We start from the raw sequence: 44,256 nt of genomic DNA on the forward strand, positions 1-44,256 counted from the left end.
GGCGAGTTCAGCCGCACGCTGCCGGGTGCCGACCACGCGAAGGGCGGCACTGCGACGGTGATCGGCAAGTACGTCAGGACGGGCAGCGCCGGCCGACAGCTGCCCGATGGCTCGCCGCCGGAGGATGCGGCGCCCGCTGAGGCGCTATGGGCTTATCTCGCGGCGGCCCTGCGCATCGAAGGAGCGTCGCCGTTCGGCGCCAACCCGCACCCGCAACTGCTGCTTTGACGTAGGTTGGGGTGAGCCGCAGGCGACTGCGAAGGCAGGATGCCGTAGCGAACATCCGCGTAGCGGATGGCCCGAAGGGCGGGCTGCTGAGGCAGCCCGTAACCCCAACCTACCCTGCTCGTCATTCCTGCGCAGGCAGGAATCCAGTCGCGAAAACCCAGGGTTTTCGCGACAACATCGGTCCGGCTTTTCGCGACTATCGAGCGATGTCGTTACTGGATTCCTGCCTGCGCAGGAATGACGAGCAGTGAGCTTACTTGCCGCTCACCTGCTTCACCCACGCCTCATACGCCGGCCGCTCCACCGGCACCCCGTCCGCATTGCAGCTGCCAAGCCTGCACAACTCCTCACGCAAGCGCGGCGCATGCTGCACGATCACATGGAAGATCGCGTTCTGCTCGATCTCGCCATGGAACGCCGACGCACCCGGGCCATTGGCAAAGATCGCCACGTCCTCGCCGCCATGCGTCTCGCCCTTCAACGGCACGATCGATTCCTGCATGTAGTCTGGCGCGGTGGTGTCGACCTTGCTCAGGTCGGGCCGCCCGTTCTTTGCCGGCGAGTACTCGCCCGGATTGTGCGGATAGCGCTTCGGCCCCTCCGGTTGCTTGTCGGTCGCACCGGTATAGCCCGGGCCGTTGGCGAAACCCAGCGTGGTGTACGGCTTGCCGGTCGCGTCGCGCGCCACGCCCGCACCGCCTTCCTCGTCGTAGCTGTCGGTGTGCCCCTGCACCAGCCCGAGGATGTCGTTGCCGCGCTTGGGGTAGCCGGCGAAGGTGAGCGTGTGCGCATGGTCGGCGGTGACCACGATCAGCGTGTCCTTGGGATCGGTATGGGCAAGCGCCGCCGCCACGGCGTCGGCCATCGAAATGGTCTCGTCCAGCGCGCGGTAGGCATTGCCGGCGTGCAGCGCATGATCGATGCGGCCGCCTTCGACCATCAGGAAGAAACCGTTGGGGTTGCGCTTGAGCACGTCGATCGCCGCCACGGTCATCTCGGCCAGGCTCGGCTCGCCGGCCTTGTCCTGCGCACGCTCATGTTCGTAGTTCATGTGCGAAGGCTCGAACAGGCCGAGCAGGCGCGGCGTATTCGACAGGTCCAGCGCCTTGAGCTGCTGCTCGTTCCATACGTAAGCGCCGCCCGGGTGCTTCGCCTTCCACTCGGCGATCAGGTCGCGGCCATCGAGGCGCTGTCCCACCTTGTTGGCGTATTCCGGATCGGTCTCGCCCGCCGGCATGAATTCGGTGCGCCCGCCGCCCATCGCCACGGTGAGGCCATCGAGCGCGGGGAAGTCGACCAGCTGCGCCGCGAAATCCTTGCAACCCTGCGCCTTCGCCTGTGCGGTCAGCTCGGCATCCACTTCCCAGTTGCGCTCCGGCAGGTGGCCATACGTCGCCGCCGGCGTGGCGTGGGTGATACGCGTGGTGGTCACCGCGCCGGTGCTCATGCCGGCAGCGGCAGCCAGTTCCAGCGTGGTCACCAGCTCCTGGCCCCTGCTGGCGGCGCAATCCTGCCGGCGTGGCACCTGCGAGACACCGATATAGCCGGCGCGCGTCTTCACGCCGGTCATGATCGCGGTCATGGTGCCGGCCGAATCCGGCGTCTGCTGGTCGGTCTCGTAGGTGCGGCTGAAGGCGCTGAAGGGGAACTGCTCGAAGCTCAGCTTGTAGCTCTCGCCGTCCACGCCCTTGCGCTGCCCCGCGCGCACGTGCGCGGCGGCGATGGTCGGGATGCTCATGCCGTCGCCGAGGAAGACGATGACATTCTTCGCCTTCTGCCCCTGCGCACTCGCCTGCGCCGACACCTGCGCCGCCTGCGCGGCACCATTGCGGAACCACCACGACGGCGTCTCGCCCTCAGGGCGCTTGATCGACGGCACGTCGATAACGGCGGCCGCATTCTGCTTCGGCGGCGTCACTGCCTGGCTGGCGCAGGCGCTCATCAGCGCGCAGAGCGAAAGCACCGACCCGCGGCGCGCGAGCATGGACGAACGACTCATGGCAAACCTCTTCATCGTCAGCTTGATGTCAGCAAGCGGACGATGATAGCGGCTGATGGCGAAGCGCGTCAGAGCTTGAGGTAGATCCGCCGGCGATCCATCGCCCACACGATCGCCCACCACACGGCGACGAAAGTCACGGCAAACGCGAGCGATGCGACATACGGCCCGGCCAGCGGCGTGATCCATCCGGCGAATACCGATCGATACAGGGGATCCTGGATACCCAGCCCTGGCAGCAGGATCTGCATGAACTCCGAGCCCGCATACGCGGCGACCGCGTTGACGCCGAAGCGCCGCCCCAAGGCGGGCCAGCCGCGCAGGTCCACCAGCAGGTGGAACGCCAGCAGCGCCAGCGTCGCCCAACCGGCCGTCCACAGCACGAACGACGGCGTCCACAGATTCTTGTTGAGCGGCTGCAGCAGCGACCACATCGCACCGAGCAGCACATAGGCCACGCCGCTCAGCAGCAGCGCACGCCGATCGTCGCGCCGCAGCCAGTGGCCCGCGCGCAAACCCAGCAGCGAGGTGGCGATCGAAGGCAGCGTGCCAAGCAGGCCCTCCGGATCGTGGCCCAGGCCGGTGGCGGGGAAATAGCGGTAGGCGAAGTGGCCGAACACGGTGGTATCGGTGCGGCTGACGATGTTCTGGAACGGCTCCAGCGTGCCACCCAGCGCGAGCAGTCCCGCATAGCCGGCCAGCAGCGCGGCGATGGCGCTCCACTGCACGCGGCCATTGGCATAAAGCTGGAACGCCGCCGCCGCCGCGAAGCAGATGCCGATCCGCTGCAGCACGCCCGGGATGCGCATATGCGCATCCGGCAGGATCAGCGCCGCGGCGGCATTGATCAGCAGGCCCAGGCCGACGATGCGCAAGGCGCGCACCAGCGCGGCGCGCATCAATGCGCCGCGGTCCGCGCCCTGCTCCATCCGCGGTGCGATCGCCAGCGCCACCGACACACCCACCACGAACAGGAAGAACGGGAACACCAGGTCGGTCGGCGTGCAGCCATGCCATTGGGCGTGCTCGAGTGGCCAGTACACATGGCTCCAGTCGCCCGGATCGTTGACCAGCAGCATCGCCGCCACGGTGCAGCCGCGCAGGGCGTCGACCGAAGCGAGGCGGCGAGCGGCGGCGTTCATCGTGTAGCCGACGGCGTCAGGCTGGCGCGCTCGATGCCGTAGAGCGGGCCGGTGATGGGCGCGGTGAAGATCAGACAGAGATCGTGCACGCCTTTCGCATCCGGCAGCGCCGCGGCCAGCTGGAAGCGGCGCGGGCCGGATGGATCCGGCAGCGGCATGCTGGCCAGCACGTCGCCCTCGCAGCTGTCCTTGCGCACTACCAGTTCGCCATGCGCGGTCTTCGCCGGGCGCGATACCACCAGCTTGGCCTCGTGCGCCAGCTGGAAGTTGCGCTCCAGGCGCACCGCTTCGACGTGGATGCTGGCGATGCCGTCCAGGCGCGCGGCCGGATATTCCTGGCAGGTATCGAAGATATTGACGCTGTAGGCCGGCGTCATGCTGGTCGCATCCGGCATGGGCTGTACGCGCAGGCGGAAGTCGCTGCCCGGGCAATTGATCAGCTCGGCGTTCTCACGCGTCAGCAGATGGGTGGCATCCAGCACGCGCTCGCGCGGCGCCGCCAAGGGCTGGCCGCTGGCGTCCAACGCCACCGCACGCACCGTGGTCGGCAGCTTCACCTCGAACGGCGCCTGGTAGCGCGGCGATTGCGCGGTCGGCTCGCTGCCGTCCAGCGTGTAGTGCAGCGTGCCGAACTTCACCTGGTTGGCCAGCGTCACGCTGGCCTTGCCGGCGGCGAGCGCGGCGTTGCGGTCTGTTTCGATGATGGGCGCGAAAGCGCTGTCCGCGTAGGCGACATCGGCGGCGCGATACCGCGCCAGCTGTGCCGGCAGGCGTGCGAGGAAGCCATTCCAGTCGCGTTCGTTCGCAGGCGACCACAGCACTTCTGACAGCGCGTCCAGCCGCGGAAACACCGCGTGCTGCACATGCGCGATGGTGGGCATGTGTTCGGTCCACACATTGGCTTGCGCACCCAGCACATGCCGCGCCTGGGTGGCGTCCAGTTCCTTCGGCACCGGCTCGAATGCATAGATGCCCGCCAGGTCGCGCACAGGGACACGGCCGGTCGTCTCGTCCGCACGGTCGCTCTGCAACTGGTCGAAGTACAGGTCCGGCGCCGGCGAGGACACCACGTCATGACCCTTGCGCGCCGCCTCGATCGCACCCTTGATGCCGCGCCACGACATCACCGTGGCGTCGGCCGGCACGCCACCCTCGAGAATCTCGTCCCAGCCGATCAGCCGGCGCCCGTGCGCCTTCAGGTAGGTGCCCAGGCGCGCGATGAACCAGCCTTGCAGCGCATCTTCGTTCTTCAGCCCCAGCGCGCGGATCTTCGCCTGCACCGCGGACGACGCCTGCCACTGGTCCTTCACTGCCTCGTCGCCGCCCACGTGGATGTAGCGCGACGGGAACAGCGCCATCACTTCGTCCAGCACGTGCTGCATGAACACGAAGGTGGCGTCATCCACGTTGTATAGATAGGTATGCACGCCCCAGTCGCCCGACACCGGCGGACGCTGGCCGGTCACGCCCAGCTCCGGATACGAGGCGACCGCGGCCTGCGCGTGGCCGGGCATGTCCAGCTCGGGGACGATGGTGACGTGGCGCTCCGCGGCGTAGGCAACCAGCGCGCGGATCTCATCCTGGGTATAGAAGCCGCCGTAGCGCGCCGGCTCGCCATCCTTGCCCGCGTACGGCGGCGAGCGCCAGGCGCCGATGCGGGTCAGTTCCGGATAACGCTTGATCTCGATGCGCCAGCCCTGGTCGTCGGTGAGATGCCAATGCAACACGTTGAGCTTGTGCAGCGCCATCTGGTCGATCAGCGCGCGGATCTCGGCGACGCTCTGGAAATGGCGGGCAGAGTCCAGCATCAGGCCGCGCCAGGGGAAGCGCGGCGCGTCTTCGATATGCACGAAGGGCGCGGCGGCTTTGGCATCTTCCTGGGTCAGCAACTGCCATAGCGTGACCGCGCTGTGGAACAGGCCATCGCTGTCGCGCGCGGCGATGCGCGCGCCCTTGGCGTCGACGTCCAGCACATAGCCTTCGACGGGAGCGGACGACTTGGCGTCGCGGTGAAGCACGATGGCCGGCGCGCTGCCGGCCCGGTCGACGATGCGCAGGTCCAGCCCGCGGCTGCGCTTGATCTGCGCGGCGAGCCAGGTGGCGGTGCGGCGGCTGTCGGCGTCGGTGGCCACCAGCACGGTGTTCGCATGGATAGCGAGTACACCGTTTGATCGTGTCACTTTCCCGGGCAGCGGAATCAGCGACAGCGGGGCATCACCTTGTGCTCCGCCCGCAAGAGCGAAAGACGGAAGAACGGCCAGCGCGGCCAGCAGCAGGGTCCGGCCGAGGTGTGGTGCGAAAGTCACTGGCTGCGTTCCTCTTCTCTCTAAGTTCTGCTGAAGCGCCCCGTGCGGGGAAGCGTAGGTTGGGGTGAGCGCAGCGAACCCCAACGATCGGCGGGCAGACGCCGAAAGCTGTCGCCGGTCGAACCCTCGTTGGGGTTCGCTGCGCTCACCCCAACCTACCGCTTTTCGTGGCCTCCCTAAAGAAGGGCCCGGACAAGCCGGGCCCAAATGGGGAGGTGTTGCTCAGTGTGCCTCAATACTTCAACCGGAGGTTGAGGTAGTACTGGCGTCCGTTGACGTAGAAGGCGTACGGCTGGTTACCGATGCCCTCGACGTTGGTGTAGTACTTGATCTTGGGATTGTTGAGGTTCATCGCGTCGAACGACAGCGAAGCCCAGTCGTTGATCTTGTAGCCCAGCGACAACGCGAGGTTGCCCAGGCCCGACTGGAAGTACGTGTCGGTGCGGCTGACGCCGGCGAAGAACGACGAACGGTAGGTGTAGCTCAGGCGCGCGTTGAAGCGCTCGTTCTCGAAGTAGCCGGAAACGTTGTAGGTGTTCTCCGAGGTGCCCTGCAGCGGCTTGCCGGTGGAGGTGCTGCCGTCGGCATAGGTGTAGTTGGCGGCCACGCCGAAGTTGTCGCCGATGGGCTGCGTATAAGCCAATTCGATGCCGCTGATATGGCCGTCCACGTTCACCGGCACGCTCACCAGGTAGGTGTTGAACACGTCCTGGCCGGAGTTGTTGCTGGCGTTCTGGTCCTTGTAGGTGCGGCTGACCGGACCGAAGTTCACGTAGTCCTTCAGGTCCATGTAATACGCACCGGCCGACAGCAGGCCGCGCGGCGCGAAGTACCACTCCAGGGACGCATCGAAGTTGGTCGAGACGATCGGCTTGAGCTGCGGGTTGCCGCCGCTGCCGGTGTGGGTCAGGTCGTCCAGCGAGACCGAACCGGCCAGCGCGGAGTAGTCCGGACGGGTCATGGTCTGCGACGCCGCGAGGCGGCCGATCAGGTCGTCGGTGAAGCTGTACTTGAAGTTCGCGCTGGGCAGGAACTTGCTGTACGTGTGGTCGTACTTGCTCTTGTAGTAGTTGCCGAAGGCCGAGCCGGTGATCGGACCTGCCACGGTGTACTGCTCGGGATTGCTGGTGTTGTAGTTGATGTTCTCTTCGGTGCGCACCCAGCGGCCGCCCAGGTTGCCGCTCCAGCGCTCGCCGGAGAAGTTGGCCTGCAGGTAGGCGGCGGTGACCTTTTCCTTCACCTTGTAGATGTTCTGCCAGTTGAAGCGCGTCACCGCATCGCGGTTGGCGAACTGGCCGTCGATCTGGGCCAGCTGGCCCGGCGTGTAGTACCAGATGTTGCCGGGCACGCTGCCGCCCAGATCGCTGGTGAAGTCGCTCGGATAGTTGGCGTGGCCGGTCGGATAGTTGGCCGGATTCTGCCAGTCGGTGGCGAAGTTCGGGCCCTGGCCGATGTCGGTCTTGTTCTGGCGGGTGTGGTCCGAATAGCGCGCGCCGAATTCCAGCGAGGACAGCACGCCGCGATCCACCGCCCACTCGCCGTCGCCGCCGATCCAGTTTTCCTTGTCGGTGACCTCGATCGCCTGGTCGCCGAAGATCCAGCCGTCCTGCGGGCGGATGCCAGAGGGCGTGCTGTTGTCGCCGCCGAGCGACCAGCTGGCGGGATGGTCAAGACCGTTCATGGCCCACGACGCGCCGCCACCGCCGCCCGTGCCCAGCTCGAGCACGTCCTGCGTCGGGCTGCTGCCCTTGCCCTTGGTAGTGCCGACCTGGCCCTTGAAGGTGAGCGACTGCGAGGCGCGCCACTCGCCGTCCAGGGTGACATAGCGCGATTGCGAGGCCGCGCCCGGACGCGAGATCTGGTCGTAGACGCCCCACGAGGTGTTGGTGCACGGCGCGCCGCCGCACATCACGCTGGGATCGGTCACCTTCGGATAGACGGCGTTGGTGATCACGCCGTTCTTCACCGAATAGCTGCTGGGCACCAGGTACGGCGCGAAGTGGCTGCTCCACAACATGTAGTTGCGGTTGTAGTTGTCCGCTTCGAGCTTGGAGTAGAAACCGCTCAGGTTCAGCGTGACCGTATCGCTGGGCTTGAACTCCAGGTCGATCACGCCACCCTTGCGCTCGCGCTCCTGAGTGAACAGCGTGGCGCCGAGCAGGTTCGGATAAGCCAGGCCGGCCAGCTTCGGGTCGGCCACGGCGGCCGGATCGGTGGCGGCGATCTTGCCGTAGCCGCCCACCACTTCCTGGCCGTTGCGCTGCAGGCTGCGCTTCTCGTAGAAGCCCTGCAGCATCACGCCGAAGGTGTTGTCGCTGTTCTTCCAGTTGAACAGGCCGCTGAACTGCGGCTTGGTGTTGCTCGGCAGGTCGGAATAGACGCCGCCGATCGAGGCTTCCGCGGTGAGCGGCTTGGCGAACTCCAGCGGCTTGCGCGTGATGATGTCGACCGAGCCGGCACTGCCGCCTTCGACGATCTTCGCTTCGGAACTCTTGTGCACCACCACCTGGCTGACGATTTCGGACGGCAGCAGGCTATAGCTCACGCTGCGGCCCACGGTCTGCACCTGGCTCAGCACGAACCAGTCGCCGGTGCCCACGGTGTGGCCGTTGACCAGGGTCTGGGTCATGCTGGGATTGGTGCCGCGCAGGCTGACGCGGTCGGCCTCGTCGAAGCCGCCTTCGCTGGCGCTGGACGAACTGATGTTCACGCCGGGCAGGCGCTGCAGCGTATCGGCCACGTTCTTGGCCGGCAGCTTGCCCACGTCCTCGGCAGTGATGACGTCGACATGCGAGTCGGCGTACTTCTTGAATTCGATCGACTCCGCCTCGGTATCGCGGATGCCGGTGACCACGACGGTGCCCAGCTCCTTGGCCTTGTTCTTGTCGGCGCCGGCCTTGGTCTGGGCCGTGCCGGTCGTGCCGGTCTGGGCATCCTGCGCGTAGATGGCGCCGGAAAGACAGAGTCCGGCGACGATGCTGGCGGCTAGTAGCGTCTTACGGTGTGACATGGTTTCCTCCCCTCAAAGGATCGCTGGTGCGGATGCCGTGGCGTCGCCGAGGTCCGCTAGGCGGTGACTGGGCTTGCGCCCCTTAGGTTGCTGCGCTGACTACGATGGCTGTGTTGCTGAGCTCTCCGGCGGATGCGCGGTATGGCCTTCCAGATACATGCCGGCCGCGCCGATCACTCCCAGCTGCCCGTGCTCCATCAGGCGCACCGGCACTTGCTGCAAAAAGGCCCGCATCACGCCCTTGTTGAAAAAGCGCTCGCGGAAACTGCTGGTCAGCAGCACGTCGCGGATCTGCGGCAGGATGCCGCCGGCGAGGAACACGCCGCCGCGCGCGCCGTAAAGCAGGGTCAGATCGCCGACGAAGCTGCCGAGCAGGCCGCAGAAGACCTCCAGCGCCTCCACGGCCGCGGCATCGCTGGCGTCCAGCGCGGCGCGGGTGATCTCGCTCGGCTTGGCCAGTACGGGTGACTGGCCGCGCAGCACGCACAGCGCGCGATACAGATTCAGCAGGCCGGGACCGGACAGCGCATGTTCGAACGACACGTACGGCCGCTCGCCGGCCAGCACGCGCAGGATCTCGATCTCGCGCTCGTTGCCGGGCGACAGGGCGATCTGCCCCGCCTCGGTGGCCAGCACGGTGGCGTGCGGCTTGCCCGGCAGCAGCACCGCCGAGCCCAGGCCGGTGCCCGGCCCCATCACCAGCACCGGGCCGACGCCGCCGGGGGTCTGCGCCTCGATCACCGGCGTGGTGTCGGCATGGACCAGGAACTGCGTGGCATAGGCCACGGCCTCGAAATCGTTGACCACGGCCAGCCGCTCGATCCCCAGGCTGTCGCGGATGTCGCGGATGGACACCGGCCAGGGCAGGTTGTCGTTGACGATGGCGTCGCCCAGCACGTAGCCGGCGCTGGCCACCGCGCACTGGTCCACCTGCACGGCGCCGCCGAGCTGGCTGACGAAATCCTTGAGCACCGCGGTGAGGCTGGGCCATTCGGCGCAGGCGTAGCGGTGGTACTGCAGCACGGTGACGGGGCGCGCGCCGTCCGGGCGCTGGCTGACCAGCCCGATGCGCGCATGGGTCCCACCGACGTCCGCCGCCAGGAAAGGCATCCCCTGCGAGGCACCCTTCAGCCCGCCGCCCTGGTTGACCAGTTCCGCCACAAGCCCCTCCCCATCTTCACGTTCGACGCGGTCATGCCGACGTCATGCTGTTGTCACAGCCCCCGATGAGGGCGGAATATGGGAGCGCAATGACAACGTTGTCAACAGGTCGAATTTCCTAGACCCTTGCTGACGGTTCCGCGACGCAGCAAACACCTCTGCATAACGCCGGCCGGGCCCGGCCCGGAAGCCGGCCGATTCCCATGGCTGCGCCACTTAGCACGGTTTTTGCCGGGTCCGGGGCAGGCATGTCGCGCCGCGCCATGCCCCACTGCCGAGGTGCTGACCCGCGGCAGCCTTCCAGGCACCCTTCCGAAGCGCCGATTGACAACGTTGCTAGTTAGCGCGGATAACACGATGGGAGGCGACGCGGCCTGCGGGCCGCCGTCGGCATCGGCACTACTCGGGGAGTCACTACATGTCGTCCACAAGCTTCGCCGCCGGCGATACGCACGACCGGGCCTCCGGCCTGGTACCGATGCTGATCATCGGCCTGCTGTTCTTCATCTTCGGCTTCGTCACCTGGCTCAACGGGCCGCTGATCACCTTCGTCAAGCTGGCGTTCTCCCTGGACGACGTGAACGCCTTCCTGGTGCCGATGGTGTTCTATTGCTCGTACTTCTTCCTGGCCCTGCCCTCCTCCGCGGTGCTCAAGCGCACCGGCATGAAGAAAGGCATGGCGCTGGGCCTGTTCGTGATGGCGATCGGCGCGGTGCTGTTCGGCCAGTTCGTGTCGATGCGCGTCTACGGCGGCGCGCTGGCCGGCCTGTTCGTGATCGGCGCGGGCCTGGCCCTGCTGCAGACGGCGTCCAATCCGTACATCAGCATCCTGGGTCCCATCGACAGTGCGGCGCAGCGCATCGCCTTCATGGGCATCTGCAACAAGGTGGCCGGCGCGCTGGCGCCGTTCGTGTTCGGCTGGCTGGTGCTGAGCGGCATCGATACTTTCGACCAGCAGGTGAAGGCCGCGCCGACGCCGGAAGCGCGCGAGGCGCTGCTCAACACCTTCGCCGCCAAGGTGCACATGCCTTATCTGGCCATGGCCGGCCTGCTGGTGCTGCTGGCGGTGTGGGTGCTGCGTTCGCCGCTGCCGGAGATCAAGCCGTCCGGCGCCAACAGCGAAGCGGAGATCGGCCACGCCAAGGGCAACCTGCTGAGCTTCCCGCACCTGTGGCTGGGCGTGCTGTGCCTGTTCCTGTACGTGGGCGTGGAAGTGATGGCGGGCGACGCGATCGGCACCTATGGCCAGGGCCTGGGGCTGCCGCTGGACGCCACCAAGCATTTCACCTCGTTCACCCTGTTCGCCATGCTGCTGGGCTACCTGGCCGGCCTGGTGCTGATCCCGAAGATCATCTCGCAGCAGAGCTACCTGGCCGTATCGGCGGTACTGGGCGTGGCCTTCACCGTGGGCGCCTGGGCCACCACCGGCTACACCTCGGTCGGCTTCGTGGCCGCGCTGGGCTTCGCCAACGCCATGATGTGGCCGGCGATCTTCCCGCTGGCGATCAAGGGGCTGGGGCGCTGGACCGAGGCCGGCTCGGCGCTGCTGATCATGGCGATCGTCGGCGGCGCGCTGGTGCCGCAGGCCTTCGTGCATCTGAAGCAGCACTACGACTTCCAGCTGGTCTTCATGCTGCTGATGGTGCCCTGCTACCTGTACATCCTGTTCTACGGACTGCGCGGGCACCGCGTGGGCCAGCACGCGCCGTGAGCCAGGTCAGGCGGGGCCGTTGTCACGGCTCCGCCATCCTCGCCGCAAGCGGCTGGGCTACGATGCCCGTCCTGTTTCCCCCGGAGTTTCCTTAAGTTGCGCAACCCCACCATCAAGGACGTCGCCAAATCGTCCGGCGTCTCGCTGAAGACGGTCTCCCGCGTGATCAACCGCGAGGCCTCGGTGCGTGCCGACACGCGCGAAAAGGTGGAGCGCACCATCGAGGCGCTCGGCTACCAGCCCAATCCGTCCGCGCGCGGCCTGCGCAGCACGCATGCGTATGCGATCGGCCTGGTCTACGACAACCCCAACGCGCACTACGTGATCAGCATGCAGGAAGGCGTGCTGTCGGCCTGCCGCGAACGCGGCTTCGGCCTGCAGATCCACCCCTGCGATTCCTCGTCGCCCGCCCTGGCGCGCGAGCTGTGCGCGCTGGTCGAACGCAATCGCCTGGCCGGCCTGGTGCTGGCGCCGCCGATGTCCGAGCAGCATGAGCTGGTCAGCACGCTGTCCAAGCACGGCATCGACTTCGTGCGGATCATTTCCTCGCGCGAGGATCCGCACGACGGCTCGCCCTGCGTCTACGTGGACGACCGCAGCGCGGCCTATGCGATCACCGAGCACCTGATCCAGCTCGGCCACAAGCGCATCGGCTTCCTGTGGGGCGAGCCGCATCACCGTTCCAGCCCGGAGCGCTACCAGGGCTACGCCGATGCGCTGAAGGACTACGGCATCGTGCAGGACAAGAAGCTGGTGCTGCCCGGCCGCTACGCCTTCGACGACGGTTTTCGCGGCGCGCGCAAGCTGCTGGCGCTGAAGGATCCGCCCACCGCGATCTTCGGCAGCAACGACGAAATCGCCGCCGGCGTGCTCGCCGCGGCGCGCTCCAGCGGCCTGGACGTGCCGTGGGATCTTTCGATCGCCGGCTTCGAGGACAGCCCGTTCTCCAAGCAGGCCTGGCCGGCGCTCACCACCGCGCGCCAGTCCACCGGCGAGATCGGCCGCCACGCCGCGCTGCACCTGATGGCCGATCTGCAGCGCGAGAACGGCGAAGGCTTCGCCGAACCGTCGAACGAATGCTTCGTCCCCGAACTGGTGGTGCGCGGTTCCACCGCGCCACCGAAGAACAACACCCCCAAGACCGCCGCGCCCCGCGCCGGTCAGCCACGCAAGGCCTGACGCACGGCCGCACGCATCACCGAGAACGCCATCCCATGAAGCAAGCCAGCGACACCCTGATGTACCGCGAAGCCCACGAGTCCGCCGACGTGGTCGAGCGCCAGCTCGCCGCCAATGCCGACGTGCTGAAGGCGCTGGGCGAACGGCTGCGCGCCGAGCCGCCGCGGTTCATCGTCACCTGCGCGCGCGGCAGTTCCGACCATGCGGCGGCCTATGCCAAGTACGTGTTCGAGACCCGGCTGGGGCTGCTCACCGCCTCGGCCTCGCCGTCCGTGGCCTCCATCTACGACGCCGACCTGAAGCTGGACGGCGCGCTGTTCCTGGTCATCTCGCAGTCCGGCAAGAGCCCCGATCTGCTGCGCAGCGCGCAGGCGGCGAAGGACGCCGGCGCGCTGGTGGTGGCGATGGTCAACGTGGAGGACTCGCCGCTGGCCGCGCTGGCCGACACGGTGATCCCGCTGCGCGCCGGCCCCGAGCTGAGCGTGGCGGCGACCAAGAGCTACCTGGCCACGCTGGCGGCGATCCTGCAGCTGACCGCGCACTGGGGCAATGACGACACCCTGCACGCCGACGTGGCGCGCCTGCCCGCCGACCTGCGCCGTGGCTGGGACGCCGACTGGAGCGCGCTGGTCGACGGCCTGCGCGAGGCGCGCAACCTGTTCGTGGTCGGCCGCGGCTACGGCTTCGGCGCCGCACTGGAAGCGGCGCTCAAGCTCAAGGAAACCTGCGGCCTGCACGCCGAGGCCTTCAGCGCGGCCGAGGTGAAGCACGGTCCGATGGCGATCGTCGGCGCCGGCTTCCCGGTGCTGTTCTTCGCCCAGGGCGACGACACGCTGGACAGCACGCTGGCCGTGGCGGAGGAATTCCGCGCGCGCGGCGCGCGCGTGCTGGTGGCCAAGCCCGGCGCCAGCGGCGCGGACGCGCTGCCGCTGCCGGCCGGCATGGATTCGATCGTCACCCCGCTGCTGGCGGTGCAGAGCTTCTATCGCGCCACCAGCGAACTGGCGCTGGCGCGCGGCTTCGATCCGGACGTGCCGCCGCACCTGCGCAAGGTGACGGAGACGGTCTGATGAGCGCAGCGCAACCGCTACTGGCCCTGGTCAACGGCCGCGTCCTCGCCGACCACGGCCCGCGCAACGATCTCGCCGTGCTGGTGCGCGGCGGGCGCATCGAGGCGCTGGTGCCGGCCGGCGATCCTTCGCTGGACAAGGCCACGCGCCACGACCTGCAGGGCCGCCTGCTGCTGCCCGGCTTCATCGACGTGCAGGTCAACGGCGGCGGCGGGCTGCTGTTCAATGCCGCGCCGACGGTGGACACGCTGCGCGGCATCGCCGCGGCGCACCGCAGGTTCGGCACCACCGGCATGCTGCCGACGCTGATCACCGATACCGCCGACGTGATGCACGCCGCGCTCGAAGCAGTCGATGCAGCGATCGCCGAAGGCGTACCCGGCATTCTCGGCATCCATCTGGAAGGCCCGTTCCTGGCGCCGGCGCGCAAGGGCATCCACGACGCCAACCTGTTCCGCCTGCCCGACGCCGCGGATATCGCCGACATCGCGCGCAAGCACCGCGGCGTGGTGATGATGACGCTCGCGCCCGAACGCGTGCCGCTGGAGACCATCCGCCAGCTGAGTGCGGCCGGCGTGATCGTGGTCGCCGGCCATACCGCCGCCGACTACGCCACCATGCGCGCCGCGCTGGATGCCGGCGTCAGCGGCTTCACCCACCTCTACAACGCGATGACCCCGCTCGGCAGCCGCGACCCCGGCGTGGTCGGTGCGGCGCTGGACGATCCGCACAGCTGGTGCGGGCTGATCGTCGATCTGCATCACGTGCATCCGGCCAGCCTGCGCGTCGCCATCGCCGCCAAGGCGCGCGGCAAGAGCGTGCTGGTCACCGATGCGATGCCACCGGTGGGCGCGGACGATCCGACCTACGTGCTCAATGGCCAGACCATCGTCGCCCGCGACGGCGTCTGCCAGAGCGACGACGGCGTGCTGGCCGGCTCGGCGCTGGACATGGCCACCGGCGTGCGCCATCTGGTCAACGCGGTGGGCCTGCCGCTGGCGGAAGCCTCGCGCATGGCCAGCGCCTATCCGGCCGCCTGGCTGGGACTGGAGCGCGAACTGGGGCGCATCGTCGCCGGCCAGCGCGCGGACTTCGCCGTGCTGGACGACGCACTGGTCGTGCAGGAAACCTGGATCGGCGGCGTACGCTACGCCGCCTGATCGCGCTTCACTGCGCGGTGCCGTCCACCACCTCGATCGACACGATGCCGCGCACCCAGCGCGCGGCGCGCTTGTCGTCCGGAACCACCAGGCGGAATGGGCCATCGGTCGCCAGGGATTGCCCGTCGCGGGCGTCGGCCAGCAGCACGGTCTTGCCGCCGATCGACGGATCCAGCTCGGCCAGCGCGAACACCGCCTGATAGTGGTCGGTGGCGGTGACGCGCACGAACAGCGCCAGGCCCTTGCCGCGCAGCGGCTTGTCCAGCGCGCCCGCGCGGCGCAGCAGCTCGGCCAGCGCGACGCCCGACCACTCCGCGGGCTTTTCGTCGTGGACCGCTGCCGTCAGCTTGGCCTGCGGCAGTGCCGCCAGTGCGGTGCGGTCGAACACGGTCGCCTTGCCATCCACCACGACGCGCAGCGATGGCGAGGGCTCGGCGGCATGCAGGCCGAAGGCGAGCAGGCAGGCGAGAAAAAACCACGCAAAGCGACCGTGGGATGCGCGCCTCATGATGTCAGTGCCCCTTGCCTGGAAGTTGCAGGATTGTAGGCAGCGCTCCCGATCGCTGTCACAGCCGGTTTCACCAAACATCAACGTGAACGCTCGGTAGAGTACCGCGCGATGTGCTCGACTTGACCGGCGTCAAGTGATCGCCGGTTCGATCGCACTAGGATCGGTTGAGGGCGTGGCACCACGTCCCGTCCCGCCGGCAAGGGGAGTGAGCATGGAACGTCCCGTGGATCGCACCGGGAAACGCCAGGAGCGGATGGTCTTCCTGCTCCTTACCGTCGCGCTGTTTCCCATCCTGGCCGTGCTGACCGTAGCGTCCTACGGCTTCGCCGTGTGGATCTGGCAGATGTTCAACGGCCCGCCGGGAGGCTGAGCATGTCCAGCAACGACTTCCGGCCCGACCGGCGCGCCTTCCTGCAGGGGCGCTTTCCGCGCGGCGAGCGCGGGAACGAGGCGATGAACGACGAGCTGCATATCTCCAGCCTGCTGGTGCAGCACCGGCCGGAAGCCATGCCGGCTTTGGAAGCCTATGTCGACACGCAACCGGCATTGGAGATCTCCGCGCGCGGCGAGCATCGCTGCGTACTGTTGTGCGAAACCGGCCACCAGCGCGAGGTGCTCGAACTGATCGACGCCATGCTCGCGCTGCCGGGCGTGGTCAACATCTCGCTGATCTATCACCACGCCGAGCCGCGCGACGAACTCGAACAGCCGCTGCAGCCGTCACAAGGAGCCGACGCATGACCCTGACGCGACGCGAATTCATCCGCAACACGGCAGCGGCGGCCGCGGCCAGCGCCGCCGGCCTCGCGCTTCCGGCCGCCGCCAGCAACGTGCTGACCGAGGGCGACCTCACGCAACTGAAATGGGACAAGGCGCCGTGCCGCTTCTGCGGCACCGGCTGCGGCGTCAACGTGGCGGTGAAGAACGGCCGCGTGGTAGCCACCCATGGCGACGTGCACGCGGAGGTCAACCGCGGCATCAACTGCGTCAAGGGCTATTTCCTGTCTAAGATCATGTACGGCACGGACCGCTTGACCACGCCGCTGCTGCGCAAGACCAACGGCGCCTACGACAAGAACGGCCAGTTCACGCCGGTATCGTGGGACGAAGCCTTCGACGTGATGGCCGCGCAGTTCAAGCAGGTGCTGAAGACCAAGGGGCCGGGCGCGGTGGGCATGTTCGGCTCGGGCCAGTGGACGATTTTCGAAGGCTACGCCGCCAACAAGCTGATGAAGGGCGGCTTCCGCAGCAACCATATCGACCCGAACGCACGCCACTGCATGGCCTCGGCGGTGATGGGTTTCATGCGCAGCTTCGGCATGGACGAGCCGATGGGTTGCTACGACGACATCGAAGCCGCCGACGCCTTCGTGCTGTGGGGCTCGAACATGGCGGAGATGCACCCGATCCTGTGGACGCGGGTGACCGACCGGCGCCTGTCCAATCCGCACGTGAAAGTGGCGGTGCTGTCGACCTACGAGCACCGCAGCTTCGAGCTGGCCGACATCCCGATCGTGTTCACCCCGCAGACCGACCTGGTCATCCTCAACTACATCGCCAACCACATCATCAAGACCGGCAAGGTCAACCAGGACTTCGTCGGCAAGTACACCAGCTTCAAGCGCGGCAACGACGATATCGGCTACGGCCTGCGCCCGGACCATCCGCTGGAGCTGAAGGCGAAGCACGCCAAGGACGCCAACGGCGGCCAGCCGATCAGCTTCGAGGAATTCGCCAACTTCGTGGCGCCGTACACGCTGGAAAAAACCGTGCAGATGACCGGCGTCGAGCGCGGCTGGCTGGAGCAGCTGGCCGAGCTGTACGCCGATCCCAAGCTGAAGGTGACCTCGTTCTGGACCATGGGCTTCAACCAGCACACGCGCGGCGTGTGGGCCAACAACATGGTCTACAACATCCACCTGCTGACCGGGAAGATCGCCACGCCCGGCAACAGCCCGTTCTCGCTCACCGGCCAGCCTTCCGCCTGCGGCACCGCGCGCGAGGTGGGCACCTTCAGCCATCGCCTGCCGGCGGACATGGTGGTGACCAATCCGGAACACCGCCGCCATGCGGAGGAGATCTGGAACATCCCGCACGGCATCATCGATCCGGTCCCGGGCTATCACGCGGTGGAGCAGAACCGCGCGCTGCGCGACGGCAAGCTCAATGCCTACTGGGTGATGGTCAATAACAACATGCAGGCCGGCGCGAACATGCTGGAGGAGACCTATCCCGGCTATCGCAACCCGGACAACTTCATCGTCGTTTCCGACGCCTATCCCACCGTTACCGCACAGGCGGCGGACCTGATCCTGCCGGCGGCGATGTGGGTGGAGAAGGAAGGCGCCTACGGCAATGCCGAACGGCGCACGCAGTTCTGGCACCAGCTGGTGAAGGCGCCCGGCGAGGCGCGCTCGGACCTGTGGCAGCTGATGGAATTCGCCAAGCGCTTCACCACAGACGAATGCTGGCCGGCGGAGATCCTCGCGGCCAACCCGCAGTTCAAGGACAAGACGCTGTACGACGTGCTCTATCGCAACGGCAAGGTGGATCGCTTCCCGGCCGCCGATATCGAAGCGGGCTTCCAGAACGACGAGTCCGCCGCGTTCGGCTTCTACGTGCAGAAGGGCTTGTTCGAGGAATACGCCGCGTTCGGGCGCGGCCACGGCCACGACCTCGCCCCGTTCGACGCCTATCACCAGGCGCGCGGCCTGCGCTGGCCAGTGGTCGACGGCAAGGAAACGCGCTGGCGCTATCGCGAAGGCGCCGATCCCTACGTCAAGGCGGGCGCCGGCTTCCAGTTCTACGGCAATCCCGACGGCCGCGCGGTGATCTGGGCACTGCCCTACGAGCCGCCGGCGGAGATGCCGGACGACGAATACAACCTGTGGCTATGCACCGGCCGCGTGCTGGAGCACTGGCATTCCGGCTCGATGACCATGCGCGTGCCGGAGCTGTACCGCAGCTTCCCCGCCGCGGTGGTGTTCATGCATCCGGACGATGCGGTGGCGCGCGGCCTCAAGCGCGGCGACGAGGTGCGCGTGGTGTCGCGCCGCGGCGAAATGCTCTCGCGCATCGAGACGCGCGGCCGCAACCGCGTGCCGCGCGGGCTGGTGTTCGTGCCGTGGTTCGACGCGGGCCAGCTGATCAACAAGGTCACGCTGGACGCGACCGATCCGATCTCCAAGCAGACCGACTACAAGAAGTGCGCCGTCAAAGTGCTGCCCGCCTGAGGATGCCCTGATGTCCAACACTTCCCGTTTCGTCGCCAGCGCCGTGGTCGTGCTGGCGCTGGCATCGGTGCTGGCGTTCGTGGCTTCGCACCGTAAGGCGGGACCCACCGGCGCCGCGCAGGAGGCCGCTGCGCCGGCCGCTTCGGTGGCTGCGCCCGCACCGCGCCCCGCCGTTGCCGTGGTGCCTGCCGGTTCCGGCCTCGATGCGATCCGCCGCGGCGCCGAGCTCGACAAGGAGATCGCGCCGCCGCCGATGGCGCGGGTGGAAAACACCGACATCCGGCGCAACCGCGCCTATCCGATGCAGCCGCCGACCATCCCGCACAGCATCGACAACTACCAGATCGACCGCAATTCCAACCGCTGCATGCTGTGCCATGCGCGCGCCAACGCGGACAAGTTCCAGGCGCCGCCGGTGAGCGTCACCCACTACATGGACCGCGACGACCAGTTCCTCGCCACCATCTCGCCGCGACGCTACTTCTGCAACCAGTGCCACGTAGTGCAGACCGATGCCCAGCCGCTGGTGGCTAACGGCTTCAAGGACATCGACACCGTGCTGTCCGAACCGAACAAGGCGAACTGAGCATGTGGGCCTGGATGAAGCGATGCCTGCTCGTCTTCTGGCACACGCTGCGCCGTCCCAGCGTGCACTACAGCCTGGGCTTTCTCACCCTCGGCGGCTTTCTCGCCGGCGTGCTGTTCTGGGGCGCGTTCAATACGGCGCTGGAGGCGACCAATACCGAGAGGTTCTGCACCAGCTGTCACGAGATGCGTGACAACGTGTTCCAGGAGCTGAAGACGACCATCCACTACAGCAACCGCTCAGGCGTGCGCGCCACCTGCCCCGACTGCCATGTGCCGCACAACTGGACCGACAAGATCGCGCGCAAGATGCAGGCTTCGAAAGAAGTGTGGGGCAAGATCTTCGGCACCATCGATACGCGGGAGAAGTTTCTCGACGAACGGCTGGTGCTGGCGGAACACGAATGGGCGCGTCTGAAAGCCAACGACTCGCTGGAATGCCGCAACTGCCACAACTACGCCTCGATGGACCTGACCCGCCAGTCGCCGCGCTCGGCTTCGATCCACAAGCGCTGGCTGGGCACGGGGGAGAAGACCTGTATCGATTGCCACAAGGGGATTGCCCATCACCTGCCGGATATGAAGGGCATTCCTCAAGGCTAAACCGGCGTAGGTTGGGGTGAGCCGCAGGCGAACCCCAACAGGACGATGCGTCTGGATGCGGCCATGTTGGGGTTCGCCTGCGGCTCACCCCAACCTACGCGTTCCGCCAGGCCGACACCAAACTGCAACATGCCTTCCCCAGCATGGCCGGCCTGCTCCACCCCATCCACCGAGGTTCCCGATGCTCCCGCTCCATCGCCGCGCCCTGAAAACCGCGGCCGCCCTGCTGCTGACCGCCATCTACGCAAGCCCCGCCCTGGCGGCCCCGCACCGGGTGATCCTGTTCGTATGGGACGGCATGCGCCCCGACGCGGTGAGCGAGGAGGACACGCCCAACCTGCTGGCGCTGTCCAGGCGCGGTACCTGGTTCGAGGACAACCACTCGACCTATCCCACCTTCACCATGGCGAACGCCTCGACCTTCGCCACCGGCAGCTTCCCCGGCACGCTGGGCTTCTACGGCAACCGCTTCTGGGCCTCGCGCGAGACGGGCCTGAAGACCACGCCGGTCGCCCGCACCACCACTGGCGAGGACGTGAACTTCCGCAACCCGGTCTATGTGGAAGACGACCTGGTGCTGCGCGCCCTGGACAAGGCCAGCAAGGGCGACCTGCTGGAACTGCCCACGCTGTTCGCCGCCGCGCAGAAAGCCGGCTTGAAGACCGCCGCCATCGGCAAGTCCGGCGCAGCCTTCCTGCAGAACTACCGCCTGCCCAACCAGGGCGACCCGGACAAGGTCGGCCTGCTGCTGGACGAGCGCACCGCGCTGCCGCTGTCCTTCGCCAAGGAGCTGCAGGCCGCCGGCTTCCCGCTGCCCAAGACCACGCCGAACGTCTACGCGGAAGGCGAACTGACCTTGCGCGGCGAGGACGAGGATCCGACGGCGCGCGGCAAGGCGGCCAAGCTCAAGGACGGCGCCACCAGCGACGCCACCGCCGGCGGCGATACGCCGCCGAGCGCGGCGAACGAGTGGATGATGAAGGTCTACCTGGACCAGGTGCTGCCCAGGCACAAGCCGGACCTGAGCGTGGTGTGGATGCGCAATCCCGATACCACCCAGCACATCTACGGCGTCGGTTCGCCGGAGTTCCATCTCGCGCTGCAGGCGCAGGATGCGCTGCTCGGCCAGCTCGAAGCGAAGCTGCGCGAGCTGGGCATGGCCGGAGACACCGACATCATCGTGGTCTCCGACCATGGCCACAGCAATATCGCCGGCCCGACCGACCTGTTCCCGCTGCGCCAGATCAACGACGGCCGCGTGGCCGGCGTCGACGCCGAATGGGGTTATTCGGTCTCCGGCGGCATCCGCATGGCGCATGAGCTGACCACGCGCGGCGGCATCCCCGCCTTCGACGGCCTGGGCTGCGTGTACTCGCCGGTGATGACCGGCATCCGCGCCGATGGCTCGCAGCAGCAGCCGACCCGCTACGACGACGACGGCCGCGTGTGCGGCAAGCCGATGGCCTACACCACGCCCAGCTATGTGGTGCCCGACACGCTGCCCAAGGGCGCGCTGGTGCTGGCGCCGAACGGCGGCACCGAATACTTCTATCAGCCGGAACACGACGCCGACGTAGTGAAGCGCGCCGTGCGTTTCCTGCAGTCGCGCGAGTATGTGGCGGCGGTGTTCGTGGCCAAGCGCTACGGCAACCTGCCTGGCACGCTGCCGGCGGAGAACGTGCACCTGGAGAACGCGGCACGTGGTCCGGACATCATCGTCAGCTACGCCTGGGATGCCGACGCGACCATCCAGGGCTTCCGCGGTACCGAGTACTCCACCGTCTTCCCCGAATCGCCCAGCGAGCGCGGCGAGCACGGCAGCTTCAGTCCGATCGACGTGCACAACACCCTGCTCGCCGCCGGCCCGAGCTTCCGCGGCGGCTTCCGCGACGCGCTGCCCAGCGGCAACGTCGACGTGGCGCCGACCATTGCGGCCCTGCTTGGCCTGAAGCTCCCGCAGGCGCAGGGGCGCGTGCTGCAGGAGGCGCTGGGCGGCACGCTGGGCAAGGCGGCGGACAGCTATCGCGTGACGCCGACCGAACTGCGCCCGGCGCAGGCGTCCACCGGCCTGAGCATGCAGCGTGTGGACGGCAGCACATTGCAGGGCTCGAGCTACACCTTCCGCCTGCAGCTGAAGCAGCTGGAAAGTGCGGACGGCAAGCGCTGGACGTATTTCGATTACGCCAAGCCCGAGCGGCACTGACAACACGCGTAGGCTGGGGTGAGCCAAAGGCGAACCCCAACGGTGCGATGCGTTTGAACGTGCCGATGTTGGGGTTCGCCTTTGGCTCACCCCAACCTACGCCGGGCGTCGATTATTCCTCGTACACGTGCAGGTGATTGAAGATCCACCCGTGATACGACTTCACCAGATCCTGGTCGATGCAATCGGTGTACAGGCCCTTGCAGCGCTCGCGCAGCACCGTCGCCGCGGAGAAATACGGATCCATCGGCACGCCAGCCGCCTGCAGCACCATGTTCGGCAGGTGCGCGATATCGAGCATCGGGTAGTTCGGCAAGCTGCGGCCGGGCACGTTGCTCTTGATCATGTAGTACGACAGGTAGTCCTTGTACGGCTGCAGCGCCGGCGGCCAGCTGCGCTCCATCTGGCGGATCAGGCCATCGAACGAGGGCTGGTGGTCGCCGAAGTGCATCAGCACGGTGGGCTCGGGGCGATCCAGGAAGGCTTTCTCCAGCTGGGTCATCGCCAGGTCGGAGTTGTGCAGGTTGGATAGATAGGTATTGAAGTTCAGCGCCGGTTTCTCGGCCAGGCCCTTGAGCAGCGGCCGGTTGAACGGCGCCGGCAGCGAGGACAGCGGGTCCAGGTCGTGCGGGCCGTGCTGGGCCAGGGTCAGGATCATCACGAACACCGGCTGGCCCGGCTTCTTGACCTTGTCGTAGACGCGCTTGGCGGCGTCGAACATCTGCGCGTCGGTTTCTTCCCACTCCTCCAGTCCCAGATCCTTGGCGTCGTAGAACTGCTCGAAGCCATAGGCCGTATACGCGTTGCGGCCGTTGAGGAAGGCGCCGTTGGTCGGATAGATCGCCACGGTGAGATAGCCCAGGCGCTGCAGCTGCTGCGGCAGCGAGTCGCGCACATGCGGCGCCAGCACGTAGGGCGCATACATGCCGCCGGGGCCGAAGATGTCCTGCGGCATGCCGGTGAGCACGGCGAACTCGCTGACCCAGGTGCCGCCGCCGAAGGTGTGCACGCGCAGCGGGCCGTGCGCCAGGGTGTACTTGTCCGGCTTGAACATCTGCACGCGGCACTGCGGCACGTTGCAGACGGCGAAGTTGGACGGGTCGAAGGTGCTCTCTTCCAGCACCTGCACGATGTCGGGGTACGGCTGCTGCGCCGTGCCGAGGCCACCGTGCGCAGTGGCGCCCCACTCCTGCTCGGCCAGCGTGTCGTCGGTCATCGGCGGCAGCGCGACGTTGGAGTCCTGCAGGTTGACGAAGAAGTTGGTCAGCTGCGCGTCGTCGGACAGCTTCTGCCACGCATTGCGCGCATGCACCTGGGCAAACGGGCCGTTCGGCAGCAGGCAGATCCAGAACACCAGCGCGCAGGCGACGGCGCCGCCGACACGCACGGCGAACGCCTTCGGCCGCGACAGGTTGCCGAGCATGCGGCGATCGCCGCGCCACACCAGCCACAGGCCCAGCGGCACCAGCACCGCCACACCTGCCGCCAGTTCCCACAGGTGCGGATAGTGCGCCAGCGTCTCGACCAGACTGGAACGCAGGTAATAGACGAAGTCCGACGGCATCAGCGGCGCGTCGAGATACTGCTGCTTGATCTCCGAAATGAAGTCCAGCCCCAGGAACAGCGCGCCCGTCACCACCAGCGCCATGGCCACGCGCGCGAAGGCGAACAGCAGCACGCCACAGGTGCACAGCATCAGCGCAAAGACGAAACCCTGCTGCTGCAGCACCGGCTCCTGGCCGGCGGTGGCGCGCACGCAGCCGGCGAAGAACAGGCTTGCGCACAGCCACGCCACGCTGTTCCGCGTAATGCGAAACGACCCTCTCTGCATGTTGCGTTGGCCCCCTGTTCCGGCCGGTCTGTCATCAGGGCGCCATCTTACGTTCTCATTTCCTTCACAGACAGAACCAGAGGTAACGGGCAGGCGGCGACGGGCTAGGGTTCAGCCGCCGTTGCCCGGTTTCGAAGGCCCGGCGAGGCGTCCTCCGCCATGCCGATCTGCTAGCTTGCGCGGCTTGCTTTCGTTTGAAGGGAATCCCCATGCCGCTCCGCCATCTCCCCTTTGCCGTCCTCGCCGCCGCGCTGCTCGCCGGTTGCGCCTCCCAGAGCGCCCGCACGGGCCGCGTGCCGGACGGCAGCCATGCCCAGGTGGCGATCCTGGAGACCACTGACATCCACTCCAATGTGCTGAGCTACGACTATTACAAGCTCAAGCCCGATGCGACGGTGGGCTACGAGCGCACCGCCACGCTGATCCGCCAGGCCCGTCAGCAGTATCCGAACAGCTTCCTGTTCGACAGCGGCGACACCATCCAGGGCAGCGTGCTGGCCGACTACCAGGCGCAGGTGAAGCCGCTCGGCTGCAACGAAGAACTGTCGATCTACGCCGCCATGGATGCGGTCGGCTACGACGGCGGCACCGCCGGCAACCACGAGTTCAACTACGGCCTGCCGTTCCTGTCGCAGGTCACCGGCACGCCGATGAACGTCGACGGCGGCCGCAGCGACCGCTGCGCCGGCCCGCATTTCCCGCTGGTGCTGGCCAACGTGTTCAGCGCCCGCGACGGCGCGCCGATCTTCAAGCCGTGGGCGGTGGTGGAGAAGTCGATCCAGGTCGACACGCCCGGCGGCGGCAAGCGCAGCGTGCCGCTGCGCGTGGGCATCATCGGCTTCACCCCGCCGCCGATCCTGGAATGGGACAAGCAGAACCTGGAAGGCAAGGTCACCGTGACGGGCGTGGTCGAGGCGGCGAAGAAATACCTGCCCGAACTGCAGGCCCAGCACCCGGACCTGATCGTGGCGGTGCTCCATGGCGGCCTCAACACGGCCGCCTATACCTCCGACATGGAGAACGGCGGCTGGCACCTCGCCGCCGTGCCCGGCATCGACGTGCTGCTGCTGGGCCATTCGCACACCGAATTTCCCGGTCCGCATTACAAGGACATGCAGGAGGTCGACGCCGAACGCGGCTTCGTGCGCGGCGTGCCAGCGGTGATGGGCGGTTTCTTCGGCAAGGACCTTGGCGTGGTCGAGCTGGCGCTGGCACGCCGCGACGGACGCTGGACCGTCGACAAGGAGCACACCCACAGCGAAGTCCGCCCGATCTGCACCAAGAAGGACGACTGCGTGCCGGCGGACGCGGCCATCGCCCCGCTCGTCGCCAAGGCGCACGAGGCCGCCGTGGCCCATGTCAGCACGCCGATCGGCGAGACCCGCCTGCGCCTGAGCAGCTATTTTTCCGACGTGGGCAACATGACCGCGCTTTCGGTGGTCAACGCCGCGGAGCGCGCCTACGTGCAGGCCGAACTGCCCAAGACCCATCCGGAACTGGCCAACGTGCCCGTGGTGGCCGCGGCCGCCGCGTTCCGCACCGGCTTCGGCGGCCCGGACGACTACACCGACGTGCCGGCCGGCCCCTTGAGCCTGCGCAGCGCGGCCGACCTGTACTTCTATCCGAACACCCTGGCGGCGGTGAAAACCGACGGCGCCGGGCTGAAGGCGTGGCTGGAGAAGTCGGCCGAGCGTTTCCGCCAGATCGATCCGTCCACCACCGCCGAGCAGCCGCTGCTCAACGACCGCATGCCCGGCTACAACTTCGACCAGCTGCAGGGCGACATCAGCTACGTGATCGATGTGACCAAGCCGGCCGGCAAGCGCATCGTCGACCTGCGCTGGAAGGGCAGGAAGGTCGACCCGAAGCAGCCCTTCGTGATCGTGACCAACAACTATCGCGCCAGCGGCGGCGGCAATTTCCCGGGGCTGGACGGCAAGAACATCGTGCTGGCCGCGCCGGACGGCACACGCGAGATCCTGGCCAAATGGCTGGAGCGCCAGCGCACGCTGAGCGCGAAGGACCTGCCGAAGGCGTCATGGCGCTTCGCGCCGGTGAAGACGCGCGGGCCGGTGGTGTTCAAGGGCGCCGCGGGCAAGGAAGCTGAGGCGCGCGAGGCGGGGGTGAAGAATGTGCGGCAGGTGAAAGACAACGGGGACGGGACGGCGGTGTACGCGATCGACCTGTCGAAGTGATTGCTTGAGCCCCTCTCCCTCTGGGAGAGGGGTTGGGGTGAGGGTACGGGCGGAGCAAAGCGCACCACTGCGCCCTTACCCTCATCCGGCTGCCGCCACCTTCCTCGCTCCTCAGAGCCGCGCACATCCAAGTGCGCTCCCCGCGTGCTCCCGAAGGAAGAAGGATTCCAACTTGGCAGCCTTACATCCCCAAGAACGACTTCCCCTGCTTCAACACCGTGTCGCACACCTTGGTGGTGAGCTGCGACTTCAGGTCGCTCGAGCCGCCGCCCACGCTGGACAGATCCAGGCTCTTGCCATTCTTCCCTTGCAGAATGCCGCTGGCGCCGCTGAGATAGCTCGGATCGCGCGTGGGATCGCCGCTCGTAGGCTGGCCGGAACTCTTCTTTTTCTTGCCCATCAGGCCACCGAGCACATCGCCGCCCGATGACGCACTGCCATTGGCCGACGCACCGCCACCGAGCTTGCCCAGCAACTGATCCTTGATGCCCGACGCACCGGAATCGCCGCCGAGGTAATTGTTCTTCACGCAGTACTGCAGCAGCCCGGCCACATTGCCCATGCTGCCGGAGCTCATCGAACCGCCGCCACCGCCGAGCAGTCCGCCGAGCTTGCCGAGGTCCTGGGCGCTGCTCGTGCCGCAGGCCAGGCCAAGGCCGAGAGCCAGGCCGGTCGCGGCGATACCGCGGATGCGTTTGTTCATGAGGAAGGCTCCTGGTTGTTGAGATCGCGGGGATTCAACACTTCGTCTCGTTACGTGGGTGTCACCGGGGTCGAGTCCTAAAGTTTCAGTTGCACCTGTTGACTGCGGTGCAGCATGGCCCGTATGGTCGATCCCATGTCGCCGCTTCCTGCCTCCATCCGCATGCTTTCCAGCCCGGTCCACGCCGGGCGCATGCCGTTGGCCGGCGCCATCGCTTCCTCCGCCACGATTATTACCACCGGTACCGGTACCACCGGCCACGGGTGGGTGTCCGCGCGCGAGTAGCTTCATCACACGCAACGGCCCCGCCCCTCGAAGAGGCGGGCCGGGCCACTCCGAACCGCCAGCGAGAGACGGGGCTCCCAACTCAAGGAGACCTCTGTGAACGCCCTCGCCCCTCAACTCGAACATCCCAAACACCCCGTGCTTGTCCGGGCGCTGCCGACGACCACTCCACGCCGCCGCATGCTGGCCGTGGGTCTGATCGGCCCCGGTCGTGTCGGCAGCGCCCTGCTCACCCAACTGCGTGCGGCGCAGACGCGCCTTTCCGAATCCGGCCTGGAACTGAAGCTGTGCGGCGTGGCCGCCAGCAAGCGCATGTGGCTGGACTGCGACGATCCGGACCTCAACCGCCGCTGCGACCGCGCCCAGATCTGGCGCCCCGCCGACCTGCGCCAGTTCGCCCGCCACGTGCTTGGCGACGACGGCCGCCACGCCCTGCTGATCGACTGCAGCGCCAACGACGAGGTGGCCGCGCACTACGCCGGCTGGCTGGCCGAGGGCGTGCATGTGGTCACCCCGAACAAGCTCGCCGGCAGCGGCCCGCTGGAGCGCTGGCAGGCGATCCGCGCGGCCAGCCATGCCGGCGCGCGCTTCCGCTACGAAGCCACGGTCTGCGCCGGCCTGCCGGTAGTGCAGACGCTGCGCGACCTGCTCGACACCGGCGATGAGCTGCTCGCCGTCGACGGCATGTTCTCCGGCACGCTGGCCTGGCTGTGCAACCGCCACGACGGCGGCCGGCCGTTCTCCGCGCTGGTGCGCGAGGCGCATGCGCTGGGCTATACGGAGCCCGATCCGCGCGACGACCTGTCCGGCCTGGACGTGGCGCGCAAGCTGGTGATCCTCGCCCGCGAAGCCGGCTGGGCGCTGTCGCTGGACGACGTGGACGTGCAGAGCCTGGTGCCCGCCGAACTGGCCGCGCTGGACGCCGACGCCTTCATGGCGCGCCTGGACGAACTGGACGCCCCGATGGCCGCCCAGCTGGCCATCGCCCGCGCCGAGGGCGGCGTGCTGCGCCACGTCGCCAGCCTGGACCGCGACGGCCGCGCCAGCGTGAAACTGGCCGTGCTGCCCGCCTCCCACCCCTTCGCGCACACGCGCCTGACCGACAACGTGGTGCAATTCACCACGCGCCGATACCACGATAATCCGCTGCTGGTGCAGGGACCGGGCGCCGGGCCGGAAGTGACGGCCGCGGGCGTGTTCGGCGACCTGCTGCGCATCGCCGAGTCGCTGGAGGCACGCGCATGAACGCCCAGCTCGCTGCTCAGAATCCGGAACCGATGGCCCGCTCTCCCCAACGCGCTCTTTCCGCCCAGGCCCTCGCGCCGGCCAGTGTCGGCAACGTCGGCATCGGCTTCGACATCCTCGGCCACAGCGTGGCCGGCGCCGGCGACCGCGCCCGGGTGCGCCGCATCGACGAGCCCGTCGTGCGCATCGCCGCCATCGAAGGCTGCGTCGTCGACCTGCCGCTCGATCCCGCGCAGAACACCGCCGGCATGGCGCTGATGGCCCTGCGCAAGGCGCTGGGGCTGCGCCATGGCTTCGAACTGGTGCTGCACAAGGGCATCGCGCTGGGTTCGGGCATGGGCGGTTCCGCGTCGTCCTGCGTGGCTGCCCTGGTGGCCGCCAATGCGCTGCTGGAACGTCCGCTGCCGATGGAGTCGCTGTACGGTTTCGCGCTCGAAGGCGAAGCCGTGGCCAGCGGCGGCCGCCACGGCGACAACGTGGGGCCGATGCTGCTCGGCGGCCTGGTGCTGGCCACGCGCGACCGCCTGGTGCGCGTGCCCGTGCCGGACGCCTGGCATTGCGCCCTGGTCCATCCGCACATGGTGCTGGAGACGCGCAAGGCGCGCGCCGCGCTGGCCGGCGCCTATCAGCTGGGCGAGTTCGTCGCGCAGAGCGCGAATCTTTCGCTCATGCTCGCCGGCTGCTGGCAGGGCGATGCCGGGCTGGTACGCGAAGGCTTGAACGACGTGCTGGTGGAACCGCGCCGCGCACCCTTGATCCCTGGCTTCGCGCGGGTGAAGCAGGCGGCGATGGACCATCGCGCGATGGGCGCGAGCATTTCCGGCGCCGGCCCCAGCGTGTTCGGCTGGTTCGAGCAGCGCGACGAAGCCAAGGCCGCCGCCGCCGCGATGGCCGCGGCCTTCGCCGAGGCGGGGCTGGACAGCGACACGCTGGTCTCGCCGATCGCCGGTCCCAGCGCCGCATTGATCGACGTGGAGCGCAAGGCATGAGCGAACCCCTGCTCTATCACAGCACGCGTGGCGCCGCGCACGGCGCCGGCATCGGCGAGGCGATCGCCGCCGGCCTCGCGCCGGACGGCGGCCTGTATGTGCCCGAGGCCCTGCCCAGCCGGCGCCCGGACGACTTCGACCCCGACGGCACGCTCGCCGACACGGCGGCACGCCTGCTGCGCCCCTTCTTCGCCGGCCATGCGCTGGCCGCGGAACTGCCGGCGATCTGCGCCGAGGCCTTCTGCTTCGACGCGCCGCTGCGGCCGCTGCCGCAGCACCCCGGCGCCGCGATGCTGGAGCTGTTCCATGGGCCCAGCGCGGCCTTCAAGGATTTCGGCGCGCGCTTCCTGGCCAGCTGCTTCCGCCGCCTGCGCAAGGCCGGCGAGGCGCCGCTAACCATCCTGGTCGCCACCTCCGGCGACACCGGCGCGGCGGTGGCGGCCGCATTTCACCGGCAGCCCGGCGTGGAGGTGGTGATCCTCTATCCGGATGGATTGGTCTCGCCGCGCCAGGCGCACCAGCTCGGTTGTTTCGGCGACAACGTACGCGCCCTGCGCGTGGCCGGCCGCTTCGATGATTGCCAGCGCATGGTCAAGGCCGCGCTCAACGACACGGCGCTGCAGGCGCAGCGGCCGCTGTCCTCCGCCAACAGCATCAGCCTCGGCCGCCTGCTGCCGCAGATGGCGTACTACGCGCACGCTTCGCTGCGCTGGTGGCGCGAGCATCGCCGCCCGCTCAACTTCATCGTGCCCACCGGCAACCTGGGCAATGCATTGGCCGCCGTGTGGGTGCGCGAGATGGGGCTGCCGGTCGGCGCGATCGAGCTGGCCTGCAATGCCAACGAGACGCTGCCGGACTACTTCGCCGGCACGCCCTATGCGCCGCGCGCCGCGGTCGCCACGCTGGCCAACGCGATGGACGTCGGCGCACCGAGCAACTTCGAGCGCCTGCGCTGGACCTTTCCCTACGACGACGACCTGCGCGGCCAGCTCTCCTCGCACAGCGTCGACGACGACACCATCCGCGCCACGGTGCGCCGGCATGCGCTGGAGCACGGCGAAGTGTTCTGCCCGCACACGGCGACGGCGATGCACCGGCTCGACCTGCGCCAGGAAAAAGCGGACTGGGCCGTGGTGTCGACCGCGCATGCGGCGAAGTTCGAAAGCGTGGTCGAACCGCTGATCGGCCGCGGCGTCGCCGTGCCCCCGGCGCTGCAAGCGATGCTGGCGCGACCGGCCCAGGCCGAAGCGATCGAGGCCAGCGACGACGCGCTCAAGCAGTGGCTGCTCCCGCAACCGGCTCACGTCCGTAGGTTGGGGTAAGCCGCAGGCGAACCCCAACGAGCCTCTCCTTTAACCGTGAGGTCTGTTGGGGTTCGCCTTCGGCTCACCCCAACCTACGTCGAGTCGGTTTTTTGTGCCCCGCCACATCCGTGTTTTGGCCCGGCAAAGCAGAGTCCGAATGGACCGTACGGCATGGCATGGTAGTGCGGATCGACCGTCGTACCAGTCCACGCAATCTACTGATGCGCGTCGACTTCCCTGCCGACCTTCGCACACGCCTGTAGGAATAGTCTGGATTTCAGCCATTTCCTCCATGTGTGCCGACATGCGCGGAATCGGCGCCGAATGGCGCTCTCATCCCATCCGGCCATCTGGACGTCCAAATGTGATCGAGTCAGTTTTTTTCGATCATTACACAAGAAACTGTTGACACGCCCTGACGAGCCCCGTTAGGGTCGATGACATGTCGCAACGCAACACCACCGCAAGCATCGCCGAAAGGACCCGCCCTCCAGCGGTTCCAGGCCTGCTGCGGCTGCGCGGCAACCTCCTTCTTGCCCTTGTACTCGTACTCCTTATTACCAACGGAGGTGCGGGCTGAGGGCGTGTGTCCAGGTAAAGCAAAACTGACCTGAATACCCCAAAGAACCCCGCACCCGAACAGGATGCGGGGTTTTTTGTTGCCCTCGGCGCAGCGCCAGCAGCGGAGCCGACATGAATCACGAAACCCAGCACAGCAACGACAGCAGCGAGGACGGCGTAGTAGCCGACGACCGCGTGCGCATCTTCGACACCACCCTGCGCGACGGCGAACAGGCGCCAGGCTTCGGCATGGACCGCCGCGCCAAGCTGCGCATGGCGCACGCGCTCGAGGCGCTCGGCGTGGACGTGATGGAAGCGGGCTTTCCGCAGGCTTCGCCGGACGATTTCGCCGCCGTCGCCGACATCGCCAAGGCGGTTCGCCACTCCACCGTCTGCGCGCTGGCGCGCTGCCAGGCCGCCGACATCGACACCGCCGGCCGCGCGCTGGAAGCCGCGCAGCACTCGCGCATCCATGTGTTCCTGTCGACCAGCCCGCTGCATCGCGAGCACAAGCTGGGCATGAGCAAGCAGCAGGTGATCGACACCGCCATCGCTGCCGTCGAGCGCGCCAGGGCGCTGTGCCACGAGGTCGAGTTCTCCGCCGAGGACGCCATGCGCACCGAGCCGGACTACCTGGCCGAAGTGTTCAGCGCGGCCATCGCCGCCGGCGCCACTACGGTCAACGCGCCGGACACGGTCGGCTACGTCACCCCCGCCGAAATCGCCGAACGCTTCGCCTACCTGCGCAAGCACGTGAAGGGCGCCGAGCGCGTGGTGTTCTCCTCGCACTGCCACGACGACCTGGGGATGGCCGTCGCCAACAGCCTGGCCGCGGTCAGCGCCGGCGCGCGGCAGATCGAATGCACCATCAACGGCATCGGCGAACGCGCCGGCAACGCCTCGCTGGAAGAAGTGGTGATGGCGCTGCGCGTGCGCGGCCCCTACTTCGGCGTGGACTCGCGCATCGACGCGCGCCGCCTGGTGCAGACCTCGCGCCTGCTGACCCAGCTGACCGGCCAGGCCGTGCCGCGCAATAAGGCCATCGTCGGCGACAACGCTTTCGCGCACGAGTCGGGCATTCACCAGCACGGCATGCTCAAGCACCGCGGCACCTACGAAATCATGCGTCCGCAGGACGTCGGCATGGGCGAGACCAAGCTGGTGCTGGGCAAGCATTCCGGCCGCCACGCGCTGCGCTCGCGCCTGCAGGCGCTGGGCCACACGCCCGAAGAAGCCGCGATGGACGACATCTTCGCGCGCTTCAAGGCGCTGGCCGACAAGAAACGCGAAATCCACGACGAAGACCTGGAAGCGCTGGCGCTGGGCCAGGATCCGGACGCTGCCGGCCCCTGGCGGATCGTGCAGTTGAACAGTTCCTCGCACCTGGGCGGCAGCGCCTCCGCCTCGGTGCGGCTGGCCCACGACGATGGCCGCGAGATCGGCGAAGCCGCCATCGGCGACGGTCCCGTGGACGCGGTCCTGCGCGCGATGGAACGCGCCACCGGCACCGACCTGGAGCTGACCCAGTTCCAGGTGCGCGCCGTCAGCGAAGGCGGCGACGCCCAGGGCCAGGCCCAGCTCACCGCGCGCCACGCCGCGCGCAACTGGCGCGGCAACGGCGTCAGCACCGACATCGTCGAGGCCACCGCGCTGGCCGCGCTTTCCATCGTCAACCGCATCGAGCGGCAGGCCGCCCCGTCCGCCGCCGCGCAACCGCAAGTCCAAGGAGCCACCGCATGACCACGCCCTTTCTCTGGCACAACGGCCAGATCAAGCCGTGGACCGAAGCCACGGTCCACGTCAGCACCCACGCGCTGCACTACGGCTCCTCGGTGTTCGAGGGCGAGCGCGTGTATGCCACGCCGCAGGGCCCGGCCTATTTCCGCCTCGCCGACCACACGCGGCGCCTGTTCGAGTCGGCGCGCGTGTACGAGATCGAGGTCGGCTACAGCGAAGACGAGATCAACGCCGCCTGCATGGAAGTGATCCGCGCCAACCGCATGGGCTCGGCCTACGTGCGTCCCATCGTGTTCCGCGGCGCCGGCGGCCTGGGCGTGCTGGCCAAGCCGGGCGCGCCGGTGGACGTGGCGATCATGGCGATGGAATGGGGCGCCTACCTGGGCGATGCGCGCGAGCAGGGCGCCGACGTGTGCGTGTCCTCGTGGCAGCGCCCGGCGCCGAACACCGTGCCGAGCTGGGCCAAGGCCGGCGGCAATTACCTGAGCAGCCAGCTGATCGGCCTGGAAGCGCGCCGCGGCGGCTACGCCGAAGGCATCGCGCTCGGCCACAACGGCCTGCTGAGCGAAGGCGCCGGCGAGAACGTGTTCGTGGTCAAGAACGGCAAGCTGCTGACCCCGCCGACCAGCGCCGGCATCCTGGCCGGCATCACCCGCGACACGGTGATGACGCTGGCCGAAGACCTCGGCATCAAGGTCGAGGAACGCGACCTGCCGCGCGAAGCGCTGTACACCGCCGACGAAGTGTTCATGACCGGCACCGCCGCCGAGATCACCCCGGTGCGCTCGGTCGACCGCAAGCCGGTCGGCACCGGCCGCCCCGGCCCGATCACCCGTGCGCTGCAGGACGCCTTCTTCGGCCTGTTCGATGGCAGGACCGACGACCGCTGGGGCTGGCTGGCGCCCGTGCACGTGCAGGCCGCCGAGCAGGTGGCCGCATGAGCGCGCGCACCCTGTTCGAGAAACTGTGGGACGCGCACGTCGTCGCGCCCGAAACCGCCGACACGCCGGCCATCCTGTACATCGACCTGCACCTGGTGCACGAAGTCACCTCGCCGCAGGCCTTCAGCGAACTGCGCGAGCGCGGCCTGAAGCTGCGTCGCCCCGATCGCGCGCTGGCCACGCTGGACCACTCCACGCCGACCCTGCCCGCCAACGACAAGGGCGAGCGCCCCTACGCCAACGAGGAAGCCAAGGCCCAGGTCGCCCAGCTGGAAGCGAACTGCCGCGAGTTCGGCGTCGAGCTGCACGGCTGGGACAGCAGCGAGCGCGGCATCGTGCACGTGATCGGCCCCGAGCTGGGCGCCACCCAGCCGGGCATGACCATCGTATGCGGCGACAGCCACACCTCCACCCACGGTGCCTTTGGAGCATTGGCCTTCGGCATCGGCACCACCGAGGTCGGCCACGTGATGGCCACGCAGTGCCTGCTGCAGCGCAAGCCGAAGACGCTGGCGATCCATGTCGACGGCCAGCTGCCCAAGGGCATCGGCGCGAAGGATCTGATCCTGCACATCATCGGCGAGATCGGTGTCGACGGCGGCACCGGCCATGTCATCGAATACCGCGGCGAAGCCATCGAGGCCTTGTCGATGGACGAGCGCATGACGGTCTGCAACATGTCGATCGAGGCCGGCGCGCGCGCGGGCCTGATCGCACCCGACGACACCACCTTCGCCTGGCTGAAGGGCCGTCCGCGCGTGCCGCAGGGCGCGGCGTGGGATGCGGCCGTGGCCAAGTGGCGCGCGCTGCGCACCGACGCCGGCGCCAGCTACGACCGCGAAGTGCGTATCGACGCGAGCAAGGTCAAGCCCACCGTCACCTACGGCACCCATCCGGGCATGGCCATCGCCATGGACGCTCCCGTGCCGGCCGCGCGCTCGGCGCAGGAAACCCGCGCGCTGGACTACATGCGCGCCCAGCCCGGCAAGCCGATGCAGGGCACGCCGGTGGACGTGGTGTTCATCGGCAGCTGCACCAACTCGCGCCTGTCCGACCTGCGCGAGGCCGCCGCGATCTTGCGCGGTCGCCGCATCGCCGAAGGTGTGCGCATGCTGGTGGTGCCGGGTTCCGAAGCGGTGCGCCGCGACGCCGAGCGCGAAGGCCTGCACCAGGTGTTCACCGCGGCCGGCGCCGAGTGGCGCGTGCCGGGCTGCTCGATGTGCATCGCCATGAACGGCGACCTGGCGCAGCCGGGCCAGCTGGTGGTCAGCACCTCCAACCGCAACTTCGAAGGCCGCCAGGGCAAGGGCGCGCGCACCGTGCTGGCCAGTCCGGCCACCGCCGCCGCTTCCGCGCTGGCCGGCTCCATCGCCGACCCGCGCGAATACGTCAACGAGGCCGCTGCCGCATGAAAGCCGTCACCCGCATCCATTCGCGTACCGCAGTCCTGGCCGACGAGAACATCGACACCGACCGCATCATTCCCGCGCGCTTTCTTACCACCACCGAGCGCGCCGGCCTGGGCAAGCTGTGCTTCAACGACTGGCGCTATCTGCCGGACGGCAGCGACAACCCGGCCTTCCCGCTGAACCAGCCGCAGGCCAAGGGCTGCGCGATCCTGGTCGCCGGGCGCAACTTCGGTTGCGGCTCCTCGCGCGAGCACGCGCCGTGGGCGCTGCTGGACTTTGGGATCCAGGCGGTGCTGTGCAGCGAGATCGCGGACATCTTCCGCAACAACGCGCTGAAGAACGGCCTGCTGGCCATCGTGGTGTCCGATGCCGAGCACCGCTGGCTGCTGGATCACCCCGGAACCGAGCTGAGCATCGACGTGGAAGGCCAGTACATCGCCCTGCCCGACGGCGGCCGCATTCCGTTCCAGCTCGAACCCTTCGCCCGCCACTGCCTGCTGAACGGCGTCGACCAGCTCGGCTACCTGCTGCAGCACGACGACGCCATCGCCCACTACGAACAGCATCTGGAGCAAGCCGCATGAAAGCCCGCATCGTCACCCTGCCCGGCGACGGCGTCGGTCCGGAAGTCACCGCCGCCGCCGTCGCCGTGCTGGACGCCGTCGCCGCCCACTACGACCATACGTTCGACTACGAGCAACACCTGATCGGCGGCTGCGCCATCGACGCCACCGGCGAACCGCTGCCGGCCGATGCTCTGGCCGCGTGCAAATCCGCCGATGCGGTGCTGCTGGGCGCAGTCGGCGGGCCGAAGTGGTCCGATCCGTCCGCGCCGGTGCGTCCCGAGCAGGGCCTGCTGGCGCTGCGCGCGGCGCTGGGCGTGTACGCCAACCTGCGTCCGCTGCAGGTGCATCCGGCGCTCACCGCGCTGTCGCCGCTGAAGGACGACAAGCTGCGCAACGTCGACGTGCTGTTCGTGCGCGAGCTCACCGGCGGCGCCTACTTCGGCGCCAAGACGCGCACCGTCGATACCGCCACCGACGAGTGCAAGTACACCGTGGTCGAAGTCGAGCGAGTGGTGCGCCGCGCCTTCGAGCTGGCGCGCGGCCGCCGCCACAAGGTCACCTCGGTGGACAAGGCCAACGTGCTGGAAACCTCGCGCCTGTGGCGCAGCACGGTGCAGCGCATCGCCGCCGACTATCCGGACGTGAAGCTGGAGCACCAGCTGGTCGATTCGATGGCGATGCTGCTGCTGACCCAGCCGGCCAGCTACGACGTGGTGGTCACCGAGAACCTGTTCGGCGACATCCTCACCGACGAAGCCGCCGCCCTGGCCGGTTCGCTGGGCCTGCTGCCCTCCGCCTCGCTGGGCGAAGGCGCGCGCGGCCTGTACGAGCCGATCCACGGTTCGGCGCCGGACATCGCCGGCAAGGGCGTGGCCAATCCGGTCGGCGCGATCCTCTCCGCGGCGATGCTGCTGCGCCATTCGCTGGGCCTGGAAGAAGAAGCCGGCGCAGTGGAAGCGGCGGTCGAGCACGTGCTGGAGCACGGCCCGCGCAGCCGCGACATCGGCGGCGACGCCGGCACCGCGGCGATCCGCGAAGCCGTGGTGGCCGCGCTGGACGAACACGTCGCCAACTCGGAAGCCTTTTTCAGCGGAGCGCGCGCGTGCGGCTGAGCCATGTCCCCATGGTTCGCGCCAGCGCGGCCTCCGTGCCGTCTGCTTCCCCCTGCGTGCAGCGGGATATGAGGGCGTCGCTCACTCCGCCCCGGGTGAACGCCACTCCCCGCGCCCTGTCCCGCGTGCCCCTGCGCGCAGGGGGAGCAACCCATCGCAGCCACCGATGTACCGCAACCCGGAGTTTGTCTTTCCATGCGCAGTGACCTCATCAAGACCGGCGCCGACCGCGCCCCCGCGCGCGCGATGCTGCGCGCCACCGGGCTGGACGACGGCGCCATCGCCAAGCCGCTGGTGGCGGTGGTGCATACCTGGTCCAACGTCAGCCCCTGCAACCTCAACCTGCGCGAGCTGGCCGAACAGGTGGCCGAAGGCATCCGCGCCGCCGGCGGCACGCCGATCGAGTTCAACACCATCGCCGTCACCGACGGCATTGCCATGGGCACGCCCGGCATGCGCGCCTCGCTGATCAGCCGCGAGGTGATCACCGACTCGATCGAGCTGGCCGTCGACGGCCACTGCCTGGACGCGATGGTGGTGCTGTGCGGCTGCGACAAGACCATCCCCGCCGCCGCGATGGCGATGGCGCGCCTGGATATCCCTGCAGTCGCGCTGTACGGCGGCACCATCGCGCACGGCACGCACGATGCGCATCCGATCACCATCCAGCAGGTGTTCGAGGCGGTCGGCGCGCATGGCGCCGGCAAGATCGACGACGCCGAGCTGGCTGCGGTCGAGCGCGATGCCTGCCCGGGCGCCGGTGCCTGCGGCGGCCAGTTCACCGCCAACACCATGGCGATGGTGCTGACCACGCTGGGCCTGTCGCCGATGGGTTTCAACGACATTCCCGCCACGCATCCGGCCAAGGCCGCGGCGGCACGCCGCTGCGGCGAGCTGGTGATGGATTGCCTGCGCGAGCAGCGCACGCCGCGCGCGCTGATCAATCGCACCTCGCTGCGCAACGCCGCGCGCATGGTCGCCGCCACCGCCGGCTCCACCAACGCAGTGCTGCATCTGCTGGCAATCGCGCGCGAAGCCGGTGCGCCGTGGACGCTGGAAGATTTCGAGCCGGCCTCCAAGCACACGCCGGTGATCGCCGACCTGCTGCCGGGCGGCCGCTATACCGCGGTGGAAATGTTCGGCGCCGGCGGCGCCGCGCGCGTGGCGCAGGAACTGATCGCCGCCGGCATGCTGGACGACGTTCCGACCGTCACCGGCCGCAGCCTGTTCGAGGAAGCCGCGGCGGCGCCGCGCGCGGAGCAGCAGGACGTGATCCTGCCGGTCGGCCAGCCGCTGAAGCCGCGCGGCGGCTATTCGATCCTGTACGGCAACCTCGCGCCGGAAGGCTGCATCCTCAAGCTTGCCGGCAAGGGCGCCACCCATTTCGAAGGCACCGCCCGCGTGTTCGAAAGCGAGGAGCAGGCCTTCGCCGCCGTGCAGCAGGGCCGCATCGCCAAGGGCGACGTGATCGTGATCCGCAACGAAGGTCCGGCCGGCGGCCCGGGCATGCGCGAGATGCTCGGCGTCACCGCCGCGCTGATCGGCCGCGGCCTGGGCGACGACGTTGCGCTGATCACCGACGGCCGCTTCTCCGGCGCCACCCACGGCTTCATGGTCGGCCACATGGCGCCGGAAGCGGTGCGCGGCGGCCCGATCGCGTTGCTGCGCGACGGCGACCGCATCCGCATCGATGCCGGCCTGCGCGAAATCGCCACCGACGCCGATCTGGCCGAGCGCCGCCAGCACTGGACGCCACCCGCACCCAAGGTCACCACCGGCGCGCTGGCCAAGTACGCGCGCCTGGTCGGCTCCGCTTCCGACGGCGCCAATACGCACCCCGAAACATCCGTCGCTACCCCCAAACACGTCCAAGTCACCGCTACCGAAGGAGTCACCGCATGAGCAGCACCACTTCCAACCCGACGCTGGCCAACGCCCGCATCGCCGTGCTCGGCTACGGCAGCCAGGGCCGCGCGCACGCCCTCAACCTGCGCGACTCCGGCCTGGACGTCGTGGTCGGCCTGCGCAAGGGCGGCCCCTCGTGGGAACGCGCCAGCGCGGAAGGCTTCACCGTGGCCGAGCCGGGCGAAGCCGTGCGCGGCGCCGACCTGGTCGCCGTGCTGACGCCCGACATGGTGCAGCCGGCGCTGTACAAGGAATCGATCGAGCCGAACATCAAGGCCGGCGCCGCGCTGCTGTTCGCGCACGGCTTCAACGTGCACTTCAAGCAGATCGCCCCGCGCGAGGACATCGACGTGATCCTGGTCGCGCCGAAGGGTCCGGGCGCGCTGGTGCGCCGCGAGTACGAGATCGGCCGCGGCGTGCCCAGCATCTGGGCGATCCACCAGGACGTCACCGGCCAGGCCGAGGCCAAGGCCAAGGCCTATGCCGACGGCATCGGCGGCGGCCGCGCGCTGCTGATCAAGACCGACTTCAAGGAAGAGACCGAGACGGATCTGTTCGGCGAACAGGCCGTGCTGTGCGGCGGCGCCAGCTCGCTGGTGCAGGCCGGTTTCGAGACCCTGGTGGAAGCCGGCTACCAGCCGGAGATCGCCTACTACGAAGTGCTGCACGAGCTGAAGCTGATCGTGGACCTGTTCTACGAAGGCGGCATCGCGCGCATGCTGGAATTCGTCTCCGAGACCGCGCAGTACGGCGACTACGTCAGCGGCCCGCGGGTGATCGACGCCGGTACCAAGGCGCGCATGAAGGATGTGCTGACCGATATCCAGGACGGCACCTTCGCGCGCAACTGGATCGCCGAGTACCAGGCCGGCCTGCCCAACTACAAGCGCTTCAAGCAGGCGGACCTGGAGCATCCGATCGAGCAGGTCGGCGCCAAGCTGCGCGCGCGCATGTCCTGGCTGCAGGCGGGTGCCGCCAAGGCGGCCGGCGAGCCGCTGAAGAAGGTGGGCTGAGCCAGCTCGCGCTTAGTACCTCAAGCTCACGGCGTACCCCCTTCTCCCTCCGGGAGAAGGTGCCGGCAGGCGGATGAGGGTTCGGCCGGAGCGGTGCACATCATTCTTGCGCTCCGCCCGTACCCTCACCCCAACCCCTCTCCCGAAGGGAGAGGGGCTTTACCTCGCCATCCTGCGGGCGCGAGGCTCAATCCAAAGGAACCCGCTTCACCATGAACGCGCTGCTGCCGCACACCTACGACGCTGTCCCCGAAGACGACGCCACCCATCCCCTCAATGCGTTGCGCATGAGCGGCGCCGAGGTGGTGGTACAGGTACTGGCCGACGAGGGCGTGGACGTGCTGTTCGGCTATTCGGGCGGCGCCATCCTGCCGGTGTACGACGCGGTGTTCCGCTACAACGCCACGCATATCGGGCCCAGCGGCGGCGAGCCGATGCCGCTGATCGTGCCGGCCAACGAGCAGGGCGCGGGCTTCATGGCGGCCGGCTACGCACGTGCCTCGGGCAAGGTCGGCGTGGCCATCGTCACCTCGGGCCCCGGCGCCACCAACATGGTGACGCCGGTGCGCGACTCGATGTCCGATTCGGTGCCGATGGTAGTGCTGTGCGGCCAGGTGCCGACCACCGCGATCGGTTCGGATGCGTTCCAGGAAGCGCCGATCGCCAACATCATGAGCGCCTGCGCCAAGCATGTGTTCCTGGTCACCGACGCCGAGAAGCTGGAAGCCACCCTGCGCACCGCGTTCGAGATCGCGCGCAGCGGCCGGCCCGGGCCGGTGGTGGTGGATATCCCCAAGGATGTACAGAACACCCTGCTGCCGTTCCACGGCGAGGGCCTGCTGCCGATGCCCGGCTATCGCGCGCGGCTGCAGCGGCTGGAGCAATCCACCCTGGACGACGCGCAATGCGTGGCCTTCTTCGAGGCACTGGCACAGTCCAAACGTCCGCTGATCTACGCCGGCGGCGGCACCATCGCCTCCGGCGCTTCCCATGAGTTGCGCGCCTTCGTCGCCGACTACGGCCTGCCCGTCACCACCACCCTGATGGGCCTGGGCGCTTACGACACCACCGAGCCGCTGGCCCTGCACATGCTGGGCATGCACGGTACGGCCTATGCCAACTACGCGGTGGAGGATTGCGACTTCCTGTTCACGCTGGGCGCGCGCTTCGACGACCGCGTGGCGGGTGTGCCGGACAAGTTCGCGCCGCAGGCGAAGTTCATCGCGCAGATCGACATCGACCCGGCCGAGATCGGCAAGGTCAAGAGCGTCGACTGGCACCATACGGGCGACCTGACGCGCACGCTTGCGCAGCTGCGCGCCTGGGGCGAACGCCACGGCTGGCGCGAGCAGCTGTCCGCACGCTATGCACCCTGGCATCGCCACGTGGCGGAACTGAAACAGGTGCACGCGCTGGACTACGACCGCGCCAGCCCGCTGATCCAGCCCTATGCGGTGATCGAGGAGATCAACCGCCATACGCAAGGCCACGCAGTGATCAGCACCGGCGTCGGCCAGCACCAGATGTGGGCGGCGCAGTATTTCGACTTCCGCGAGCCGCGCCATTGGCTCAGCTCCGGCTCGATGGGCACCATGGGCTTCGGCCTGCCCGCGGCGATCGGCGCGCAGTTCGCGCGGCCTGGCGCGGTGGTGATCGATATCGACGGCGACGCCAGCATCCGCATGAACCTGGGCGAGCTGGAAACCGTCACCACTTACGGCCTGCCGGTCAAAGTCGTCGTGCTCAACAACATCGGCGACGGCATGGTGCGGCAGTGGCAGAAGCTGTTCTTCCGCGGCCGCTTCGCTTCCTCCGACAAGAGCCTGCACCGCAAGGACTTCATCAAGGCCGCGCAGGCCGACGGTTTCGAGTGGGCACGCCGCCTGGAGCGCAGGGAAGAACTGGCGGCCACCATCGCCGACTTCCTCGCCCACCCGGGCCCGGCCTTCCTGGAGGTGATGATCGACCCGGATGCCGGCGTGTATCCGATGGTCGGCCCCGGCGCCACTTACGCGCAGATGATTACCGGCGATCACATCGCCTCGCGCCAGGCCGTGCAGGCCGACGGCGCCGCCAGCGACATGTTCTGATCGAGAGACTCATGAAACACACGCTTTCCATCCTGCTGCAGAACGAAGCCGGCGCCCTGGTGCGCGTGGCCGGGTTGTTTTCCGCGCGCGGTTTCAATATCGACTCGCTCACCGTGGCCGCCACGCAAGACCCGGCCGTCTCGCAACTGACCCTGGTGATGCACGGCGCCGACGAGGCGGTGGACCAGCTGATCAAGCAGACGCGCAAGCTGGTGGACGTGATCGAGGTCAGCCATCCCGCCGCGGAAGCGCTGCAGTGAACGCGGTGGCCGCGCACCGGCCGCCGACGGAAGAAGCGGACCACGACCTGCTGCGCCGCACGCTGGCGGCGCGGGTCTACGAGGTGGCGCGGGAGACCGCACTGGAATCGGCGCCGCTGCTGTCGGCACGGCTCGGCCAGCGCGTGCTGCTCAAGCGCGAAGACCAGCAGCCGGTGTTCTCCTTCAAGCTGCGCGGCGCCTACAACAAGATGGTCGGGCTCGACGCGGCGCAACGCGCGCGCGGCGTGATCGCCGCTTCCGCCGGCAACCATGCGCAGGGCGTGGCGCTGGCGGCGGCGAAGCTGGGCCTGCGCGCCGTGATCGTGATGCCGGTGACCGCGCCGCAGGTAAAGATCGATGCGGTGCGCCGCCTCGGCGGCGCCTGGGTCGAGGTGGTGCTGGCCGGGGATTCGTACAGCGATGCGCAGGCCGAGGCCGCGCGGCTCGAACAACAGCACGGCTACACCTTCGTGCATCCCTTCGACGACCCCGCCGTGATCGCCGGCCAGGCCACCGTGGGCATGGAAATCCTGCGCCAGCATCCGGGCCCGCTGCATGCGGTGTTCGTGCCGGTGGGCGGCGGCGGCCTGCTCGCCGGCGTGGCGGCCTATATCAAGGCGCTGCGGCCCGAGGTGAAGGTGATTGGCGTGCAGACCGTCGACTCCGACGCGATGGCGCAGTCGCTGGAGCAAGGCGAACGCGTGACGCTGGACGAGGTGGGCCTGTTCGCCGACGGCACCGCGGTCAAGCGCGTGGGCGCGGAAACCTTCGCGCTGTGCCAGCGCCATGTCGACGCCATGCTGCGCGTCGATACCGACGCCATCTGTGCGGCGATCCGCGACGTCTTCCAGGAAACCCGCAGCGTGCCGGAGCCCTCCGGCGCGCTGGCCCTGGCGGGGCTCAAGCAGTACGCGGCCACGCACCAGCTCGACGACGCCACCCTGGTCGCCATCGTCTCCGGCGCCAACCTCAACTTCGACCGCCTGCGCTTCGTGGCCGAGCGCGCCGAAGTGGGCGAGCAGCGCGAGGCGGTGTTCGCCGTGACCATCCCGGAAGAACGCGGCAGCTTCCGCCGCTTCTGCGCGACGCTGGGCCAGCGCTCGATCACCGAATTCAACTACCGCATCGGCGATGCGGCCAGCGCGCATATCTTCGTCGGCATCCAGATCCGCCAGCGCGACGAGCGCGAGGCGCTGACCGCCGCTTTCGCCGCGGAAGGCTTCGGCGTGCTGGATCTCACCGACGACGAGCTGGCCAAGCTGCACCTGCGCCACATGATCGGCGGCCGCTCCCCGCTGGCCCACGACGAGCTGCTGTACCGCTTCGAGTTTCCCGAGCGCCCCGGCGCGCTGACCCGCTTCCTCGGCCATATGCACCCGGACTGGAACATCAGCCTGTTCCATTACCGCAACCATGGCGCGGACTACGGCCGCATCCTGGTCGGCATCCAGGTGCCGGCCGGCGAGCGCGCGATGTTCGAGCAGTTCCTGGCCCAGCTGGGCTACCCCTGCCGCGACGAAAGCGGCAACCCCGCCTACCGCCTGCTCCTGCGCGAAGCCTCGCCCTGAAGCCCCTCTCCCCTCGGGAGAGGGGTTGGGGTGAGGGTACGGGCGGAGCGCAAGAGTGACGTGCATCGCTCCGGCCGAACCCTCATCCACCTGCCGGCACCTTCCTCGCTCCTCAGAGCCGCGCACATCCATGTGCGCTCCCCGCGTGCTCTCCCACGGGGACTACCTTCGGGTCGCCGGAGGGAGAAGGGTTCATCCCTGGGAACTGAGTAGCCCCAGAGGTAGGGGGGTACACCCCTCCCTGCGTTTATCCCTTCAGATACCCGGGAAAGGCGGCCTGCCGCCCCGCCCCGGCGAGCTTTTGCCGTGTCCGCCCCCTGCCCGGGCGGTCCGGCGCCGGTTCTCTTCCGGTGCTCCCGGAAGAGAGCGCAAGCCGCACGGACCGCGGATTGCGTGGCCTCGTCCCTCCCCTGAGACGAGTCCAACCCTGGAAACAGGGGC

At 68.3% G+C, this 44,256-nt stretch carries 34 protein-coding genes; 25 read left to right on the forward strand and 9 right to left on the reverse strand.

The window, feature by feature from the left end; genetic code table 11:
* On the forward strand, positions 1-228 hold a 228-nt coding region (locus BM172_RS22620; RefSeq protein WP_177218848.1), incomplete at its 5' end, for a hypothetical protein.
* A gap of 253 nt (positions 229-481) precedes the next feature.
* On the opposite strand, the gene BM172_RS20105 is transcribed toward BM172_RS22620, so the two are convergent.
* The 5 genes from BM172_RS20105 to glk form a co-directional block, all read right to left on the reverse strand.
* Positions 482-2,227, reverse strand: coding sequence for an alkaline phosphatase family protein (locus BM172_RS20105; protein ID WP_081804993.1), 1,746 nt, complete (start codon positions 2,225-2,227; stop codon positions 482-484).
* A 68-nt stretch (positions 2,228-2,295) separates the two neighbouring features.
* On the reverse strand, positions 2,296-3,369 hold the full coding sequence (locus BM172_RS20110) for an acyltransferase family protein (protein ID WP_026633390.1): 1,074 nt from the start codon (positions 3,367-3,369) through the stop codon (positions 2,296-2,298).
* Positions 3,366-5,675, reverse strand: coding sequence for a family 20 glycosylhydrolase (locus BM172_RS20115; RefSeq protein WP_026633389.1), 2,310 nt, complete (start codon positions 5,673-5,675; stop codon positions 3,366-3,368). The genes BM172_RS20110 and BM172_RS20115 overlap by 4 nt, the downstream gene beginning before the upstream one ends.
* Before the next feature lie 232 nt (positions 5,676-5,907).
* A complete protein-coding gene (locus tag BM172_RS20120) occupies positions 5,908-8,685 on the reverse strand; it encodes a TonB-dependent receptor (protein ID WP_026633388.1) in 2,778 nt (925 codons plus the stop codon).
* 99 nt (positions 8,686-8,784) lie between these two features.
* The gene (gene glk, locus BM172_RS20125; protein WP_081804996.1) at positions 8,785-9,795 is read right to left on the reverse strand and encodes a glucokinase; all 1,011 of its coding nucleotides are present in this window, start codon (positions 9,793-9,795) and stop codon (positions 8,785-8,787) included.
* A gap of 529 nt (positions 9,796-10,324) precedes the next feature.
* Between glk and BM172_RS20130 the strand changes: the two genes are divergently transcribed.
* From BM172_RS20130 to nagA, 4 genes are all read left to right on the forward strand, one after another.
* The gene (locus tag BM172_RS20130; protein ID WP_428844775.1) at positions 10,325-11,557 is read left to right on the forward strand and encodes a sugar MFS transporter; all 1,233 of its coding nucleotides are present in this window, start codon (positions 10,325-10,327) and stop codon (positions 11,555-11,557) included.
* 96 nt (positions 11,558-11,653) lie between these two features.
* Complete coding sequence (locus tag BM172_RS20135) at positions 11,654-12,736, forward strand: LacI family DNA-binding transcriptional regulator (RefSeq protein ID WP_026633386.1); 1,083 nt, start codon at positions 11,654-11,656, stop codon at positions 12,734-12,736.
* 35 nt (positions 12,737-12,771) lie between these two features.
* Entirely contained in the window at positions 12,772-13,806 is a 1,035-nt protein-coding gene (locus BM172_RS20140) for an SIS domain-containing protein (protein WP_026633385.1), read from the forward strand.
* Positions 13,806-14,966, forward strand: a complete 1,161-nt coding sequence (gene nagA / locus BM172_RS20145) for an N-acetylglucosamine-6-phosphate deacetylase (RefSeq protein ID WP_035322248.1) — start codon at positions 13,806-13,808, stop codon at positions 14,964-14,966. The genes BM172_RS20140 and nagA overlap by 1 nt, the downstream gene beginning before the upstream one ends.
* Positions 14,967-14,973: 7 nt before the next feature.
* Here the strand turns inward: nagA and BM172_RS20150 are convergent, their stop codons facing one another.
* Positions 14,974-15,474 carry a molybdopterin-dependent oxidoreductase gene (locus BM172_RS20150; protein WP_051548300.1) on the reverse strand — a complete coding sequence of 167 codons (501 nt, stop codon included), beginning with the start codon at positions 15,472-15,474 and terminating at the stop codon, positions 14,974-14,976.
* A 214-nt stretch (positions 15,475-15,688) separates the two neighbouring features.
* Between BM172_RS20150 and napE the strand changes: the two genes are divergently transcribed.
* The 6 genes from napE (at position 15,689) to BM172_RS20180 (ending at position 22,101) form a co-directional block, all read left to right on the forward strand.
* On the forward strand, positions 15,689-15,847 hold the full coding sequence (gene napE / locus BM172_RS20155; RefSeq protein WP_026633383.1) for a periplasmic nitrate reductase, NapE protein: 159 nt from the start codon (positions 15,689-15,691) through the stop codon (positions 15,845-15,847).
* Between the two features lie 2 nt (positions 15,848-15,849).
* A complete protein-coding gene (locus BM172_RS20160) occupies positions 15,850-16,218 on the forward strand; it encodes a chaperone NapD (RefSeq protein ID WP_231504101.1) in 369 nt (122 codons plus the stop codon).
* Positions 16,215-18,710 carry a periplasmic nitrate reductase subunit alpha gene (napA, locus tag BM172_RS20165; protein ID WP_026633381.1) on the forward strand — a complete coding sequence of 832 codons (2,496 nt, stop codon included), beginning with the start codon at positions 16,215-16,217 and terminating at the stop codon, positions 18,708-18,710. Before BM172_RS20160 ends, napA begins: the two co-directional genes overlap by 4 nt.
* 10 nt (positions 18,711-18,720) lie before the next feature.
* Positions 18,721-19,296 carry a nitrate reductase cytochrome c-type subunit gene (locus tag BM172_RS20170; protein ID WP_026633380.1) on the forward strand — a complete coding sequence of 192 codons (576 nt, stop codon included), beginning with the start codon at positions 18,721-18,723 and terminating at the stop codon, positions 19,294-19,296.
* Positions 19,297-19,298: 2 nt separating this feature from the next.
* The gene (locus tag BM172_RS20175) at positions 19,299-19,898 is read left to right on the forward strand and encodes a NapC/NirT family cytochrome c (protein WP_026633379.1); all 600 of its coding nucleotides are present in this window, start codon (positions 19,299-19,301) and stop codon (positions 19,896-19,898) included.
* A gap of 181 nt (positions 19,899-20,079) precedes the next feature.
* A complete protein-coding gene (locus BM172_RS20180) occupies positions 20,080-22,101 on the forward strand; it encodes an alkaline phosphatase family protein (RefSeq protein WP_026633378.1) in 2,022 nt (673 codons plus the stop codon).
* A 112-nt stretch (positions 22,102-22,213) separates the two neighbouring features.
* Here the strand turns inward: BM172_RS20180 and BM172_RS20185 are convergent, their stop codons facing one another.
* Positions 22,214-23,896 (reverse strand): LTA synthase family protein, encoded by a 1,683-nt coding sequence (locus BM172_RS20185; protein WP_331279763.1) that lies wholly within the window; start codon positions 23,894-23,896, stop codon positions 22,214-22,216.
* A gap of 245 nt (positions 23,897-24,141) precedes the next feature.
* Here BM172_RS20185 and BM172_RS20190 point away from each other — a divergent pair, with 245 nt between their 5' ends.
* Positions 24,142-26,127: a bifunctional 2',3'-cyclic-nucleotide 2'-phosphodiesterase/3'-nucleotidase gene (locus tag BM172_RS20190; RefSeq protein WP_026633376.1), complete on the forward strand. Its 1,986-nt coding sequence runs from the start codon at positions 24,142-24,144 to the stop codon at positions 26,125-26,127.
* 181 nt (positions 26,128-26,308) lie between these two features.
* Here BM172_RS20190 and BM172_RS20195 read toward each other — a convergent pair whose 3' ends face one another.
* Both BM172_RS20195 and BM172_RS22905 read right to left on the reverse strand, forming a co-directional pair.
* On the reverse strand, positions 26,309-26,830 hold the full coding sequence (locus BM172_RS20195; protein ID WP_026633375.1) for a DUF2501 domain-containing protein: 522 nt from the start codon (positions 26,828-26,830) through the stop codon (positions 26,309-26,311).
* A 77-nt stretch (positions 26,831-26,907) separates the two neighbouring features.
* Positions 26,908-27,042, reverse strand: coding sequence for a hypothetical protein (locus BM172_RS22905; protein WP_269320403.1), 135 nt, complete (start codon positions 27,040-27,042; stop codon positions 26,908-26,910).
* A 253-nt stretch (positions 27,043-27,295) separates the two neighbouring features.
* On the opposite strand from BM172_RS22905, the gene BM172_RS20200 reads away from it, so the two are divergent.
* The 13 genes from BM172_RS20200 (at position 27,296) to ilvA (ending at position 43,815) form a co-directional block, all read left to right on the forward strand.
* Positions 27,296-28,360 carry a homoserine dehydrogenase family protein gene (locus BM172_RS20200; protein ID WP_090423624.1) on the forward strand — a complete coding sequence of 355 codons (1,065 nt, stop codon included), beginning with the start codon at positions 27,296-27,298 and terminating at the stop codon, positions 28,358-28,360.
* Positions 28,357-29,349, forward strand: coding sequence for a homoserine kinase (locus BM172_RS20205; RefSeq protein WP_026633373.1), 993 nt, complete (start codon positions 28,357-28,359; stop codon positions 29,347-29,349). Before BM172_RS20200 ends, BM172_RS20205 begins: the two co-directional genes overlap by 4 nt.
* A complete protein-coding gene (thrC, locus tag BM172_RS20210) occupies positions 29,346-30,671 on the forward strand; it encodes a threonine synthase (protein ID WP_026633372.1) in 1,326 nt (441 codons plus the stop codon). Before BM172_RS20205 ends, thrC begins: the two co-directional genes overlap by 4 nt.
* Before the next feature lie 675 nt (positions 30,672-31,346).
* Positions 31,347-32,954 (forward strand): 2-isopropylmalate synthase, encoded by a 1,608-nt coding sequence (locus BM172_RS20215; RefSeq protein ID WP_026633371.1) that lies wholly within the window; start codon positions 31,347-31,349, stop codon positions 32,952-32,954.
* Positions 32,951-33,892 carry a branched-chain amino acid transaminase gene (locus BM172_RS20220; RefSeq protein WP_026633370.1) on the forward strand — a complete coding sequence of 314 codons (942 nt, stop codon included), beginning with the start codon at positions 32,951-32,953 and terminating at the stop codon, positions 33,890-33,892. Before BM172_RS20215 ends, BM172_RS20220 begins: the two co-directional genes overlap by 4 nt.
* A complete protein-coding gene (leuC, locus tag BM172_RS20225) occupies positions 33,889-35,304 on the forward strand; it encodes a 3-isopropylmalate dehydratase large subunit (protein ID WP_026633369.1) in 1,416 nt (471 codons plus the stop codon). The genes BM172_RS20220 and leuC overlap by 4 nt, the downstream gene beginning before the upstream one ends.
* The gene (leuD, locus tag BM172_RS20230; protein WP_026633368.1) at positions 35,301-35,885 is read left to right on the forward strand and encodes a 3-isopropylmalate dehydratase small subunit; all 585 of its coding nucleotides are present in this window, start codon (positions 35,301-35,303) and stop codon (positions 35,883-35,885) included. The genes leuC and leuD overlap by 4 nt, the downstream gene beginning before the upstream one ends.
* Positions 35,882-36,979: a 3-isopropylmalate dehydrogenase gene (leuB, locus tag BM172_RS20235; protein ID WP_026633367.1), complete on the forward strand. Its 1,098-nt coding sequence runs from the start codon at positions 35,882-35,884 to the stop codon at positions 36,977-36,979. The genes leuD and leuB overlap by 4 nt, the downstream gene beginning before the upstream one ends.
* Before the next feature lie 195 nt (positions 36,980-37,174).
* Positions 37,175-38,881 carry a dihydroxy-acid dehydratase gene (ilvD, locus tag BM172_RS20240; RefSeq protein WP_026633366.1) on the forward strand — a complete coding sequence of 569 codons (1,707 nt, stop codon included), beginning with the start codon at positions 37,175-37,177 and terminating at the stop codon, positions 38,879-38,881.
* Positions 38,878-39,897: a ketol-acid reductoisomerase gene (ilvC, locus tag BM172_RS20245; RefSeq protein ID WP_035322243.1), complete on the forward strand. Its 1,020-nt coding sequence runs from the start codon at positions 38,878-38,880 to the stop codon at positions 39,895-39,897. The genes ilvD and ilvC overlap by 4 nt, the downstream gene beginning before the upstream one ends.
* Before the next feature lie 212 nt (positions 39,898-40,109).
* Complete coding sequence (ilvB, locus tag BM172_RS20250) at positions 40,110-41,987, forward strand: biosynthetic-type acetolactate synthase large subunit (protein WP_026633364.1); 1,878 nt, start codon at positions 40,110-40,112, stop codon at positions 41,985-41,987.
* Between the two features lie 11 nt (positions 41,988-41,998).
* Positions 41,999-42,247, forward strand: a complete 249-nt coding sequence (gene ilvN / locus BM172_RS20255) for an acetolactate synthase small subunit (RefSeq protein WP_026633363.1) — start codon at positions 41,999-42,001, stop codon at positions 42,245-42,247.
* The gene (gene ilvA / locus BM172_RS20260; RefSeq protein ID WP_026633362.1) at positions 42,244-43,815 is read left to right on the forward strand and encodes a threonine ammonia-lyase, biosynthetic; all 1,572 of its coding nucleotides are present in this window, start codon (positions 42,244-42,246) and stop codon (positions 43,813-43,815) included. Before ilvN ends, ilvA begins: the two co-directional genes overlap by 4 nt.
* The last annotated feature ends 441 nt before the right edge of the window (positions 43,816-44,256 follow it).

The organism is Dyella marensis, assembly GCF_900112865.1.
GTDB lineage: Bacteria > Pseudomonadota > Gammaproteobacteria > Xanthomonadales > Rhodanobacteraceae > Dyella_D > Dyella_D marensis_A.

Coding starts and splice junctions, on each gene's coding strand:
- BM172_RS20190 (WP_026633376.1), top strand. CDS start 24,142: ATGCCGCTCCGCCATCTCCCCTTTGCCGTCCTCGCCGCCGCGCTGCTC.
- BM172_RS20150 (WP_051548300.1), bottom strand. CDS start 15,474: ATGAGGCGCGCATCCCACGGTCGCTTTGCGTGGTTTTTTCTCGCCTGC.
- napA (WP_026633381.1), top strand. CDS start 16,215: ATGACCCTGACGCGACGCGAATTCATCCGCAACACGGCAGCGGCGGCC.
- leuC (WP_026633369.1), top strand. CDS start 33,889: ATGAGCGCGCGCACCCTGTTCGAGAAACTGTGGGACGCGCACGTCGTC.
- BM172_RS20110 (WP_026633390.1), bottom strand. CDS start 3,369: ATGAACGCCGCCGCTCGCCGCCTCGCTTCGGTCGACGCCCTGCGCGGC.
- napE (WP_026633383.1), top strand. CDS start 15,689: ATGGAACGTCCCGTGGATCGCACCGGGAAACGCCAGGAGCGGATGGTC.
- ilvN (WP_026633363.1), top strand. CDS start 41,999: ATGAAACACACGCTTTCCATCCTGCTGCAGAACGAAGCCGGCGCCCTG.
- BM172_RS20205 (WP_026633373.1), top strand. CDS start 28,357: ATGAACGCCCAGCTCGCTGCTCAGAATCCGGAACCGATGGCCCGCTCT.
- BM172_RS20215 (WP_026633371.1), top strand. CDS start 31,347: ATGAATCACGAAACCCAGCACAGCAACGACAGCAGCGAGGACGGCGTA.
- BM172_RS20130 (WP_428844775.1), top strand. CDS start 10,325: ATGCTGATCATCGGCCTGCTGTTCTTCATCTTCGGCTTCGTCACCTGG.
- thrC (WP_026633372.1), top strand. CDS start 29,346: ATGAGCGAACCCCTGCTCTATCACAGCACGCGTGGCGCCGCGCACGGC.
- glk (WP_081804996.1), bottom strand. CDS start 9,795: ATGCCTTTCCTGGCGGCGGACGTCGGTGGGACCCATGCGCGCATCGGG.
- ilvD (WP_026633366.1), top strand. CDS start 37,175: ATGCGCAGTGACCTCATCAAGACCGGCGCCGACCGCGCCCCCGCGCGC.
- BM172_RS20160 (WP_231504101.1), top strand. CDS start 15,850: ATGTCCAGCAACGACTTCCGGCCCGACCGGCGCGCCTTCCTGCAGGGG.
- nagA (WP_035322248.1), top strand. CDS start 13,806: ATGAGCGCAGCGCAACCGCTACTGGCCCTGGTCAACGGCCGCGTCCTC.
- BM172_RS20105 (WP_081804993.1), bottom strand. CDS start 2,227: ATGAGTCGTTCGTCCATGCTCGCGCGCCGCGGGTCGGTGCTTTCGCTC.
- BM172_RS22905 (WP_269320403.1), bottom strand. CDS start 27,042: ATGGCGCCGGCCAACGGCATGCGCCCGGCGTGGACCGGGCTGGAAAGC.
- BM172_RS20170 (WP_026633380.1), top strand. CDS start 18,721: ATGTCCAACACTTCCCGTTTCGTCGCCAGCGCCGTGGTCGTGCTGGCG.
- ilvC (WP_035322243.1), top strand. CDS start 38,878: ATGAGCAGCACCACTTCCAACCCGACGCTGGCCAACGCCCGCATCGCC.
- BM172_RS20180 (WP_026633378.1), top strand. CDS start 20,080: ATGCTCCCGCTCCATCGCCGCGCCCTGAAAACCGCGGCCGCCCTGCTG.
- ilvB (WP_026633364.1), top strand. CDS start 40,110: ATGAACGCGCTGCTGCCGCACACCTACGACGCTGTCCCCGAAGACGAC.
- BM172_RS20200 (WP_090423624.1), top strand. CDS start 27,296: ATGCTGGCCGTGGGTCTGATCGGCCCCGGTCGTGTCGGCAGCGCCCTG.
- BM172_RS20175 (WP_026633379.1), top strand. CDS start 19,299: ATGTGGGCCTGGATGAAGCGATGCCTGCTCGTCTTCTGGCACACGCTG.
- BM172_RS20220 (WP_026633370.1), top strand. CDS start 32,951: ATGACCACGCCCTTTCTCTGGCACAACGGCCAGATCAAGCCGTGGACC.
- BM172_RS20120 (WP_026633388.1), bottom strand. CDS start 8,685: ATGTCACACCGTAAGACGCTACTAGCCGCCAGCATCGTCGCCGGACTC.
- leuB (WP_026633367.1), top strand. CDS start 35,882: ATGAAAGCCCGCATCGTCACCCTGCCCGGCGACGGCGTCGGTCCGGAA.
- BM172_RS20195 (WP_026633375.1), bottom strand. CDS start 26,830: ATGAACAAACGCATCCGCGGTATCGCCGCGACCGGCCTGGCTCTCGGC.
- BM172_RS20140 (WP_026633385.1), top strand. CDS start 12,772: ATGAAGCAAGCCAGCGACACCCTGATGTACCGCGAAGCCCACGAGTCC.
- leuD (WP_026633368.1), top strand. CDS start 35,301: ATGAAAGCCGTCACCCGCATCCATTCGCGTACCGCAGTCCTGGCCGAC.